Origin of the sequence: Sphingomonas sp. NPDC079357 (assembly GCF_044901155.1) — a bacterium.
In the GTDB taxonomy this organism is placed as follows: Bacteria; Pseudomonadota; Alphaproteobacteria; order Sphingomonadales; family Sphingomonadaceae; genus Sphingomonas.
The window spans coordinates 1,076,167-1,131,514 of the sequence record NZ_JBJDOM010000001.1 but is presented as its reverse complement, the minus strand read 5'-3'; the positions used below and the strand labels follow the sequence as shown (position 1 = coordinate 1,131,514).

The following is a 55,348-nucleotide window of genomic DNA, read 5'->3' as shown; positions in this document are numbered from 1 at the left end:
CCGCCGGTTCGAGGTGTAGAGCACCAGCGGGATCACCGCGAACGGCAGTTGCAGGCTCAGTACCACCTGGCTCAGCACGAGCAGGTCGGTCGCGCCGCGGTCGCCCGTCGAGGCGACGACCGCCACCGCGGGCACGATCGCGATCGCGCGCGTGATCAGCCGCCGCAGCCACGGCGCGAGCCGGATATCGAGGAACCCCTCCATCACGATCTGCCCCGCAAGCGTGCCGGTAACGGTCGAGTTTTGCCCGCTGGCGAGCAGCGCGACCGCGAACAGCACGCTCGCCGCGCCGACCCCGAGCATCGGCGCGAGCAGCCGGTGCGCATCCTCGATCTCGGCGACCTCGAACCGCCCGGCGCTGTGGAACGCCGCCGCCGCCAACATCAGGATCGCGGCGTTGATGAAGAAGGCGAGCCCGAGCGCGACGGTCGAATCGATCGTTGCCAGCTTCAGCGCTTCGTGCCGGTCCGTCTCGTCATCGCCATAGGCGCGCGTCTGGACGATCGAGGAATGCAGGTAGAGGTTGTGCGGCATCACGGTCGCGCCGAGGATGCCGATTGCGATATAGAGCATCGCGGGGTTGCGGACGATCTCTGGCGAGGGGACCAGCCCCGCCGCCGCCGCGCTCCAGTCCGGGCGCGCCCAGAACAGCTCGAATGCGAAGCACCCGGCGATGATGATCAGCAGCGCGGCGATGAACGCCTCCAGCCGCCGGAAGCCATAGCGCTGGAGCGCGAGGATCAGGAACACGTCGAGCGCGGTGACGAGCACGCCGTAGATTAATGGCATCCCGAACAGCAGCTTGAGCGCGATCGCGGTGCCGAGCACCTCGGCCAGATCGCAGGCGATGATCGCGATCTCGGCGAGCGCCCACAGCAGCCACGACACCGGCCGCGACGATTGGCGGCGGCACGCCTGCGCCAGATCGAGCCCCGCGCCGACTCCCAGCCGCGCCGACAAGGATTGCAGCACGATCGCCATCAGGTTCGACAGCAGCACGACGCTGAGCAACGTATAGCCGAACGCCGAGCCGCCGGCGATGTCGGTCGCCCAATTGCCCGGGTCCATGTAGCCGACCGCGACCAGCCAGCCGGGGCCGACGAACGCCAGCAGCTTGCGCCAGAAGCCCGCGCCCTTGGGCACGGGCACGGAGGCGAAGCTGTCGCCGAGCGAGCGGGTGGTGTGCGTCATGCGCGGGGAGGAATGCGGGAGAAGCGCGACGGTTTCAACCGTCGGGGGCGATCCAACCCCCGGGTTCCGTCATTGCGAGCGTAGCGAAGCAATCCAGGGCGTTCTGGTCCGGCTCTGGATTGCTTCGCTGCGCTCGCAATGACGATCGGCATGCATCATCCGTTTGCATCCGAGGCCAGCCCCAGCGCGCGCGCCACGATCGCCGCGTTACGCGCGACCAGCTCAGGATCGCGCTGCGCCGGCGCGGTCATGATCGCGCCGTCCAGTGCGGTGTCGATCGGCGATGGCGTGCGCTCTGCGGGGAGGTGTCGCAGCAGATGCGCCACCGCCGCGCGCGCGATCCGGCCGTTGGCGGCCATCTGGGCGACGATCTCGGCGACGTCGACCGCGGCGCGGTCGTCGCGCCAGCAATCGTCATCGGTGACCATCCCAATCAAGGCATAAGGCAGTTCCGCCTCGCGCGCGAGGCGCGCCTCGGGCATCGCCGTCATGCCGATCACGTCGCAGCCCCAGTCGCGATAGAGGCGGCTTTCGGCGCGGGTCGAGAATTGCGGTCCTTCCATCGCCAGGTAGGTCGCGCGCTCGGCGACGCGTCCGCCCGCGGCGCTGATTGCCGCGGCCGCGAACGCGCCCAGCCGTTCGCAGGTCGGATCGGCGAGCGAGACATGCGCGACCAGCCCGCTGCCGAAGAATGATGCCGCGCGCTGGACCGTGCGGTCGACGAACTGGTCGACGAGCGCGAACGTGCCCGGCGGGAGCTCTTCACGCAGCGACCCGACCGAGGAGATCGCGAGCAGGTCGGTGCAGCCCGCGCGCTTGAGCGCGTCGATATTGGCGCGCACCGGAATGTCACCGGGCAGATGGACGTGTCCGCGGCCGTGGCGCGGGAGGAAGCGGATCGCGACATCGCCGACGCGTCCGAACAGGATCTGGTCGCTGGGGGTGCCCCAGGGCGTGTCGACACTGCGCCACTCGGCGTCCTCCAGCCCGTCGATCGCGTAGAGGCCGGAGCCGCCGATGATCCCGATGGTCCATTGCGTGTTCATCATTGATCTCCGATAGTTCCGGCCATGCGTATCATGCTCCCCGCCGCGCTTGCGCTGCTCGCCGCCGCTGTCCCCGCGACCGCCTTCGCCGCCACCCCGATCGCCGGACGCTACGTCACCGAGGATGGTGCGGGCGTCATCACGGTCGGCCCGTGCGGCAGTGCGACCTGCGGCAAGCTGACGACGATCCTCAAGAAGCGCCCCGGCGCCCCGGATACCGACGTCAACAACAAGGACGCGAGCCTGCGCAAACGTCCCGTTCTGGGAATGGCGATCCTGTCGGAGTTCACGGACGCGGGCAAGGACTGGCGCGGCAAGATCTACGATCCGCGCAACGGCAAGACCTACAAGTCGATCGTGGCGAAGAACGCTGACGGTACGCTGGCGGTGAAGGGCTGCATCGCCTTCTTCTGCCAGACCCAGACGTGGCGCCCGGCGAAGTAAGGAACATCTCCTCTCCTGCAGGGGGGGGGGATAGGGCGGTTGCGTGCGCCCGGCGCGCGCCGCCCCAACTGCTCCCCTCAAGGGGAGGGGCGTACGTCGCTTCACCCCTCGATCTGATTCCCGCCGTGGCTGGCCGCCAGCGCGGCGTTGGCGCGTGCGGCGATCAGCGAGCTTTCCTGACCGCCGGCCGCGCCGGTCGCAATGCCCGCGGAGGCGGTGACGGTGCCGATCGGCTCGCCCGAGCCGCGCAGCCGCAGCCGTCGCGCCGCGAAGGACGACAGCGCCTGATCGGTCAGCAGCCGCGCGGCGGCGATCGGCAAGCCACGCGTGATGAAGACGAATTCATTGCCGCTCCAGCGGATCAGTTCCTCGTCGGCAAAGGTCTGCTGCAAGGTCGCGGCAAAGGCGTTGAGGACATTGTCGCCCACGGCGCGGCCGTAACGGTCGTTGATCGCGTCCAGCGCGTCGACACTGAACGCCAGCACCAGATGCGCGTCGCCCCCCGCACCGGCGCGCGCCATCACGTCGCGGGCGCCGGCACGATTCAGCGCCTGGGTCAGATCGTCGCGATCGCTGTCCTCCGGCGGCGGCACGGGCACGATATTGTCGCGTAACCGAAGCACTTCGCTGCGCAAGGCGGCGAGTTCGCGCTCGGCGTCCGACAAGCGATCAATGATGGCGGTACCGAGCGGCAGGTCGCTTCCCTCCGCGCCGACGATCGCGCCCATGTCGCGGCCCAGCGCCTCGGTCAGGTCATGCGCATCGCTGGTCAGCGTGCCGAGTTCCTGCGCCTGGCGCATCACGGTGCGCTCACGGCGATCGAGCGTCTGCTCGCGCGGCGGGGAGAGATAGGTTTCGACCAGCGACTGGACGCTGGCCGCGGTCAGCCGCAGCCCGCCGTCGGTCTGCGCCGCGACCGCCTCTGCAAGTTTCGATCCCGGCGCCCCGATCACGGCCAGCGCGAATTCGTAGTGCGACGGTGACGGATCGAGCTGATGAAGTTCGAGGAAGTTGAGCGCGCCGCGCGCGCGGTCGAACGGTGTTCTCATCGCCCCTTCTTCCGCTGCCGGTGCGTCGCCCCTCTATTCGGCAGCATCGTTAAATACGCGTGAACGGCTCGACATTATACCGGTGCGGCGTCCGCGCCCGCGCCATAATGGTGCCAGGTGAAGATCGCCGCCGCGCCGCGATACGGCCGCCACGGCTCGGCCAGCTCGCGGGTCAGCTTCTCGCTCGGGCGTTCGGGGTGGCCGAGGATGCGCCCCGTTTCAATCTGCACCGCCAGGTCGCCCGCCGGCCAGATGTCGGGGCGGCCCTCGGCGAACAGCAGATACACCTCCGCCGACCAGCGTCCGATGCCCTTGACGCGAATGAGGTGCGCGATCGCTTCCTCGTCATCGGCGGGCAGGTTGCCGAGATCGAGCCGTCCGCTCAGCACCTCGTCGGCAAGGCTGCGCGCGTAACCGGCCTTCTGGCGCGAGAAGCCGCAGGCGCGGAGCATGTCGTCGTCGAGCTTCGCGAGCACCGCCGGGTCGGTCGGGTCGCCCAGCGCCTCCAGCTTTCGCCACACCGCATCGGCGGCCTTCACGCTCACCTGCTGGCCGAGGATCGTCCGCAACAAGGTGGCATAGCCGCGCGCGCGGATGCGCGGGGCAGGATAGCCGACCCGCGCCAGCGCCGCGGCGAAGGCGGGTTCGCGGGCGGCGAGCGCGTCGAGCCCGGCGTTGAGGTCGGCGGCGCTCAGCCCCATTGCGCAGGCCCGGGCTTGCCGCCATGGGCGGGGCGTTCATCGGTGGAGTTCATATGGCCAAGCTTATCGTCGAGACCCGCAACGGGGAAGAACGCGAACTCGAAGGACAGGCGGGTTTTTCGGTGATGGAAGTGATCCGCGACGGCGGCATCGACGAGGTGCTGGCGCTGTGCGGCGGCTGTTGCAGCTGCGCGACCTGCCACGTCCATGTCGACCCCGCCTTCGCCGACCGGCTGCCGCCGATGAGCGAGGACGAGAACGACCTGCTCGACGCGGCCTCGGATCGCGACGCCACCTCGCGGCTGTCGTGCCAGATCGAGTTCGGCCCGGCGCTCGACGGCCTGCACGTGCGCATCGCCGCAGAGGATTGAGCCCGATCCGTCATCCCCGCCGGGGCGGGGATGACGGACGAACGTCAGCGCACCGTCACCGCATAAAGCGCGATCGCCGCGGCGTTCGAGACGTTCAGGCTCTCGACCTTGCCCGAGATCGGCAGCTTCGCCAGCTCGTCGCAATGCGTCTCGGTGTTCTGGCGCATCCCTTCGCCCTCCGCGCCCAGGACGATCGCGATGCGGCGGCTGGGGCCGATGTCGGCGAGCGATTGCGGCAAGGTCTGCGTCGCATGGCCGGTCAGCCCGATCCGCCAGCTTCCCGCCTCGGCCATTTCCTCCAGCGCGCGCGCCAGATTGACGACGCGTACCCACGGCACCGTCTCCAGCGCCCCGCTCGCCGCGCGCGCCAGTGCGCCCGACTCCGGCGGCGCGTGGCGATCCTGCGTAATGATGCCGAGCGCGTCGAACGCCGCCGCCGAGCGCAGGATCGCGCCGACATTGTGCGGATCGGTCACCTGATCGAGCACCACCAGCGGGCGCGGACGCTCGGGATCGTCGGTGCCCCCCTGTTCGAGCAGATCGCCGAGCCACACGTCCTCGAGCGGATCGACCTCCGCCACCAGCCCCTGATGCGGCGCGTCGGACGGGACCAGCCGGCCGAGATCGGCGACATCGGCGAAGACCACCGGCAGCACCGGCGGCAGGTTCAGCGACGACAGCGCCTCGCGCGTGCCCCAGATCTTGCGCACTGTCCGTTCGGGGTTGGCGAGCGCGGCGGTGACGGCGTGGCGACCCCACAGCCGGGGACGGTTGCCCTGCGTCTGGCTCGGGCGATGGCCGCGGCGCGCCATCAGCGGTGGCCCGTGCGGAGCAGGACGGCGATCGGAGAAAGGCGCATGACGGGTCGTATCCGTGATTGTCGGTAAAGCGATGAATGGCCGCGGACGCTATGCGCCGCGCGGGGCGGGCGCAACCGTCCAGCAAATTGTTGCGGCATCGCGACACAGGCGTTGACAGGCCGTCGATGCGCGGGCATTGGGCCCCCTCGCTTTGACAGCGCCGCTCGTGGAAGGGTGGCCGAGTGGTTAAAGGCAGCAGACTGTAAATCTGCCCACGCAAGTGTACGCTGGTTCGAATCCAGCCCCTTCCACCATCCGCAGTCGCATCGGCTGCGCCCGCCCCGGCCGCGATCGCGATGATCCGTTACCTCCCCCGGCGAAGTCCGGTTCGGCGCGTTTATGCGGCGATGGTCCCGCAGTGGCCTGATTTTTTCGTCGTCCACACCGGTCCTTAATAACATGTGCTGCAAAGCAGTGCCGCTCAGGGGGGTGCGGATCACGGTGCTGGTAACGATCAAGACGGAGGATGCGCGACTCGGCATGTACGTCCACGCCGTCGCCGGCGGGTGGATGACCAGCCCGTTCTGGCGCCGGCACTTCGTGCTTGAGAAACCTGCCGACCTGCAAAAGCTGCGCGAGGGCGGCATCGCGGAGATCGTGATCGATCTGTCGAAGGGCGCTGGTCCTGCCGCCGCTCCGCTGCAGCCGGCCGCCGCACCGGCCACCGCCGGTGAGGATCGGGACGTCACCAGCCCAGTCGCGGAGCCGTCCGCGCCCGTGCGCCGCCGTCGTGCCGCGCTCACGCCGGAAGAGCGCGCGCAGGCGGTGGTCGACGCGTCGAAGGTCATCGTGCAGTCGATGTTCGACGAGGTGCGGCTGGGGCGGGCGATCGACGTTCAGGCGCTGACGCCGGTGACGGAGCAGATCGTCGCGTCGGTGACGCGCGACGCCGCCGCGATGCTGAATGTCACGCGGCTGAAGACGAAGGACGAATATACCTATGTCCATTCGATCGCCGTCGCCGCGCTGCTGATCCATTTCGCCCGCACGCTCAACCTGCCCGAGGACGAGGTGAGCGCATTGGGGCTCGCCGGGCTGCTCCACGATATCGGGAAGATGGCGGTGCCCAAGGCGCTGCTCGACAAGCCGGGCAAGCTGGAGCCGCCGGAGATGGCGGTGCTGCGTCATCATCCCGAAAAGGGCCACGCGCTGCTGAGCGCGGGGGGCGGGCTGCCCGCGGTCGCCCTCGACGTCTGCCTCCACCATCACGAGCGATATGACGGGCGCGGCTATCCCAAAGGATTGCGCGGCGAGCAATTGTCGCTGGCGGCGCGGATGAGTTCGATCTGCGACGTCTATGATGCGGTCACGTCACAGCGCCCCTACAAGCGCCCGTGGTCGCCCAGCGAGGCACTGTCGCGGATGCGGTCGTGGAACGGGCATTTCGACACCGAGCTGCTGGACCGCTTCATCGAAAGCATCGGCATCCACCCGGTCGGTGCGCTGGTCCGGCTCCAATCGAGCCGGCTGGCGCTCGTGATCGCGGGTGACGATGCCGAGCCTACCCAGCCGCGCGTTCGCGTCTTCTATGACATCCCGGCGCAGCGCTTCATCGCCGCGCACGATCTGACCGCGACGGTCACGGTCGATCCGATCCACCGCGGCGAATCCGGCCAGCGCTGGTTCGGCGAGCGCTGGGAGACGCTGGCGGCCGACATCCTGGCAGGGCAATTCGGCCCGCCGCAACAAGCCATGTCGAAGGGAGTCCTGTCGTGAACGCGTCGTCCTCGATCCCCGTGGCGGCGCGGCGCCGCCGTCGCGTGCTGGGCTGGTTCGGTGCCGACGAGAACGCAACGGCTCCCGCACCCGCGCTGTCGCCGGGCACCGTCGCGCAACAGCGCGCCACGATGTTCCGCCGCTTGTTCGACGACATCGGCACGATGATCTTTTCGCATGCGCTGACCCCGTCTCCCTGCGCTTACGGCGTGCTCCATGCCTATGTCTCGGGAGACGATCCGAAGACGAGCGCGGCGGTCGCGGAACAGTTGCGCGACGGGGAGGGGCTGACCGACGCCGCCATCGCGCGGATCGCGGCGCGTGATGACGAGGCGCAAGCCGGCGCGCTCCGCCGGATCGCCGACGCGCTGGAGGAGCGGATCGGCGACTGCCTCGCAGCGGTCGGCGAATCGCGGGGCACCGCGGAGACGTTCGGCAACGCGCTGCATATCGAGGCGGGTAGGCTGAGCAGCGATCCCAAGGGAACCATCGCGCGCATCATCGGACTGACCGAGGCGGCCGTCGAGGCGGCGCGGCTGGTCGAGGGGCAATTGCAACGCGCCCGAGAGGAAGCCGATGCGCTGCGCAACGATCTGCATCGCGCCCGTCAGGCGGCCGAGCACGATCACCTCACCGGGCTTCCCAATCGCCGCAACTTCGAGCAGCGGCTGCGCGAGGCCAGCGCCGCCGCGGGCGAGGGCAGCGCCATTGTCGCGCTGATCGACATCGACGACTTCAAGCAGGTCAACGATCGCTTCGGACACCCGGCGGGCGATCGCGTGCTGAAGTTCGTCGCCGCCTTCATGCGCGCCGGCCTGCCGCGCGACGTCGTGCTCGCGCGCTACGGGGGCGAGGAATTCGCGTTGCTGTTCATCGGCGTGGCGCTCCAGGAGGCGGTCGCGGCGCTCGACAAGGTACGCGAACGCCTGTCGCAGCGTTCGCTGGTGCATCAGGACAGCGGCGAGTCGATTGGGCACATCACCTTCTCGGCGGGGGTGGCCAAGGTCGGCGGCGAGGATGCCCTGACCGCCGCCGACCTTGCACTTTACGCGGCCAAGAACCGCGGCAAGAATCAGGTGGCGCGCGCCGATGCGTGAGTGCCCGAACCCCGCCAGCCCCAGGGCCGCCGCACCACCGATCGTTTGAGGCTCCGGCCCTCGCAGGAGCATGGCTTCAGGAAGGCCCGCTCAGGCACCTTCGCCACGGTCCCGATCCGTGCCGTTTCGACGCACGTACCAGTGTTCGGCTGGACACGCCGACGACGCTCTTGCGCGCTCCCGGCCCCGATCCGTCTAGCGCGCGCCGTCAGCAACCCGCGCCCAGGCAGCGATCTCCGCGTCATAATGCCGCAGCACGCGCAGGTCGCCCGCGCGTGCCTGCGCGAGGTCGACTTCCACCACGCCATCCCACTCCCACGTCGCATTGCCATGCAGCGTCACCATCGCCGCCTCGGTCGCGCGTGCGCGCACCAGTCCGCCACGGTTGAGCACCGTCACGTCATGATCGTAGGCGATACGCCCGGTCAGGCAGGCGGCGAAGGTGGACGCCGCCATCGCGCTGCCGCAGCTGTCGGTCAGCCCGACGCCGCGCTCGAACGTGCGCACGAACAGCGTATCGGCATCGCGCACCTCGACGAACGAGACATTGGCGCGGTTGGGCAGCCAAACGGGCGCGGCTTCGCAGATCTGCCCGATCACGACGAGTTCCGCCTCGTCGATCCTCTCCACGAACGCCACCAGATGCGGATTCGGCATCGCCACCGCCGTGAAGCGGCGATCGCCCGGAAGCATGGCGAGCGGCGTGTCGACCAGCCGCTCGCCCGCGCCCGTGAGCGGCCAGTGCGCGAGGTCGAGCAGCGCGGGCCCGGCGGTTTCCTCAACCGTATAGACCGCGGTGGCGAGCGGTGCGGCGTGCGCGACGGCGGCGTGGCTGGTCTTCAGGCGCGCGGTGGCGTGGTCGATACCGAGCGACGCGAACCCGGCACGCGCGACGCAGCGCAGGCCGTTGAGACACGTTTCCGCCTCCGACCCGTCACTGTTGAACATCCGCATCCCGAACGCCGCCTGCGCGTCGCCACCGGTCAGTACCAGCAGCCCGTCGCCGCCCACCGGCCCGCTGCGATCGGCCAGCGCGCGCGCCAGTTGCGCCCATTCCGGCTCCGACAGCGTCAGCGTGCGCCCGTCGACCAGTGGAAAGTCGTTGCCCGAGCCGTGGCATTTGGTGAAGCGGATTTCCATCGACCCTATCTGCTGATGCGGCGTGTGCGGGGCAAGTGGGTCAGCGCAGGCGATAGTGGTCGGCGAGCCGATCGAGCGCGAGTGTCAGCACCAGTCGCCCGCTGCGCGTCGGCCATCCGAGCGCGCGCTCGCTGTCGGGCAGCGTCTCGCCCGCGCAGACGACGCGCCACAGCACGTCGGACAGTCCGGGGCCGACCGCGCCGATCGCCGCGTCGAAGCGCCGCTTGGCGGCGAGTTGCGCCGCGGCCGGCTCGCCGGGCTCGCCGCCGCCATCGACGCGCGCGTCCCACCTCATCGTCACCGCCGGGCCAAGCGCGGCGCGTTCATAATCCGCTTGCAGCCGTTCGCCCGCTTCGTTCTGTCGCGCTGTCACCAGCTGTCGTGCGGCGAGCCAGGCCAGCGGCGATTCGCGGCGGTTGACGGTGACGCGTCGGCCGCCCCCGGTTCCACGTCGGCCCTGCGCGTCGATCGTCTGTTCCACCAGTTCCTGCATCATCTGCTCCGTGCCTGTCGAGGCGATCGGGCTGGCAGATGTTGGAGGATGTAGGACAGCCGCTTCAGACGCGCCGCGCGCCGGCCTCGCGGACGGCGGAGAGGGTCGGCCAACCGTTCACCGCCATCAACAGATCGGCTTCGGCGAGCACGCATTTGAGCACATGCGCGCACCCGGCCGCGCCACCCAGCGCTAATCCGTAGCAATAGGGGCGCCCGAGCCCGACCAAATCGGCACCGAGCGCAACCGCCTTGATCACGTCGGTTCCCGAGCGCACCCCGCTGTCGAACAGCACCGGCACCCGTCCTCCCACCGCCTCGGCAACCGCCGGCAACAGGTCGATTGCGGCGATCCCGCCGTTCGCCTGCCGCCCGCCATGGTTGGAGACATAGATGCCGTCCGCGCCGCCGTCGATCGCACGGCGCGCGTCGTCGGGATGGCAGATGCCCTTGAGAACGATCGGCAATCTCGTAAGCGAGCGCAGCCACGCCAGGTCGTCCCACGTCAGCACGCGCCCGAACGTCGCTGCCCAGGTCGCGATCGCGGCGTGCGGATCGTCCTCGGGCGGGCGGGGGAGCAGCGCGCGGAACACCGGATCGCTGAAGTAATTGGCGAGTACATGCCCGCGTAATTGCGGGAAATTCCCGGTGTTTAGGTCGCGAGGTCGCCATCCTGTCACCCAGGTGTCGAGCGTCACGACCAGCGCGGTATAGCCCGCCGCCTCGGCCCGCGCGACGATGCTGGCGGCAACATCGGTGTTGCGCGAGGTATAGAGTTGAAAAAGCGCCGGTATCTCCCCGCACGCCCCGCGCACGACCTCCAGCGGATCGTTGGCGAGCGTCGAGGCGCAGAACGGCACGCCGGTTTCCGCGGATGCCCGCGCCGCCGCCAAATCGCCGTGTCCGTCATCGGTGCAGATGCCGTTGACGCCGATCGGCGCCATGAACAGTGGCGAGGGCAGCGCACGCCCGAACAATGTCGTGGACAAATCGCGGGTTGCGGTATCCACCATCATTCGCGGCACCATGCCCCAATGCGCGAAGGCAGACGCGTTGACCTCTTGCGTCCGCTCGTCACCGCAACCGCCCTGCACGTAGTCGCGCACCGACGGCGACCAATGCGCCTCGGCGCGCGCGCACAACCCGGCGTGATCGACCGGCCATTCGGGAACGATCCCCGACACGCCCGCGAAATAGATCGCGTTCTGATAATCGCCGTATTGCGGCATGATCCTCTCCGTATGGAGGTGGAGAGTGCCGGGCAGAGGCGGCCTTGTCGATGGCGCTGCGACGGATGGAGCGTTGGAAAGGCGGGGGATTTTTGACCCGGGCCTAGGTAAGTCAGGGGTGAGGCCACCGTCGATACGGCCACCCCGCACCCAGACCCCGCTGCGTCCACATCAAACACGAAAAAGCCGGCGCACTCTCGCGAGTACGCCGGCTTTTTCCTGACGACCTCGGCCGTCGCGTCGGGCTTACGCCCCCGCGACTTCCGCGGTGTCGACCTTGATCCCCGGGCCCATCGTCGAGCTGACGGCGACCTTGCGGACGTACTTGCCCTTCGCGCCCGACGGCTTGGCCTTCACCACCGCGTCGACCAGCGCGTCGAAGTTGCGACGCAGGTCTTCCTGCGCGAACGACGCCTTGCCGATGCCCGAGTGGATGATGCCGGCCTTCTCGACGCGATACTCGACCTGGCCGCCCTTGGCCGCCTTGACGGCTTCCGCGACGTTCATGGTCACCGTGCCCAGCTTCGGATTCGGCATCAGGCCCTTGGGGCCCAGCACCTTGCCGAGGCGACCGACGACGCCCATCATGTCCGGGGTCGCGATGCAGCGATCGAAGTCGATCGTGCCGCCCTGGATGGTCTCCATCAGGTCCTCGGCACCGACGACGTCGGCCCCTGCGGCGCGCGCCTCGTCAGCCTTCGCGCCGCGCGCGAACACGCCGACGCGCACGGTCTTGCCGGTGCCGGCCGGCAACGTGACGACGCCACGGACCATCTGGTCGGCGTGACGCGGATCGACACCCAGGTTCAGCGCGACTTCGATCGTCTCGTCGAACTTCGAGGTTGCCCCCGACTTCGCCAGCGCGATCGCCTCGTCGACGCCGTGCAGCTTCTCACGATCGATCGTGACGGCCTTCTGCTTCTTGGTCAGCTTCGCCATGATCTCAGCCCTCCACCACTTCGAGGCCCATCGCGCGGGCCGAGCCTTCGATGATCTTGGTCGCTGCCTCGATGTCGTTGGCGTTCAGATCCTTCATCTTCGCCTGCGCGACCTCGACCAGCTGCGACCGCTTGATCTTGCCCGCCGACACCTTGCCCGGCTCCTTCGAGCCCGACTTCAGGTTCGCCGCCTTCTTGATGAGGAAGGTCGCCGGCGGCGTCTTCGTCACGAACGAGAAGGAGCGGTCGGCATAGACGGTGATGACGGTGGGAAGGGGCGAACCCTTTTCCATCTCCGCGGTCTGTGCGTTGAACGCCTTGCAGAATTCCATGATGTTCACGCCGCGCTGACCCAGCGCCGGACCGATCGGCGGCGAGGGGTTGGCGGAACCGGCCGGGACCTGCAGCTTGATATAGCCTGTGATCTTCTTTGCCATGCGTCTCACTCTGTTACGGGGCACGACGTCGCCATTGCGCCCGGTTCAAGTCTAGCGGTTCGTCCGGGCGACGCCTTCGCGACACCCTCCCGCACGTTCCAGGTCAATGATGACAGGGAAGCGTGCGCCGTTAGCGGATCGTCCTGAAAAGTGCAACCGCTGCGTTGCCAGGCCTGTGGCGCGGACGACACAATGAGCTAACATTGGTTAACCGGCTTCGGCTTTTTGCTGCCGCAAGCGTGCTGGTTGTCGTAGCCACCAACAATGGGTGGGGCAATTCCGCGTACTGGGGCATCTTTGGGCGGGGCGCCGTTGTCGCTGAGCCGCACGCCGCCGCTCGCGCTCGCCGATCATATTGCCCGCTTTTTCGTCACGATCATCGAGCGCCCAGCCGAGGCGCTGCTCGACGATTTCCTCCTGCACGAAAACGCTTATGTCCGGGTGCCGGTGATCGGCGCGTGGGAGACTCTGATCGACGATCGCTGGGTCGCCTATGAAGGGCCGATGCTGTTCGGCGCGCAGGAACGACGCTTCCCGGTGCGGTGCCGCGGCCCGATCATCGCCGCCGGCTTCATGTTTCGCCCCGGCGCGTGGTTTTCGTTCTGCGACGAGAGTGCGGATCGGATGGCTGATCGTCTCATGCCTATCGGGGGCGACTGGGGGGCTGCGCTCCGCTGGGCGACTGAAGACGTTTATGATCACGATCAGACGTTTACGCGGATGGAACAGGTGGTGCTCGAACGGGTGATCGTCCGCGCGACTCCGACGGATCCGGTCAGCGCCGCGTTCGAGCGCATCGCCCGGATCGATCCCGTTCGTCCGGTTGCGGAGATCGCGGCGGAGTTCGGGATGTCGGGACGTCGGCTGGATCGCACGGTGCGTGCGCATTTCGGCCATTTGCCGAAGACGGTGCTGCGGCGAAGCCGCTTCCTCGACATGGCGGCGGTGATGCGCGGGCTGGCGGTGCCGACCGCCGATGAGCTGGCCGAACTCCGCTTCTACGACGCGTCCCACCTCAACCGCGAGTTTCGCCAGTTCGTGGGCATGACCCCGGCGCAGTTTCGACGCTCGCAGACGATGCTCTTCACGCCCGGACTGGAGGTGCGCCAGCAGCGCAAGCGCGTCGACCTCGCCCCGCATGTGGTGGAAGCGCCGTGGCGCGACGAGGCACCAACAGGGGCGGGAGAAACCGGCCCTGCGCACACCGAAGGCTAGCGGCGACGACACACAATGAGCCGGCCCGTTAGCGTTGCACAAAAGCGCCCCGGATCAAGTCCGGGACAACGCCGAATTACTTGCTGCGCTCGACCTGTTCGAAGTCGAGTTCGACCGGCGTCGCGCGACCGAAGATGCTGACCGACACCTTGACCTTCGACTTGTCGAAGTCGAGTTCCTCGACGGTGCCGTTGAAGCTGGCGAACGGGCCTTCCAGCACCTTCACCGCGTCGCCGATCTCGTAATCGACCTTGACCTTGGTCTTCGGAGCGGCGGCCGCCTCTTCCTTCGAGTTGAGCATCCGCGCCGCCTCGGCGTCCGAGATCGGCTGCGGCTTGCCCGACGAACCGAGGAAGCCGGTGACCTTGGGCGTGTTCTTGACGAGGTGATAGACGTCGTCGTTCATCGCCAGCTTGGCGAGGACATAGCCCGGCATGAACTTGCGCTCGACCGCGATCTTCTTGCCACGGCGCGCCTCGGTGACCGTCTCGGTCGGCACCTCGATCTGCTCGACCAGCTGTTCGAGGCCCATGCGCGTGGCCTCCGACATGATCGAATCGCGGACCTTGCCCTCGAAGCCCGAGTAGGCGTGGATGATGTACCAGCGCGCCATCTTTTGGAATTCCGTCCTTACTGCGCCAGGCTCAGCAACGCCTTTACGACGGCGTTGAAGATCGAATCGACCGAGAGGAAGAACAGCGCGAGCACCGTCGTCATGACGACGACCATCACGCCGGTCATCACCGTCTCGCGCCCGGTCGGCCACACGACCTTGGCGGTCTCGGTCCGCACCTGACGGATGAATTCGATCGGGGTCGTCTTCGCCACGAAACTGCGCCCTCGTTGAGCCCGGCCCGGTTGAGCCTGTAAATGAAGTCCCGGCATAGGATCGCTACCGCTGCCCGGTCCGAAACCGGGAAGCGGTTGGCAAGCCGTCCGCGCTGTCGGATGTGGCAGATGACATAGGATCGTGCACGACAAAAGGCAAGCGGGGCAGGCGGGTGGTGGCGTGCCCGGCGACACACGCGAAAAAGGGCCAGGCGCGCGATGCGCCCGACCCTTTCGCAAAATCATCGCACGCCGCCGTCGAGGGCGGCCTGCGCGTCCGATCAGTTGCTGTCGGAATCGTCGTTGCTGTCGTTGACGATCGCGATCACGCCGATCGCGGCGATACCGGCGGCGATGATGACGCCGAACAGGCCGGCACCGGCCAGCTCGTTCTTCTTGGCCGACGGCGAAGCGGCGCGCGACTGCGCAACCGACAGGCTGGCGGCCGGGTTGCTGGTCGCGGCGAGCGCCGGGGTGGCGATGAGGCTGAGCGCGGCGGCGCCGGCGAGGATCGAACGCATGGTAGAACTCCCTTGAGTAGCTTTAACCCAAATCGCGCTATGGCGCTGTGCGGCACAACACGCAAGCCGCGTATTAGCTCCGGATTTACAAAAGGTTTCTGGCAGGAGTGGAGGGACTCGAACCCACGGCCCTCGGTTTTGGAGACCGATGCTCTACCAACTGAGCTACACTCCTGTGCGGGCTGCGCTGTTGAACGTATCCGCGGCGTTCGTCAAGCGATTGCTGGCACGATCTCAGGCAGCATGTGTCTGAAGGTGCCGCATCGCCAGCGCGCGCGCCTCGACCACCGGGAGCGGCCGCCCGAAATAATAACCCTGGATGCTGCGGCAACCCAGTTCCTGCACCAGACGCAGCTCGGCCTCCGTCTCGACACCCTCGGCGGTTGTGGTCATGTCGAGGCTGTCGGCCATCGCCACCACTGCGCGGATGATCGCGATCGCCTCGACGCGTCCCGCCGCTGCGGTCTGGACGAAGCTCCGGTCGATCTTGATCGACGAGAAGCGCGTCGAGCTCAGATAGCCCAGCGACGAATACCCCGTGCCGAAATCGTCGAGGCTGAGCCCGACACCCAGCGCCAAGATATCGCCCAGCACCCGCGTCGCGCCGGTGCCTTCGCGCAGGAAGACGCTCTCGGTCACTTCCAGTTCGAGCCGCCGGGCAGGCAGGCCGCTGCCGGCCAGCGCCTCGGCAACGACGGTGACGAATTGCGGATTGTGCAATTGTTCGGGCGAGACGTTGACCGCGACGTGCACCCCGTCTGGCCACGCTGCCGCCTCGGCGCAGGCGGTGCGTACCACCCATTCGCCGATCGGCGCGATCAGCCGCGCCTCCTCGGCAATCGGGATGAACTTCGATGGCGGGATCTGGCCGAAGCCGGGGTGATTCCAGCGCAGCAGCGCCTCAAACCCGCGTAACGCGCCGCTGCGCGCATCAACCACCGGTTGGTAGGCGAGCGACAGTTCTTCATTCTCCAGTGCCTGCCGCAACGCCATCTCCAGCACGCGGCGCTCTTCCGCCTGGGCATGGAGCTGCGGCTCGTAGGCGTGGAAGACCCCGCCGCCCTGATCCTTCGATCGATAGAGCGCCAGATCGGCGGAGCGGATGAGCGTTTCCGCACTGCGCCCGTCGCGCGGACTGGTGGCGACGCCAACCGAGGCGCCGATATAGAGCGTATGCTGATCGACCTCATAGGGTCGTGAAAGCGAATCAATGATCGCGCGCGCTAGTCGCTCCACCCGCAGCGGATCGGACGCGTCGCGTACCACCACCGCGAATTCGTCACCGCCGAGCCGCCCGACGATCTCGCGATCGGCCAGCAGCGTCGCCAGTCGTTCCGAGACCTTGCCGAGCAACCGGTCGCCGACCGGATGACCCAGGGTGTCGTTGACCGCCTTGAAGCGATCGAGGTCGATCATCATCAGCGCGCATCGCGCCCGCTCGCGCTCGGCATTGGCGACCGCCTCGGCCAGCGCCTCGTTGACCGACAGGCGGTTGGGCAGCCCCGTCAGCGTGTCGAACCGCGCCAGCCGGGCGATCTTCTCGGCGGAGGCACGCTCTTCGGTGACATCGGAGGCGACGCCGCGAAACCCGCCGAAATGCCCGTCGGCATCCCGGCGCGGCGAGGCGGCGATCCGCCACCAGCGCTGCTCGCCCGCTACCATCACCGGCAGGTTGAGATCGCGGATCGCCTCGCGGTTGCGCAACCTGGTCGCCAGCTCCCGCAGCGCCGGTGCGACCTGCCCACTGTCCCAGCCGTTGCCCGCCAGTACCTCGAGTAGCGGACGACCCATGAGCCGGTCGCGCTCGATCCCGCACGCGGCGGCAAAGCGCGCGCTCGGGTCGACAATGCGACGTGACGCGTCGGTTTGCCAAAGCCAGTCGGGGGAAAATTCGTCGAAGTCGCGCAGCAGCAGCCCGATCGTGCCGTCGCGCTCCGCCAGCGTCACGCTGGCCGCATGCAGCATCGCCAGCGCACGGGCGCGGTCGAACGCGCTGAGGCACAGCAGCGCGGCGAACAGCAGATCGGCAACTGCAACCGCCGCATGGCCCGTGACGAACAATGTCACCGCCGCAGCGAGCGTCGTGGTACCGATGAAGGTGATCGTCGCCAGCGGCACCGACACCATGGCCAGCGAATAGACCGCCATCAGCACCGCCAGGACGATATGCGTCGCCAGCACGGTCGTGACATGAAGGTTGGTGCCGAATGTCACGGGCACCACGCTCCATATCGCCGCCAGCGCAGCCGCCTCGACGACCGGCGCGCGCATCGCGGGAAGATCGGCGTAGCCACCGGGGCGGTCGGGACTGCGCAGCCGGCGGATCGTGACGGTGACGGCGATCACCCCGAGCGCGACCGCCCATGTGGCGAGCCATGGCACCGGCACGCACGCACTGATGATCATGACCACCAGCGCGGCTGCCGTCAGATTGGCGGCCAGCAGCAGCAGCGCGCGTTGCCGCGCCGCCAGCAACTGCGCGGCGCGGATCCGGCTCCACAGGTCAGGGTCGTCACCGTCGCTCAGCCCGAACAGCGCGGGAAGCGGTGGTTGGTGCACGAGCGGGGAGGTGGAAAAGGTGGGCACCCGACCGTCTTAGACACGGTCTGGTTGACGAAGCGTTGCCCGGCACGAAGATGCCGCGTTCCGGCAATTGGTCGCCGCCGGACCGCCACTGTTTCCAAGTGGCGGCTTTTCTGTTGTTGTTACAACGGGCAGGCCGGGTGCCGAGGCGCTGCGGCGCCACGGGCGAGAGTTGCGCTGGGAAAAGGCTTCGTGCCGGCTGCAATCACCAAGGCGTCGCGATTGCCGACCGACTTGGGCGAAAGGCCGACTCCGACCACCCCGGCAGCGCCGAGGCGGTCGGTAGCGTCAGGCAGCGAGATCGTAGGGCTTGATCTCACCGGCCAGATACAGGTTGCGCGCCTTGGCACGGCTGAGCTTGCCCGAGCTGGTGCGGGGCAATGTGCGCGGCGGGATCAGTTCGACCACGCAGTTCATGCCGGTCACCGAGCGAACACGGTCGCGGATCTCGTCACGCAGACGGACCCGTTCCGCCTCGTCGGAGCTGCGGCATTGCACCAGCACCGCCGGCGTCTCCTCACCACCGGGCGCGGTGATCGCGAAGGCCGCGATGTCACCCGCCTTGAAGCCGGGCAGTTGCTCGACGGCCCATTCGATATCCTGCGGCCAGTGATTGCGGCCGTTGATGATGATCATGTCCTTCGCGCGGCCGACGATGAAGATATAGTCGTTCGACATATATCCCATGTCGCCGGTGTCGAGCCAGCCGTCGACCAGGCACGCATCGGTCGACGCCTGATCGCGGAAATAGCCGACCATCACGCTTGGCCCGCGGCACCACACCTTGCCGATCGCCCCATCGGGAAGCGGCGTGCCGTCCTCCTCGCGAACCTGGATCTCCATGTCTCGCACCGCCTTGCCGCAGTTGACGATCGCGCGGTAGCGTTGCGGACGATCCTCGCCGTGGTGCATCCCCGACAGCTCGGTTTCCTCGACCAGTTCGACGCGGATGCCCTCGCCCGGCGGCATCAGCGACACGGCCAGCGTCGCTTCGGCCAGGCCGTAGCTGGGCAGGAACGCGGTCGCCTGGAAGCCGGCGTCGGCGAAGGCGTCGACGAACGCCTGCATCACGTCCGGACGGATCATGTCCGCGCCATTGCCCGCCACGCGCCAGCGCGACAGGTCGAAACGGTCCGATGCCTTGGTCTGCGACGAGATGCGGCGCGCGCAAATGTCATAGCCGAAGGTCGGCGAATAGCTGAGCGAGGTGCCCTTGTTCCGGCTGATGAGGTCGAGCCATGACAGCGGGCGGCGCGCGAAATCCTCGGTCTTCAGGTAATCGGTCGAAACCTGATTGGCGAGCGGGGACAGGAAGCACCCGACCAGCCCCATGTCGTGATACCACGGCAGCCAAGAGACGCAGCGGTCGGTTTCGGCGATCTGCATCCCGTGTGCATGCGCGGCGAGGTTGCTGAGCAGCGCGCGGTGGGTGACGGCCACGCCATGCGGAAAGCGCGTCGATCCGCTGGAATATTGCAGGTAGCAGACGTCATCGGTGCGTGCCTGAGGCAGTTCGGCGGGGGACGCGGGGCGCGTAGCGAACTCGGTCCAGTCGATCCCGATCACGCCCGACGCCTCGGCGGCGGCGCCGGCCAGCTGCGCCAGTTCGGCCGGGTAGATCAGCAGCTTGGGATCACAGCTCGCCAGCTGAACCCGCAGCTGGTCGATATAGGATTCGCGTCCGCCGAACGAGGTCGGCAGCGGCAGCGGCACCGGCCATGCCCCGGCCAGCACCGTGCCGAAGAACAGCGCGCCGAATTCCGCGCTCGTCTCCGCGACCAGTGCGACACGGTCGCCCGGCGCGACGCCGGCGGCGATCAAACGCAGCGCTGCGTCATGCGCATCGGCGCGCAGTTCCGCGAACGGATAGCTGCGCACCAACGTGCCGCGCGCATCGTGGAAGTTCAGCCCGCGTACGCCGGTGGCGGCATAATCAAGTGCTTCGCCCAGCGTCGCGAAGTCCGAAAAGCGACGCGGCAGCCGGTCCTCGGTAGGAGTGGCCGTCGGCGCAACCGTCGCGGGAGCGGTCATCGTGGCGGGGTCGATCGTCATCCTGTGTTCCTGTCGCACCTGTCACGCGTGCGCAATGGTTGACCGGCAAAATTGCGGATTGCCGGATGTGTTAAAATTTTGAGCATTAGAATCCACGGTCACTGTGGCACAATCAAGGCGTGGCTTTGACCTCCTCTTCCGCACGGGCGCCGCGTCGTGTGCCGCCCCCGCTCGACGCCGCCGCGCTTGATCGTCTCGCGCTGCGCTATGTCGAGCGGTTCGCGACCTCGCGCGGCAAGCTTTCGGACTATCTCGCGCGCAAGATCCGGGAGCGCGGATGGGACGGTACGCCGGTAGATCCGCGCGACGTGGCGCAGCGAATGGCCGATGCCGGCTATGTCGACGATCGCAGCTTTGCGGAGCAAAAGGGCGCGGCGCTGGCACGACGCGGCTATGGCGCGCGGCGGGTCGCCGAAACGCTGCGCGCCGCCGGGCTGGAGGAAGAGGATCGGGCGCCGGTGATCGAGGAAGCGCGCGCCGCCGCGCTCGACAGCGCCTTGCGGTTTGCGCGGCGCAAGCGGATCGGCCCGTTCGCTGTGGCGCGAGCGGACCCGCGGGAGCGCGAGCGGCATCTCGCCGCGTTGCTGCGCGCGGGGCATGATTCGGCGACCGCCCGGCGGATCGTCGCGAGCGCCCCGGGGGACATCCCGGAACTAGACTGACATATCCCATCTTGCTTTGTGTCATGGTGCGGTGCACCGATGTTAAGCGGGGATGAATAAAGGGGCGGGACGCGACGTGCACGACGGGCCTGGCACAACGACCGATGGCGCGGAGCTTCGCGGCGGGCCGACGGATGGCGCGCCCCCGCCCGTCGCGTTGACCGGCGTGCTGAAATGGTTCGATGCCACGCGCGGGTTCGGCTTCGTTGTCCCCGACGATTCGTCGATGGGCGACGTGCTGCTCCACTTCAGCGTCCTCCAGGCTTATGGCCGCCGCACACTGCCCGAAGGGACGCGCCTGCAGGGGCTTGCCGCGCAAGGCCCGCGCGGGTGGCAGGCGGTGGAGATTTCCGCGCTCGATCTCGCCGCCGCGACCGAGACGGTGCGGGACCGCGACCGGGAGCGGCTGGCGCCCGAGATCGCGCCCGACGATGCCGCCGCGCAGGCGCAATGGGAAGACGTCAGCGTCAAATGGTTCAACCGGATCAAGGGCTACGGCTTTCTGGTCGCGCTGGCGCGGCCGGGCGACATCTTCGTTCATATGGAGACGCTGCGCCGTGCCGGGATCGCCGATGTCGAGCCTGAGCAGCGGCTGCGCGCGCGAGTGGTGCAGGGGCGCAAGGGGCCGCTCGCGGTCGGGGTGGCGCTGCCCGAGTGATTCCGGGCATTGAACGGGCGGGCGCACGCGGGTAAGCGAGGCGCCACGATGGGCATCAATCTCAACCCCTTCACCTGGTGGAACGGCGCAAGCTGGGGCACCATCCTCTACGGCCTGCGCGGCAAGCGTCAGGTGGGCGAGGATTATCTCGGCAACACCTATTGGCAGGGCGGCCGCGACACCGCGGGCGAGCCGCGCCGTTGGGTGATCTATGCGGGCGCCAACGACGTCAGTCGCGTGCCGCCGGAATGGTTCAGCTGGCTCCACCGGCAGGTGGACGGCGTGCCGACCGACGTCCTGCCCGCGCCGCGGCAGTGGGAAAAGCCTGCCTTGCCCAACATGACCGGCACCGCCTTCGCCTATCGTCCGCAAGGCGCGTTGGAGAAGGGCGGCAACCGTGCCGCCGCGACCGGCGATTATGAGGCGTGGAGCCCCGACGCGTGAAGCGCCCGCTCGCGATTGGCGGGCTGGTGGTGGCGACAGCAGCGGGAGTGACCTGGGCGGGGCTGAGCCTGCGTCCGGGTGCCCCCGCGCCGTCGCGCGACACGCCGATCGTGAGCAAGGCGCTGCCCGAAACGCTCCCCGAGGCTGCGTCGATGCCGGCTACCGACGAGGTGCGCGACGATGGGCAGGACACACCGGTCGACGCGGGCACCACGCCGATGGCGCAGCGCGTCGCGGTGCTGGGGTTGCTCAACAAACGCAACGGCGTCAGCCGCGAACTGACGCTCCGTCCCGGACAGGCCGGGCGCATCGGCGACGTGATCGTGCGGCTGCGCGCTTGTGAGAAGACCGCGCCGTGGGAGCCGGAGCAGCTGACCGGCGCCTTCGTCCAGCTCGACGCGCGCGGTGTCGATGGCCACTGGCGGCGGGCGTTTTCGGGATGGCTCTACAAGGAGCGCCCGGCGCTCAATGTCGTCCTGCACCCGGTTTACGACGTGTGGCCAAGAAGCTGCACCACCACCTTCCCGGGCACCGCACCGTCCGCCCCGGCCGCCGTATCGAGCGCCAAGAAGTCGCCCGCGCCGGCGTCCACTGCTGGCGACGGCGCGGACGATGCCGCCGACGAGCCGGTCGAGGAAAGCGCCGCGCCCAGCAACTCCATGTAATCGACACGATCGATTTCCCGTGCGCCGAGGGAGGCGAGGTGCGCGGTCATGAATTGGCAGTCGAGCAGCGAGAAGCCGCCCGCGCGCAGCCGGGCGACCAACGCGGCGATCGCGACCTTCGAGGCATTGGGCGCGCGGCTCACCATGCTTTCCCCGAAGAAAGCGCGCCCCAGCGCCAGCCCATATAGCCCCCCGACCAGTCGCTCGCCGTCCCAGCATTCCACCGAATGCGCGTGGCCGAGCGCATGGAGGCGCACGAACGCCTCCTCGATCATCGTGTTGATCCATGTGTCCGGTCGATCATCGGCGGATTCGGCGCAGAGCGCGATGATCTGCGCGAACGCCCGATCGACGGTGACGCGGAAGCGATCACCCGCGATCACGCGGCGCAGGGAGCGCGACAGGTGGAAGCCATCGAGCGGCAGGATCGCGCGGCGGCGCGGCTCCACCCAGTAGATGCTGTTCGCGTCGCGGCTGTCCGCCATCGGGAACACGCCGACCGAATAGGCGCCCAGCAGCAGCCCCGGATCGAGCATTCCCGGGCCGCTCAAGTCCGGCGCTGCTCGATCGTCCGCCACAGATGCGCGAACGCGGTCGCGGCGGCGCTGCGTGGTGCGGCCACGCCGGTCGGCAGCCGCTGCGCCGTGGCATTCTCGACCGCGCTTGCCATGGGGATGACGGGCCAATCGGGATTGCGGGCGATCGCCTCGGCGTGAAGCGCACGGCGGCGGTCGACCATGACATGCACCGGCAACATGGGCACCTGCCCGCCGAACTCGCGGTCGAGCGTCGCAAACGCCTGTTGCGAAAAGGCGGAGGGAACAACGGGCACCACCAACAGGTCGGCGGCGCGCACCACTTGATCGGCGGTTTCGGTCAGCCCCGGCGGACAATCGAGCACCACCGTGTCGTGATCGCCGAGTTCCGCGACCAGCTTGCGCAGTCGACGCTTCTTGTCGAGTTCGCGCAACTGGTGATTGAGATCGCGCAGCGAGGCGTCGGCGGGAAGCAGATCGAGCCGCTCGAACGCGGTTTTCGAAACCAGCTTGGTGGGGGACACGCCCTTGGCGAACAACGCGCCGGCACGGTCGTGCGCTCGCCCGTCACCAAGCGCCCAGGTCGCCGAACCCTGCGGATCGAGGTCCCACAGCAAGGTACGGCGCGAGGACAGCGTCGCCGCGCACCAGGCGAGATTGATCGCCAGCGTCGTTTTGCCGACGCCACCCTTAACGCTGTAGATCGCCACCGTCGTCATGCGCGTGACGCTACGGTCGAGCCGAGCGGAGGGCAAGGAAGATGATGTGGGTTGGAAAGCGGCCGCAACCATCGTGGGTCAGGCGGGCCAAGGGTCATGGCGATCGCCACGGCCATTACGCCGATTTGACGAGAGGTCGGGCGCCAGGCCGCAGGGGCGAAAACGAGCGGACGTTCGCGCCGAAACCGGGATGGTAAAAGGGCAGGCCGGATTCAGCCTGCCCGATCAGGAAATTACGAGTGGCAGACCAGCTCGGGCTTGCCCGGACGGGTCAGCTTCACTTCGCTGGTGTTGCCGGTCATCTTCCAGCCGCCCTCGGCGGTCAGCGGATCGCCTGCCTTTTCGGCCTTCAGCGTGGTCGGAGCGCCGCCCTTTTCGGTGCGGACCACCACCTGCTTGTCGCCATCGAAGAAGGTGACATAGGCCAGGCTCTGATCCTTGCAGCGCATGGTCTTGTCGGCCTTGATCGCGGGCGGCAGCTCGATCGGCGCCGCATTGGCGAGCGTCGAGGCCATCGGATCGGGATTGCTGTCCAGCACCTGTGGCGAGGACGGCTCGGAGTTGCAGGCCGACAGCGCCAGCAGGGCGCCGGCCAGCGAGAGGGGGAAGAGCTTCTGCATAATATGCGCCGCTTCGCCGATGCGGATTACTCCGTCAAGTCACGGTTTGTTGCGGTGCATCACCTGTGGGTCATTCGTGGAACTCGTCCATGTCAGGAATCCGCCCGAACGCGATCTTCGTTCCGACCCGGTCGAGCCGGCCGCCATGTGTCGCGCCGACCGATACGGCATGTCGTCCGAAGCGCTCGTTGATCCGGTCCATCGCGCGGCTGAGCGCCAGCCCGCGCGTCTCCCGCGCCAGCGGATCGTCGGCGGGCAGGTGCGCGAACAGTGAATGCTGCTCGGCGGTGACGGGCTCGATCTCGGCCAGCGTCACCCCGATCATCCGGCATCCGCTGCGATGCACGGCCTCCTGCGCGCGCAGGCGCGGCAGCAGCGTGTCCAGCGCCGTCAGCACCGCGAAACTGTCCTGCGTCGCGGGCAGCTTGGCGGAGGTGCGCCACACGCTCTTGTCGTCCTCGAACCGCGCATGGAGCACCAGCAGTCGTGCGCGATACGCCTTGCGGCGCAATCGGCTCGCCGCTTTCAGCGCCAGCCGCCGCGCGGTCAGCCGCACCGCGCCATAACCGCGTTTGCCCGGAGACAGGACGTGGCTGTGCCCGATCGTGCGACTCTGCGTCGCCTTTTCCGCAAGATCGACGCCGTGGAGCAGATACCAGAGCCGGTCGCCGTTGGTGCCGCCCCAGGCGTGGCCGGCATCGCGCGGGCGGCGTGCGAGCAATTGCTCGATGTCGTTGACGCCGTCGCGTGCCAGCCGCCGCTCCATCTTCGCGCCGATTCCGCTGATGTCGCGCAGCGACAGGCGATAAAGCGCGTGCGGCAGGTCGGCGGCTTCGAACACCACCAGCCCGTCGGGCTTCTGCAGATCGGAGGCGAGCTTGGCGAGCAACCGGTTGGGCGCGATCCCGACCGACGAGGTCAGGCACATGCCGACCTTTTCGCGGATGCCGCGCTTGATCCGCACCGCCAGCGCCTCGGCATGCGCGCGATCGTTTTCGTTATCGAGCAGGCGGCATGCGACTTCGTCGATCGAACAGACTTTCGTCACCGGAATATGCCGCTCGATCTCGGCGACGATCGCATGGTGGAATTCGACGTAGCGCTCGTGCCGCGCCGGCGTGACGACCAGTTCGCGGCAACGTTGCTTCGCCTCCCACACCGGCGTTCCGGTGGTGATGCCAAAGCGTTTTGCCTCGATCGAGGCGGCGATCGCCACCGTCGTGTCGGTCCCGACCGGCGCGACGATCACCGGCCGCCCGCGCAGGCTGGGCTGCACCTGCTGCTCGACGCTCGCGAAATAGCTGTTCAGGTCGAGGAACAGCCAGCGCAGCGGGCGGGGCGGCAGGTTGGACATGGGCGGCTTGGCGACGACTCGGGCGTGAAAACAGAACAGGAACATGGCAGCTTTGCCGCCGCTTGGCGAGCGCGATGAAGGCGGGAGTGGGCGGCGGATAGTTTCAATCGCTTGCGCATTGATCGCCCGGCCCGCATTGACGCGGCCATGCACACGACCACCGATACGCTGGCCCTGATCGGCAACACGCCGCTGGTTCGACTCAAGGGGCCAAGCGAAGCCACCGGCTGCGACATCTTCGGCAAGTGCGAGTTCGCCAATCCGGGCGCGAGCGTGAAGGATCGCGCCGCGCTGTTCATCGTCAATGATGCGGAGGAGCGTGGCGTGCTCGCGCCGGGCGGGACGATCGTCGAGGGCACGGCGGGCAACACCGGGATCGGGCTGGCGCTGGTCGCCAATGCCAAGGGCTATCGCACGATCATCGTGATGCCCGACACCCAGTCGAAGGAGAAGATGGACACGCTGCGCGCGCTCGGCGCGGAGCTGGTGACGGTGCCCGCCGCGCCTTATTCCTCGTCGGCGCATTTCGTTCACACCTCGCGGCGGATCGCGGAGGAGACGCCCGGCGCGATCTGGGCCAATCAATTCGACAACATCGCCAATCGCCGCGCGCATATCGTCGGCACTGCCGAGGAGATCTGGACGCAGATGGACGGGCGGATCGATGGCTTTACCTGCGCGGTCGGGACCGGCGGCACCTTTGCGGGAGTCGGGCTGGGGCTGAAGGCGCATGACCCGGATGTGTGCATCGCACTCAGCGATCCGCATGGCGCGGCGCTCTACGAATATTATGCGTGCGGTGAGCTGCGCGCCGAGGGCTCGTCGGTCGCCGAGGGGATCGGGCAGGGGCGAATCACCGCCAATCTGGACGGCGCGCCGGTCGACGCGCAGTTTCGTATCCCCGACCAGGAGGGGCTCGACTGGACCGACCGGCTGTTGCGCGAGGAAGGCCTTTGCCTCGGCCTGTCCTCGGGGATCAATGTCGCCGGCGCGGTGCGGCTCGCGCGGCAGCTTGGACCGGGCAAGCGGATTGCGACGATCCTGTGCGATACCGGATTTCGCTATCTTTCCACCCTGTACGATCCGGCGTGGCTGGCGTCGAAGGGGCTGGTCCGCGCGACGCGTTAACGAATTGATCGACAGTCGCGCGACGATCGATTACAAATGCGCGACAGATGAAGTCTCCTCCGAAAGATAAAGCCGCCGTCGAACGGCAGCAGGCGGAACAGACCCGGCAGCGCGTGCGCGTCGGAATGATCGGTCTTGCGGCGGTGGTGCTGTTGATCGGTCTGGCCAGCGCGATCTTTTCTTCGGTAAACCAGCAGCAGCCGGTCAGCGCGACCGGCGCGGCGCAGCCGGACCTTGTCGCCAACATGAGCGCGCCGTCTTCTGCCCCCGGTGCGGCCGCCACCAATGAGCCGCTTGCCGAAATGGGTGTGACCCCTGGCGCGGCGCCGACTCCCTCCGCCGCCGAATCACCCGCGGCGGCCGCGTCGGATACCTCCACCAACGGCATGCTGTGACGGTTTTCCCGCGGCGATTGTCCGCGGGGGATTGGTCGTCTGCGTGCGCCGCGCCGATTCGAACGCGGCTGGCGGCTTCGTTGAAGCACCGGGCGCGTGGCGGTGCGATCTGTCCATCGCGCGCGATCGGGGTCGGGGAAATCCGGGGATTGGCCGCACAAGCGCGGAAAAACGCAGGGTTCAGGCGGCCGATCGGCGACATGGTTGCGAGCCATTTGCATCGTCGTGCGCTTGCAGGCCGAAGGATTCCCGCGCGATTTCGTTGCGGTGGCAGCTGATCCCCGGATTTCCCCGAATGTCCCTTCTCATCCCCGAGCAACCCTGATACGTACTTGTGACGACATTGGGGGCAGAACCACTGTTGTTTGCTGACGGCAACGTCGGCGCATGGCGAGGGCTGTGCGCCGGGCAGGATGGTTGTGCGCCCCGGGTGCGAGGTGGGCGTGGTCGACAGGGTGGATTATCAGGGAAAGGGGCTCGGTCTTGTCGATGACAAGGGCCGGGTCGCGATTCCCAACACCCTGCGCGCGACGCTGGCCAAGAATGCCCCGCGCGAGGACGGCAAGGACGGCGGCACCGTCATCATCGCGCCGCATCCCGAACATCGCTGCCTGATCGCCTATGATCCCGGCTTCGTGCCGTTCTGGAAGGCCAAGCTGGAGGCGCTCGACGCCGCGCAGTTCGCGACGAGCGGGCGCACCGATTACAACATCCTCGACCGCGCCGGCGGCGCCGAGCCGCTGCCGTTCGACGGCTCGGGGCGCTTCATCATGCCGACGTTCGAGCGCCGCTATGCCCGCATCAAGGGTGCGGCGGTGTTTCTCGGCGCCTTCAACTGGATCACGATCTGGGCGCCGAACGTCCTGATCGAGACGCCGGGGATCGACCCGTTCCTCAAGGAGTATGTGGAATTCACCTGCGAGGACAAGGGGATCTCCCTGTCATGAGCAGCCTTGCCGCCCCGCACATCCCCGTCCTGCTCGACGAAGTCGTCGCCGCGCTCGCCCCTGCCCCCGGCGAGTGCCACGTCGACGCGACCTTCGGCGCCGGCGGCTATACCCGCGCGATCCTCGCGACCGGTGCGACGGTGATCGCGTTTGACCGCGATCCGGACGCGATCGCAAACGGCCGTGCGCTGGAGGAAGAGGCTGCGCTGACACTCGTCCCCGCCACCTTCTCGGCGCTCGAGTCGGAACTGGCGGCACGTGATGCGGTGCCGGTCGACGGTGTGACCATGGACATCGGCGTGTCGTCGATGCAGCTCGATCAGGCGCAGCGTGGCTTCTCGTTCCAGTCGGACGGGCCGCTCGATATGCGGATGAGCCAGGCGGGCATGTCGGCGGCCGACTTCCTCAACGAAGCCGAGGAAGAGGCGATCGCCGACGTGCTGTACCGCTATGGCGAGGAGCCCAAGTCGCGGCGGATCGCGCGTGCGGTGGTGGCGGCGCGTCCGCTCACCACGACCGCGCAATTCGCCACCGTCGTCCGCAAGGCGCTCGGCCATCGCCCGCACGATAAGAAGGACCCCGCGACCCGCGCCTTCCAGGCAGTGCGCATCCACATCAACGGCGAGCTGGACGAACTGACGCAGGGGCTTGAGGCCGCCGAGCGCGTGCTGAAGCCCGGCGGGCGGCTGGCGATCGTCACCTTCCACTCGCTGGAGGATCGGATCGTCAAGCGCTTCCTGCGCGATCGCTCGGGTGCGGCGCCCGGCGGGTCGCGGCACATGCCGGTCACCGCGCCGTCGCGCGAGCCGACCTTTGAAATCACCGCCCGTGCGATCCGCGCGGGCGAAGCGGAGCTGGCCGCGAACCCGCGCGCCCGCTCCGCCACACTTCGCACCGCCCGGCGTACCGGGGCGGCCCCTTGGCGTTTGGAGGCGTAACGATGGCGGCGATATATCGGTTGAAGGGGCTCGGGTGGCTGACCGGCTGCGCGATCGTGGCGATCGGCTTCTACCTTGTTTCCTCGCAGGTCGCGGCGGAGCGCAAGCGGCTGGAGCAGGTCGATCATCGCATCCTCAGCGCCGAACGCGACATTCGTGCACTGGAAACCGAGTTCGACGTCCGCGCCAACCTTGCTCAGCTCGAGCGCTGGAACGGCAACACGCTGGCACTGACCGTGCCGACCGCGCAGCAGTTCGTCCGTGACGAGCGCGCGCTAGCGGCGCTGTCACCGGTGCAGGGCCTGCCGGTGCCCGGTCGCGACGTGCAGATCCAGACCGCGCAGTTGATCGTCCCCGCCGCGCCGGTCGCCACCGTCATGCCCGCGGTCGCCAGCGCCAGCGCCGCCGCCGCTCCCGCCGTCGTGAAGGTCGCCGCCGTGCAGGTCGCCGCCGCTGCGCCGGTCACCGTCACCAGGGTCGCCGTTCGCGCCGTCGCCGCCCCCGCCAAGGTTGCGAAGGTCGCGATGCTGGATCGCGGTCTGCTCAGCGACAATACGCTCGGTGATCTGCTGAGCGGCGCGCGCGCCGAACGGAGCCGCCTGCGGTGACCACCCTCGTCGCCCGACCCCTTCGCGCCGGCCGCTCGGGCGACCAGCGCCAGCAATTGCTGGCGACGCAACATCTACGCCTGATGATGCTGATGCTGCTGTTCGCGGCAGCGGTGCTGATCGTGATCGGGCGGCTGGCGATGCTCGGGCTGACCGAGGGCGGCGAGCGCGGCAACGCCCCGGTGCTCGCCGCGCCGCGCGGCGACATCGTCGACCGCAACGGCGCGCCCCTCGCGCGGACGATCGACGCATGGACGATCGGCGTCCACCCGAAGAAGTTGCTCGGCGACCCGTCGCAGATCGCGCAGAAGCTCGCGGACCTGATGCCCGACCGTGGCGATCAGGCGTGGTTCTATGCGCAGATTACCCGCCCGGTCAGCTTCACCTATCTCAACCGCCGTGCCAGCCCCGCGCTGGTCGAGGCGGTCAACGCGATCGGCGAGCCGGGGATCGTCTTCGAACGTGAGACGCAGCGCCTCTATCCGCAATCGACGCTCGGCGCGCACGTGCTGGGCTTCATCAGCGGCGGGCACGGGATGAGCGGGATCGAGCGCGCGCTCGACGAGCGGCTCACCAATCCCGCGACGATCAACCAGCCGGTCACGCTGTCGATCGACACGCGCGTCCAGGCGGCGATGGAGAGCGAACTCGGTCGCGCAATGACGACGTTCTCCGCGCGCGGTGGCGGCGGGATCGTGCTTGACGTCCACACCGGGGAGGTGGTGGCGATGGTGTCGCTGCCGACCTTCAACCCGAACCGCGTCGGCATGTCGGGCAGCGAGCAGCTCCGCAACATCACGACGCAGAGCGTGTTCGAGCTGGGTTCTACGTTCAAGCCGATCACGATGGCGACGGCGATCGACAATGGTGTCGTCACCTCGATGCAGCGACGCTTTGACGCGACGCATCCGTTGCAGGTCGGCCGTTTCACGATCCACGACGAGCGTGGCGATCCGAAGCGGTGGCTCAACATGGCCGAAACGCTGATCTATTCGTCGAACGTCGCCACGGCGCGCGTCGCCGACGAGGTCGGGCCGGAGCGGATGCAGGCGATGTTCAGGAAGCTGGGCTTCGACACGCGCCCCGACATCGAAATCCGCGAGAAGGGCCGCCCGCTGTGGCCGACCTTCTGGGCGCGCACCACGACGATGACCACCGCCTACGGCCATGGCATCGCGGTGACGCCGCTGCACCTCGCCAACGCCTATGCCGCGCTGGTGAACGGCGGGACGTGGCGCCCGGCGACGCTGCTTAAGGTGCAGCCGGGGCATGAGGTTGCGGGGCGGCGCGTCATCAGCGAGGCGACCAGCGCGCGGATGCGCCAGATGCTGCGGCTGATCGTGCTGCGCGGCACCGGGCGCAAGGGCGATGCGCCGGGCTATCGGGTCGGCGGCAAGACCGGCACCGCGGAAGCGGCGGTCGCAGGCGGCTACGACCGATCGCGTAACGTCGCGACCTTTGCGGCGGCTTTTCCGATGGACGCGCCGCGCTATGTGGTGGTGGCGATGCTGGACTCCCCGCTGGGCACGAAGGAGACCTACGGGTGGAAGACCGCCGCGTGGAATGCCGCGCCGGTGGTCGGTCGCACGATCGCGCGCGTCGGTGCGATCCTGGGCGTGACTCCCGACGACAACCGCGACATCGACGTGTCGGACATCGTTCCGACCTTGTGGGAAGATCCGGATCGCGTGCCGAAGAGCGGCGGGCAGTGAGGGCGGTGACATGAAGCTGTCGCAACTGGTCGAAGGCGGCGGGGAGCAGGCGGTCACCGGGTTCGCGATCGACCACCGCAAGGTCGCGCCCGGCACGATCTTCGGTGCGTTCGAGGGCGCGCGGGTGAATGGTGAGGACTTCATCCCCGCCGCGATCGAGGCTGGCGCTGTGGCGGTCGTCGCCCGTCCGCAGGCGCATGTCGAGGGCGCGCTCCACATTCGCGACTACAATCCTCGTGAATGTTTCGCGCGGTTGGCCGCGCGTTTCTTCGCGCCGTTTCCGGAAACGGCGGTTGCGGTCACCGGCACCAATGGCAAGACCTCAACGGTGGAGATGACGCGCCAGCTCTGGCGGATGGCGGGGCATCACGCCGCGTCGATCGGCACGCTGGGCGTCGCGACCGCCGACGAGCGCGTCGTGACCGGGCTGACAACCCCGGACGTCGTCACCTTCCTGTCGAACGTCGCGGGGCTGGCGCGCGAGGGCGTCACGCATCTCGCGTTCGAGGCGTCGAGCCATGGGCTGAGCCAATATCGGACCGAGGGGCTGCCGGTACGCGCCGCAGCCTTCACCAATCTCAGCCGCGATCACCTCGATTATCACGGCGATATGGCGGCCTATTTCACCGCCAAGTTGCGCCTGTTCGCGCAGGTGCTGGCGGACGACGGCACCGCGGTGGTGTGGGTTGACGACGCCAATTCGGAGCGGGTGATCGATATCGCGCGGGAGCGCGGCAACCGTGTCTTCACGGTGGGTGAGCATGGCGATGATCTGCGGCTGGTCGGGCGCGAGCCGACGCTGCTGGGACAGGGACTGACGATCCGCGCCGGAGGCGCCGATCACCGCGTGACGCTGCCGCTGATCGGCGGCTATCAGGCCGCCAATGCGCTGGTGGCGGCGGGGCTGGTGATCGCGACCGGCGGCGATGCCGCGCAGACGATCGCCGGGCTCGCGCGGCTGCAGCCGGTTCGCGGGCGACTGGAGCGGGCCGCGATCACCGCAGGCGGGGTGCCGGCCTATGTCGATTACGCGCACACCCCCGATGCGATCGAGGCAGCGTGTGCCGCGTTGCGGCCGCACGTTGAAGGGCGGCTGATCCTCGTGTTCGGCGCGGGCGGTGACCGCGATACGGGCAAGCGCGTGCCGATGGGGCAGGTCGCCATGGCAAGCGCCGATGTGGTGATCGTCACCGACGACAACCCGCGCAGTGAAGACCCGGCGACGATCCGCCGCGCGATCCTCGAGGGCGCGCCGGGCGCGCGCGAGATCGGTGATCGTCGCGCGGCGATCAGCGCCGCGGTCGCGGAGGCGCGCGCGGGAGATATCGTGCTGATCGCGGGCAAGGGCCACGAACAGGGGCAGATCGTCGGCGACCTCGTCCTGCCGTTCGACGACGTGACCGTGGCGCGCGAGGTGGCGGCATGAGCGTTTCCCAAACTACCGTTTGTGCTGAGCTTGTCGAAGCACGTGCCGCGCGTGACGCGCCCTTCGGCAAGCTCGGCGCGAACGCTGGTGGGTGTGATGCGCGGGGGGCGTATCCGTGGGCCTTTGCCAATCCGCACCTGCGCGGTAATAACGGTTCTGGGATGGCGCGCGCATGACGCTCTGGACCGCCACCGAGATCGCCGCCGCGACGGGCGGGGCCGCCTCCGCCGACTTCACCGCCGACGGGGTCGCCTTCGACTCGCGTGAGGTGGGCGATCGCGACCTGTTCATCGCGCTGACCGGCGAAACCACCGACGGCCATCGTTTTCTCGATCAGGCGTTCGCGCAGGGGGCCGGGGGCGCGATCGTGTCGCAGCCGACCGCCCATGCGGCGGTGCGGGTCGACGACACGTTCGCCGCGCTGGAGAGCCTCGCCCGCGCCGCACGCGCGCGGGTGGCGGGCAAGGTGATCGGGGTCACCGGATCGGTCGGCAAGACCTCTACCAAGGAGGCGCTGTTCGCTGCGCTTGATCGTGCGCCTGCCGTCCGCGCACATCGCTCGGTCAAGAGCTACAACAATCATACCGGCGTCCCGCTCAGCCTGGCGCGGATGCCCGCCGACAGCGATTTCGCGGTGCTGGAAATGGGGATGAACCATCCCGGCGAGCTGGCGCATCTGACCACGTTGGTGCGCCCGCATGTCGCGCTGGTAACGGCGATCGCGCCCGCGCACACCGAGTTCTTTCCCGACGAAAGCGCGATCGCCGATGCCAAGGGCGAGATTTTCCGCGGTCTGGAGCCGGGCGGCACCGCGATCGTGCCGTTCGACAGCCCGCATCGCGATCGCTTGATCGACGCCGCGAAGCCCCATGCCGGACGGATCGTCACCTTCGGGGTCAACCGCGAGGCTGACGTGTGCGCCACCGATGCGATGGTCGTGCGAGGCGGTGGCACATTCGTCAACGCGCGGGTCGGCGGGCGCGACGTCAGCTTCACGATCGCACAGCCCGGTCGGCATTGGGTGTCGAATGCGCTTGCCGTTCTGGCGGTAGTGGACGCGGTCGGGGCCGATCTGGCGCTGGCCGGGCTGGCGCTGGGTGAGCTCGGCGGGCTGCCGGGGCGTGGTGCGCGACTGACCGTGCGGGTCGGCGACGGCGAGGCGACCGTGATCGACGAAAGCTACAACGCCAATCCGGCGTCGATGCGCGCGACGCTGGCGGTGCTGGCGCAGGCGGCGGGGCGGCACGCCGCGGTGCTCGGCGAAATGCGCGAGCTGGGCGAGGGGTCGGCGGATTTCCACGCCGGGCTGGTGGAGGATGTCCTCGCCGCGCGCGTCGAAGCGGCCGTGCTGGTCGGCGAGGCGATGCGCCCGCTGGCCGCGGCGCTTGAGGGGCGGGTCGATTTCGTCCATGTGCCCGATGCCGGCCAGGCGCTTGATCGCGTGCGGGCGCTGATCCGGCCGGGCGACACATTGCTCGTCAAGGGATCGAACGGCGTCGGCCTGTCGCGGCTGGTCAGCGGCCTTGCCAACGGGATGAGTTGAGTTGCTGTACTGGATCGCCGAACAACTCGGTTTCGCGGGCGGGTTCAACCTGATCCGCTATCAGACGTTCCGCGCCGGTGCGGCGATCGCGACCGCGTTGCTGATCGGCCTCATCATCGGGCCGCGCTTCATCGGCTGGCTCCGCGTCCGACAGGGCAAGGGGCAGCCGATCCGCGCCGACGGCCCTCAGACGCACCTCGCCAAGCGCGGCACGCCGACGATGGGGGGGCTGATGATCCTCACCAGCCTGGTGCTGTCGGTGCTGATCTGGATGGACCTGCGCAACCCGTTTGTCTGGGCATGCCTGTTCGTCACGCTCGGCTTCGGCGCGATCGGCTTCCTCGACGATTACGACAAAGTGCGGAAGGCGAGCACCGCGGGCGTGTCCGGGCGCGTACGGCTGTTGCTCGAATTCACCATCGCGGGCGTGGCGGCGTGGATCGTGATGCAGGAAAACGGCTCCGGCCTCTATTTCCCGTTCACCAGCCGCTATTTTATCGACCTCGGCTATTTCTATCCTGTGTTCGCCGCGTTCACGATCGTTGCGTTCGGCAATGCGGTGAACCTGACCGACGGGCTCGACGGCCTCGCGACGATGCCGGTCATTATCGCCAGCGTCGCGTTCCTGCTGATCGTCTATCTGGCCGGCAACGTGAAATTCGCCGACTATCTCGGTATCCCGCACGTGCCGCGCGCGGGCGAGCTGGCGATCTTCTGCGGCGCGGTGATCGGCGGCGGGCTGGCGTTCCTGTGGTATAATGCGCCGCCCGCGGCGGTGTTCATGGGCGACACCGGCAGCCTCGCGCTCGGCGGCGCGCTCGGCACGATCGCGGTGGTCGCGCATCACGAGATCGTGCTGGGGATCATCGGCGGGCTGTTCGTGGTCGAGGCACTCTCGGTCATCATTCAGGTGTTCTGGTACAAGCGCACCGGCAAGCGCATCTTCCGCATGGCGCCGATCCACCACCATTTCGAGCAACTGGGCTGGAGCGAGCCGACGGTGGTGATCCGCTTCTGGATCATCTCGCTGGTGCTGGCGCTCGCCGGGCTGTCGACGTTGAAGCTGCGATGATCGTCGCGCGCGCCTGGGCGGGGAAACATTATGCGGTGCTCGGGCTGGCGCGCTCGGGCGCCGCGACCGTTCGTACGCTCGTCGCGAGCGCGGCGCGAGTGACGGCGTGGGATAGTGAGGCGGAGAAGCGAGAAGCGCTGGCAGACGCGGTGCAGGACGACTCGATCACGACTGACGTGGTAGAACTGCACTTCTTCGACCTCGACATGCTCGACCTCGCCACCGTCGACGCGCTTGTCGTCTCCCCCGGCGTCCCCCTCAACACGCACCCGCTCGCCGCAAAGGCGCGCGCGTCGGGCACGCCAATCATCGGCGATATCGAGCTGTTCGCGCAGGCCCGCGCCGATCTCCCCACGCACAAGGTCGTTGGCATCACCGGCACCAACGGCAAGTCGACCACCACCGCGCTGATCCACCACATCCTTGACACCGCGGGCATTCCCGCACGGATGGGGGGCAACATCGGGCTGCCGATCCTTGCGCAAGAGCCGCTGCCCGAGGGCGGGGTCTATGTGCTCGAACTGTCCAGCTACCAGATCGACCTGACGCAGACGCTAGACTGCGATATCGCGGTGCTGCTCAACGTCACCCCCGACCATCTCGATCGCTATGATGGTTTCGAGGCGTACGCCGCCAGCAAGGCGCGGCTGTTCGCGATGCAGTCGCCCGCGCACCTCGCAATCGTCGATTACGAGGCGGAGGCCGAGCATGACGTGCTCGCCGACGCGCCCGATGGGCTGAACGTCCGCTTCATCGACGGCGTGCCCCTGCCCGGCGATCAGGCGCGCTGGCCGTCGCTTCAAGGGCCGCACAACGAACAGAATGCCAAGGCCGCGGTCGCGGTCGCCGAGGCACTGGACGTCGACCACGAGACGATCGAACGCGCGCTTGAGACGTTCACCGGGCTGCCGCACCGCATGGAGCGGATCGCGACGCTGAACGGCGTGGCGTGGATCAACGACAGCAAGGCGACCAACCCCGAAAGCGCCGCGCCCGCGCTCGCCGCCTTTCCGCGCATCCACTGGATTCTGGGCGGCAAGGTGAAGGGCGACGATCTCGACGCCTGCCTGCCGCATCTCGGCAATGTCGTGCGCGCCTATACGATCGGCGAGGGCGGGCCGCGCTTCGCCGCGGTGCTGCGCGGGCAGGTGCCGGTCGCCGAGGTTGAGACGCTGGAGCGCGCGGTGAAGCTGGCGGCGCAGGAGGCGGAGCGCGGCGACGTCGTGCTGCTGTCGCCCGCCGCCGCCTCGTTCGACCAGTTCCGCGATTTCGAGCAGCGTGGCGCGGCGTTCCGCGCGGCGGTGGAGGCCTTGGCATGAGCGCGACCCGAACCGAGCCCGCACGTTCCGGCGTCTCGCTGCGCAATCGCGGCGGGCGCGGCGATCCGTCGCCGCTGGGAACGTGGTTCTGGGACATCGACCGCGTGCTGCTGCTGCTCGCATTGTTCCTGATTGCGATCGGGCTGATCGCGGTCGCTGCCGGCTCGCCGGTCAGCGCGACACGCTATTCGGGCGAGCATCTCCACTTCGCGCCGCTGCATTATTTCTGGCGGCAGGTGATGTGGGTGGCGGTGTCGCTGCCGGTGCTGTTCGGCGTCTCGATGCTGCCGCTGACGATGGCGCGGCGCATGTCGCTGATCGGTGCGGCGGTGTGCGTCGCGCTGATGGTGCTCGTGCCGTTCATCGGGGTTAGCGTCAACGGCGCGCGGCGCTGGGTCGGGTTCGGGTTCGCGCAGTTCCAGCCGTCCGAATTCCTAAAGCCATTCTTCGTCGTGACGGTCGCGTGGCTGTTGTCGTTCAAGTCGCGCGATGCCGAGCTGCCCGTGACCGCGATCACCGCCGCGCTGACCGGCCTTGTTGCGATCCTGCTGATGTTGCAGCCCGATTTTGGACAGACCGTTATCTTCTGCATCATCTGGCTGGCTTTGGTGATGATCGCGGGCACGCCGACACGCGTGATCGTCGGCTTCTTATCGATGGTGCCGGTCGCGCTGGTCGCGGCCTATCTGTTCTACAGCACCGCGCGGAAGCGGATCGACGCCTTTCTGTTTCCCGGTGTCGAGGGTGAAGGCGCGGCCGATCACTTTCAGACCAACGCCGCGCATAACACGCTGACCTCCGGCGGCTGGTTCGGGACCGGGCCGGGCGCGGGGACGGTCAAATACGGGCTGCCCGAGGCGCATACCGATTACATCTTCTCGGTGATCGGCGAGGAGTTCGGGCTGCTGGCGTGTATGATCGTCGGGCTGGCGTTCCTCGCGATCGTGGTTCGGGTGTTCGTCAAGCTGCTTGACGAGCAGGACCCGTTCCGCCTGCTCGCCGCCTCCGGACTGGCGGTGCAGTTTGGCGCGCAGGCGCTGATCTCGATGGCGGTCAACACCGGGCTGGCGCCGTCGAAGGGGATGACGCTGCCCTTCATCAGCTATGGCGGGTCGTCGATGGTCGCGCTGTCGATGGGAATGGGGCTGTTGCTCGCCTTCACACGACGCAATCCGTTCCTGCTCCGCAGTCCGTATATCGCGCAGCAACGCTGGAGCGCAGAATGACGCAGGTCCGCGACTTCCGTCCCCGCCACTATGTGCTCGCCGCCGGCGGGACCGGCGGGCATATGGTGCCCGCCGCCGCGCTGGCGGCCGAGCTGATGAAGCGCGGGCATCGCGTCGCTTTGGTCAGCGACGCGCGAGGGGTGCGCTTCCCGGGATTGTTCGAGGGCGTGCAGACGCATGTCATTCCCGCCGGGCGGTTCGCGGGCGGGCCGCTCGGCTGGGCGAAGGCGGCGCGGTTGATGGTGGAGGGGCGCAAGTCAGCGCGCGACCTCTATCGTACGTTCAAGCCGGCGGCGGTGATCGGCTTCGGCGGCTATCCCGCCTTTCCAGCGCTGTCGGCAGCGTTCGCCGAGAAGATCCCGACCGCGATCCACGAGCAGAACGCCGTGCTGGGGCGCGTCAACCGGCTGGTGGCGGGGCGCGTCGATGCGATCGCGACCAGCTATGCCGAGACCGAGCGGCTCAATCCGCGCCACCGTGCCAAGGCGCATCTGATTGGCAATCCGGTGCGCGAGAGCGTGCTGGCGTTGCGCGCAAAGCCCTATCCGGTCCCCGACGAGGACGGCATCTTCCGCGTGCTGGTGACCGGCGGCAGCCAGGGCGCGTCGGTGCTCAGCCAGGTGGTGCCCGACGGACTGGCACTGCTCCCGGTCGCGTTCCGCCGCCGGTTGCAGGTGACGCATCAGGCGCGGATCGAGGATATCGATGCGGTGCGCGAGAAATACGCCAGCCTCGACATCGCCGCCGATCTCGCCACCTACCTTCCCGACCTGCCCGAGCAACTCGGCTGGTCGCATCTCGTGATCGCGCGCGCCGGTGCGTCGACGATCGCCGAGCTGACCGCCGCCGGTCGCCCCGCGATCCTCGTGCCGCTACCCTCGGCGACCGACGATCACCAGACCGCCAATGCGCGCGAGATCACCGCCGCGGGCGGCGCGCGCACGATCCAGCAGACCGCCTTCACGCCGACGGAACTCGCCAAGCAGATGCAGAAACTCGGACTCGACCCCGAAGCGCTCGGCAATGCCGCCACCCGCGCTCGTTCGTGCGGCGCGCCCAATGCCGTCACCGACCTCGCCGATCTGGTCGAAAGCCTCGACGCGCCGCGCGCGCGGGTGATGGTCGGCAAGGCGCAGACGCGGAAGGCATTCGCATGAAAGGTGTCGCCACCGACATCGGCACGATCCATTTCGTCGGGATCGGCGGGATCGGCATGTCGGGCATCGCCGAGGTGATGCACAATCTCGGCTACAAGGTGCAGGGATCCGACGTCGCCGAGGGCTATGTGATCGAGGGGCTGCGCGCGCGCGGTATTGACGTGACGATCGGGCATGACGCCGCCAACGTCGAGGGCGTCGCGGTGGTCGTGACCTCGACCGCGGTGAAGCGCGGCAACCCCGAGGTCGAGGCGGCGCTGCGCAACCGGATTCCCGTCGTGCGCCGTGCCGAGATGCTCGCCGAACTGATGCGGCTGAAGTCGACCGTTGCGGTCGCCGGGACGCATGGCAAGACCACGACGACCTCGATGGTCGCGGCGCTGCTCGATGCCGGCGGGGTCGACCCGACCGTCATCAACGGCGGGATCATCAACAGCTACGGCTCGAACGCACGGCTGGGCGCGAGCGACTGGATGGTGGTCGAGGCCGACGAGAGCGACGGCAGCTTCCTGCGGCTCGACGGGACGATTGCGGTCGTCACCAACATCGATCCCGAGCATCTCGACCATTATGGCAGCTTCGACCGCGCCAAGGACGCCTATGTCGAGTTCGTCGAGAACGTGCCCTTCTACGGCGCGGCGCTGCTGTGCCTTGACCACCCGGAGGTGCAGGCGCTGATCCCGCGCGTCCGCGACCGGCGGATCGTCACTTACGGCTTCGCGGCGTCGGCGGACGTGCGCGGGGTCAACGTCACGCCCTATCCGGGCGGCAACCGCTTCGAGGCGCTGATCCGTTCGCGTGACGGCGCGGTGCGTTCGATCGAGGGGATCGACCTGCCGATGCCGGGGCGGCACAACGTCCAGAATGCGCTCGCTGCGATCGGTGTCGCGCTCGAACTCGGCATCGACGATGCGACGATCAGCAAGGGCTTCGAGCGCTTTTCGGGCGTCAAGCGGCGCTTCACCAAGGTCGGTGAGGTAAGTGGCGCAACGATCATCGACGATTACGGCCACCATCCGGTCGAGATCCGAGCGGTGCTCGCCGCCGCGCGCGAAAGTGCGCAGGGGCGGGTGATCGCGGTCGTCCAGCCGCATCGCTACTCGCGGCTTGGCAATCTGATGGAGGACTTCCGCGGCGCGTTCAACGACGCCGATCAGGTCTATGTCACCCCGGTCTATGCCGCGGGCGAGGCGCCGGTGCCCGGCGTCGATGCCGAGGCGCTGGTCGCGGGGTTGCAGGAGCGCGGGCATCGCCAGGCGGCGGTGGTGGCGGATGCCGCCGCGCTCGCCGACGTGCTGGCGGACGAGTTGCGCGCGGGCGATCAGGTGATCTGCCTCGGCGCGGGCGACATCACCAAATGGGCCGCCGGATTGGCCGCTGCGATCGGGGAACGCGCATGACCAACTGGTTCGACGCCGCGCTCCACTGGCAGAAGCAGCTGCTCGACACGCAGCGCCGCGCGCTGGACGCCGGTCGCCACGCCACCGATGCGGGCGCGGCACTGGTCGCGGCGCAGGAGGCGACGCGGCGTGCGGGCGAGGCGAACATGGCGGCGTGGCAGGCATGGGCGCAATTGTGGCGCGCCGGGCCGTGGTGAGCGCGCTTCCCGAGGTTCGCGGGCGGCTAACCCGCCATGCGCCGCTGGCGCCGCTCGTCTGGTTCAAGGCGGGCGGGGCGGCGGAGTGGCTGTTCGAGCCAGCGGATGCGGACGACCTTTGCGCTTTCCTCGCCGCGCTCGATCCGGCGGTGCCGGTCATGCCGCTCGGGCTCGGCTCGAACCTGATCGTGCGCGATGGCGGGGTGCCCGGCGTCGTGGTCCGGCTCGGCAAGCCGTTCGCGACCGCGACCGCGCTCGACGACGTGACGCTGCGCTGCGGTGGCGGGGCGAGCGGCATCCTCGTTTCCTCGACCGCGCGCGATGCCGGGTTGGCGGGACTGGAATTCCTGCGCTCGATTCCCGGCACGGTCGGCGGGTTCGTGCGGATGAACGGTGGCGCGTACGGGCGCGAGACTGCCGATGTGCTGGTCAAGGCGGAGGTGGCGCTGCGCTCGGGCGAGCGGCGGACGCTGGCCGCCGCCGAGCTTGGCTATACCTATCGCCATTCAGATTTGCCGGAGGGCGCGGTGGTGATCGCCGCCACCTTCCGCGGCCGGCCCGGCGAGCCTGAAGCGATCCAGGCGGAGATGGACCGGATCGCCGCCGCGCGCGAGGCGTCGCAGCCGCTGCGCTCGAAGACCGGTGGGTCGACCTTCAAGAACCCTGACGGGCACAAGGCATGGGCGCTGGTCGATGCCGCCGGGTGTCGTGGGCTACGGCGCGGGGATGCGCAGGTCAGCGAGAAGCATACCAATTTTCTGCTCAACCTCGGGACTGCGAGCAGCGCCGATATCGAGGCGCTGGGCGAGGAGGTCCGCACGCGCGTAAAGGCGGCGAGCGGGGTGGAACTGGAATGGGAGATTCAGCGGGTGGGTTTGGCGGACGCATATAGCCCTCTCCCCCTTGGGGAGAGGGTTGGGAGAGGGGCCGAGGTCTCACCGAGCCATACCTCTCTGCGAGGCACCGACCCCTCACCCCAGACCTCTCCCCGAGGGGGAGAGGGAGCATGACGGCGCTTCACATCGCAGTCCTCATGGGCGGTTGGTCGGCCGAGCGAGAGGTGTCGCTCTCCTCCGGCAACGGCGTCGCCGACGCGCTCGAGTCGCTCGGTCACCGCGTCACGCGCATCGACATGGGGCGTGACGTCGCCGCGAAGCTCGCCGACGCGCAACCCGACCTCGTCTTCAACGCCCTCCACGGTACGCCCGGCGAGGATGGTAGCGTGCAGGGGCTGATGGACCTGATGGGGCTGCGCTATACGCATTCAGGGCTCGCCACCTCGGTGATCGCGATCGACAAGGTGCTGACCAAGCAGGTGCTGGTCCCCGCCGGCATCCCGATGCCCGGCGGGCGGATCGTCAAAAGTGCCGACGTGCACGACGCCGATCCGCTGCCGCGTCCCTATGTGCTGAAACCCGTCAACGAAGGCTCGTCGGTCGGGGTGGCGATCGTCACCGACGCCGGCAATTACGGCAACCCGATCGCACGCGACGCGACCGGGCCGTGGCAGGAATTCGACGAGCTGCTCGCCGAACCCTATGTCCGCGGCCGCGAGCTGACCACCGCGGTGCTCGGCGACCGGGCGCTTGGCGTCACCGAGCTGCGCCCGAAGTCGGGCTGGTACGATTACGACGCCAAATATACCGACGGGATGACCGACCATATCTTCCCGGCGGAAATCCCCGACGAGATCACGCAGGCGTGCATGGCGCTGGCGTTGCAGGCACATCGCGTGCTCGGCTGCCGCGGCACCAGCCGTTCCGACTTCCGCTGGGACGACGAGCGCGGCGTCGACGGGCTGTTCCTGCTCGAAGTGAACACCCAGCCGGGTATGACCCCGCTCAGCCTCGTCCCCGAACAGGCGCGGCATACGGGCATGAGCTACCCGGAACTGGTGCAGGCGATCGTCGATGAGGCGATGGCGGAGTCCGGGCGGTCATGAGCCGCACGATCAAGCGCGGCGCCGCGCCACCGGGGCGTCGTCCGCCTCCGAACCGCCGCCGCGTGCCCAAGGCGTCGCTCGGCGACCGGCTGCTCGCCAGGATGCCGATCAGCGAGGACGCACTGCGCAAGGCGGTGACGTGGACGGTGCTGGGCGGGGTCGGCGTCGCGACCTTGTTCGTCGCCAATCTGATGGGCGTGCCGCAGGCGATCGGTGCCGGCGTCGCCGAGGCGGCGGGGCGTGCCGGGCTGCGGGTCGAACAGGTCGACATCACCGGGCTCAAGCGGATGGACCGCGAGACGGTCTATGCGATTGCGCTGGAGGATCAGTCGTCGCGCGCGATGCTGCGCGTCGATCTGGAGCGCGTGCGCGAGCGGTTGCTGGCTTACGGCTGGATTTCCGACGCCTATGTCGCGCGGCGTTTGCCCGACCGGCTGGTGATCCACATCACCGAGCGCGAGCCGGCGGCGATCTGGCAGGACAAGGGGCAGTTGACGTTGATCGACGCGACCGGTCGGCTGCTCGCGCCGGTATCGCCGACGCACATGCCCGACCTGCCGCTGGTGATCGGCCCCGGTGCGAACCAGCAGGAGCCGGGCTATCAGGCGCTGCTCGCCGCGGCGCCCGCGCTGCGCCCGCGCATCCGCGCCGCGACCTGGGTCGGCAATCGCCGCTGGGACCTGACCTTCACCACTGGCGAGACGCTGGCGCTGCCGCAGGACGGCGCGCCGCAGGCGCTGATCAAGTTCGCGCAGATGGACGGCGCGGACCCGTTGCTCGGCAAGGGCTGGCTGCGCTTCGACCTGCGCGACCCCGCCAAGATGTACGCGCGCCGCGCCGGGCAGGACCAGCAGCGGGTCGCGGACGACGGTCGCAACGATCCGCCCGCCGATGCCGCGGCGGCGACGGGCAACAATGTGATCGGCGACAATGACCGAACGATCGAGGCGCGCGCCGGGGAAGCGTTGCGCTCCGGCGAGGCATGAGGGGGTAGAGCGATGGCGAAGGTAGCACCTGACGGCCTGATAACCGCGCTGGACATCGGATCGTCCAAGGTATCGGCGATGATCGCGCAAAAAGGCGACGGCGGCGAGCTGGTCGTGCTCGGCACCGGCCAGCGCGAGAGCCGCGGCGTCAAGCGCGGCTATATCGCCGACATGGGGGCGACCGAAGTGGCGGTGCGCGAGGCGGTCGAACAGGCAGAGCGGATCGCCGGCTTCAACATCGAGAATGTCTGGGCAGGCTTCTCGGCGGGCGGGCTGGTCAGCGACGAGGCGTTCATCGAGGCCGAGCTGGGCGGGATGCGCATCGAACAGGCCGACATTGACGCCTTGCTCCACGAAGGGCGGCAGTCGATTGATCCGCAGGGGCGGATGGTGCTCCACGCACAGCCCGCGCTCTATACGCTGGACGGGCTGACCGGGGTGAAGAAGCCGCTCGGGCTCCATGCCGACCGGCTCGGCGTCCATATCCATGTCATCGCCGCCGACGGGTCGCCGGTGCGCAACCTCGACCTGTGCGTCCGCTCGGCGCATCTGGAAGTGAAGTCGATCATCGCCTCGCCGGTCGCGACGGGGCTCGCCTGCCTCACCAGCGAGGAGCGCGATCTGGGCGTTGCGCTGGTCGAGATCGGCGCGGGAATCACAAACGTCTCGCTGTTCGCGGGCTCGATGCTGGTCGGGCTGAAGTCGATCCCGTTCGGGGCGGCCGATATTACCGACGACATCGCATCAGCCTTCGGCACGACGCGGTTGCAGGCCGAGCGGATCAAATGCTTCCACGGCTCGGCCAATGCGAGTCCGCGCGACAATCACGAGATGGTGACGATCCGCGAACGGACGCAGGAAGAGGATTCGGAGGCGCTGCAGATCACCAAGGCGGCGCTGATCGCGGTGATCCGTCAGCGTCTGGAGCATTTGGTCGGCGAGATACAGGCGGCGCTCAAGGAACTGAAGTTCGAGGGGCCGGTTGGTCGGCAGGTGGTGCTGACCGGCGGCGGCGCCGAGCTGAAGGGAATCGCCGACTACGCGCAGCAGGCGCTGGGCCGGTCGGTGCGGATCGGTCGCCCGCGCGGGCTGACCGGGCTGCCCGAGGCGCACGCTGGACCGGGCTTCGCGACCTTGGCGGGGCTCGCCTTCTTCGCCGCGAGCGACCCGATCGACCTGCGCGGCCTCGCGCCGACGCAGCAGATGGTCCACCGCCAGCGGGGTCTGCGAGGCTTCTGGAAGCTCGTTCAGGCCGCAAAGGCGAATTATTGACGCAGCAACAGGGCGGTTCGCGGTGTTTCCTCTTTCACCGCGCGCCCGCATGTTGCACATCGGTGTAAACGGCCCGTGATGAACCATGCGATGCGGGCGGACGGAGTATAGTTGCGATGAGCATCGAATTCATCACGCCCGATCTGGACGATCTGACCCCGCGGATCACCGTGATCGGGGTCGGCGGGGCCGGCGGCAACGCGATCGCGAATATGATGCGCGCGGACGTGCAGGGCGTGAACTTCCTGGTCGCGAACACCGACGCGCAGGCGCTCAAGCAGTCGGAGGCCGAGCAGAAGATCCAGCTCGGGGCGAAGATCACGCAGGGCTTGGGCGCGGGCAGCCGCCCGGAGATCGGGCGCGCCGCCGCTGAAGAGACGATCGAGGAACTCGGGCGTCTGCTCGAGGGCAGCCATATGTGCTTCATCGCCGCGGGCATGGGCGGCGGCACCGGCACTGGCGCGGCCCCGGTCATCGCCAAGGCCGCGCGCGACATGGGCATCCTGACCGTCGGCGTCGTGACCAAGCCGTTCAGCTTCGAGGGCAATCGCCGCTCGAAGTCGGCCGACGCGGGCATCGAGGAACTGCAGAAGTTCGTCGACACGCTGATCGTCATCCCGAACCAGAATCTGTTCCTGGTCGCCAATGCGAACACCACGTTCAAGCAGGCGTTCGAGATGGCCGACGAGGTGCTGCAGCAGGGCGTGCGCGGCATCACCGACCTGATGGTCATGCCGGGCCTCATCAACCTCGACTTCGCCGACGTCCGCTCGGTGATGCAGGAGATGGGCAAGGCGATGATGGGCACCGGCGAGGCGGAAGGCGACGACCGCGCGCTGATCGCCGCGCAGAAGGCGATCGCCAATCCGCTGCTCGACGGTGTGTCGATGCAGGGCGCGAAGGGCGTGATCGTCTCGATCACCGGCGGCGACGACATGCGTCTGCTCGAGGTGGACGAGGCCGCGAACCACATCCGCGAGCTGGTCGACCCGGACGCGAACATCATCTGGGGCTCGGCGTTCAATCCGGAGCTGGAAGGCAAGATCCGCGTCTCGGTCGTCGCGACCGGTATAGAGAGTGTCGGTCAGGCGACCGCTCCTGCCGCCGCCAGCGCGCCGTCCGAGCCGCCGCGCACCTTCAGCTTCTCCGCACCGCGCCGCACCGAGGCTGCGCCCGCGCCTACGGGTGCCGCTCCTGCGCCCGCCCCGACTCCCGCGCCGCAGCCGGTCGCCTACGAGCCGATCCCGGCGGTTCCGCCGCAGCAGCCGAGCGGCGCCGCCGCTGGAGCGATGGCCGAGGGTGTGCCCCCCGCGAACGGTGGCGCAGGTGTTGACCCGTCGCCCGCGCGTCCGGCGGAGGACGAGCTGGTGCTGGGCGCCGAGTCGCTGATGCCCGCGCCTGCCGCGACTCCGCCGGCTGGCGATGCGCAGCGCCGCCGCTTCCTGTCGCCGGGCACGCCCGAGGAAGAGACGCCCGCGCCGGCCGCGCCGCGCGTCAAGCTGGGCGGGACGCTGTTCGAGCGGATGCAGAACGCCACCCGCAACGCCGGTGGCCGTGCGGCCGATGACGAAGGCCGCGAGCCGGGTGACCTGCCGCGCTTCCTGCACCGCCAGAATAACCAGTAACCTCCGTATCGGCGGTGCGCGGTTCGACCGTGCACCGCCGTTCAGGCTCGCTTCGTCGCAGGCGGGTCGGCTGCATCATTGCCGGTTCGCGCCCCAGCGGCTCTATGGCGCGATGATCGATCATCCGTCCGCCCTCGTCATCACCGGGTTCGCGGTCATCGTGATGGCCGGCATCCCCGGCATGGTCTCGACTTTCTTTTCTACCGGTCCGTCCGGCCCGGCCACGGGTCGTGGCGCGGAGCTATACGCATGACCCATGTCGCTCGATCGCGATCGGGACGTTTCCACCTCGCCACCTGCCTTGCCGTGGTGCTGGCTACCGGATCGATGACGGCGGCGGAGCCGGCGGTCGCGCAGGAAGTGGTCGCGACCGCCAATCCCGACGCCGACCGGCTCGCGGACGTCGTGCGCCGGCTGGGCAGCGCGCCGCGCGACCTGTCCGCGCTGATCGAGGCGGGCGACCTGTCGTTCGCGCTCGGTGACGCCACCGCTGCGGCGGCGCTATACAAGCGGGCGGAGGCGGTCGATCCGAACAATGGGCGCGTGAAGGCCGGGATCGCGCGCATCCTCGTGAATGGTGAGCGACCGGGCGAGGCGCTGCGCTATTTCGAGCAGGCACAGCGTCACGGCGCGCCGATGCCGCAATATGCGGACGATCGCGGCCTCGCCTACGACCTGATCGGCGAGCAGGAGCGCGCGCAGCAGGATTACCGTCTTGCGCTGGGGCAGAGCGGGCAGGAAGCCACGAAGCTGGACGAGATCCGCCGTCGCTACGCGCTGTCGCTCGGCATTTCGGGGCGTCAGGAGGAAGCACTGGCGCAGATCGAGCCGTTGCTGCGCCGTCAGGATCGCGGCGCGTGGCGCGCGCGCGCGTTCATCCTCGCGATGAACGGCGATGTGTTGGGCGCGAACAAGATCGCCACCAGCATGATGCCGCGTGGCATGGCGGGCGGCCTGGCCGCCTTCTTCCAGCGGCTGCCGACGCTGTCGCCGGTCGACCGCGCCTTTGCGGTACACTTCGGTGAGGTGGCGCCGACGCCGGCACGGTTGGCGGATGCGCGGATGGCCCCGTCGCTCTCGCCGCTGCCCGCTACGCTGGCGCGCACGCAGGTCGCCTCGGTCGCGCCGACCGTGCAACCGCTCCCGACACCGCAGAGGAAGCTGTCGCGCAGCGAGCAGCGCCGCCGCGACCGCGCTGCGCAACTGGCGGCGGCGAACACACGCACGCCGCTTTCGCCGACGACAGCGACGACGACCCCCGTCACATCGCAGCCGACTCCCGCCGCGCCCACGCCCGCGCCGCAAGTCGCGCAGGCGGCGGTGCCGACACCGCAGCCACCGGCACAGGCGACCGCGCCGGCCGTCGTGGCGCAGGTCCAGCCACTTCCGACGCGTACGCCCGCACCCGCGCCGCAACTCGCCGCCGCGAACACCGCGCCGCTGAACGCGGCGGTCACGCGGCGTGCGCCGCCGCTGCGCGTCAGCCCGCCGCGGATCAGCGAGGATTCGATCCTCGCGCGGATCGTCGCCGGCATCTCGGTTCCCGCCGCCGAACTGGGCGTCGCGCCGATGCCCGGGGCGCAGCGCGTCGCGGTCGTCGCGCCGCCGGCCCCGGCCGCCGCGACACTCGACGAGGCGGCGCAAACCGCCGAGCGCAACGCCGCCGCCGACGATCAGAAGCGCACGAAGCTCGCCGCCGCCAAACGCCTGTCGCAAAAGGCGGTCGCCGCCGCTGACGAGCCGGAGGAGGCGCCCGCCGCCAAGCCGTTGGATCGCAAGGCACGTGCAAAGCAACTCGCCGCCGAGAAGGGGCGCAAGCAGCCCGCCGCGGAGGACCTCGCCGGAAAGCCGGCGGCCAAGCCGATCGATCGCAGGGCGCGCGCCAAGGAACTCGCAGCTGAAAAGGCCAGAAAGGAAGCCGCCGACAAGGAGGCTGCCGAGAAGAAGGCCGCCCGCGCCGAGCCCGCGCGCATCTGGGTACAGGTCGCGAGCGGCGCCAATGCCGACGACATGCCCAAGGCGTGGAAGAGCGCGCAGGCCAAGGCCGATGCGCTTGCCGGCAAGCGCGCCTACACCGTCCCCAATCGCGCCACGAACCGGCTTGTCACCGGCCCGTACAAGACTGAAGCCGAGGCGCGCGCGGCGGTCAACGCCTTGAAGAAGCAGGGCCTGTCCGCCTTCACCTTCACCAGCGAGGCCGGGCAGAAGATGACCAGGCTGGGCGGCAAGTAACATGGCCCCGCTCGCGCCGTGGGCGGCCGATCCGGCGCGGAGCCGCGGGCGGCTGCATCCCGAGGAAAGCGCCGACCGCGGCCCGCGCGACGCGTTCCAGCGCGACCGCGACCGGATCATTCACTCGATCAGCTTCCGCCGGCTGCGCCACAAGACGCAGGTCTTCCTCGCGCCGGACGGCGATCATTTTCGCGTCCGCCTGACCCACAGCCTCGAGGTGGCACAGATCGGGCGGACGATCGCGCGCGTGCTGGGGCTCAACGAGGATCTGACCGAGGCCTTATGCCTCGCGCACGACATCGGCCATCCGCCGTTCGGCCATGCTGGCGAGGATGCGCTGCGGCAGGCGATGGGCGCGGCGGGCGGGTTCGATCACAACGGCCACACGCTGCGCACGCTGATGCGGATCGAGCGGCCCTATCCGCGCTGGCCGGGGCTCAACCTGACGTGGGAGACGCTGGAAGGGCTCGCCAAGCACAACGGCCCGATCGCGGTCCCGGCGTGGGCGCTGGCGGAGGCGAACGCCGAGGCGGCACTCGATCTCACCAGCCATGCCTCGCTGGAGGCGCAGGTCGCGGCGCTGGCCGACGACATCGCCTATGACAATCATGACATTGATGACGGGTTGCGCGCCGGGCTGCTGACACTCGACCAGATCATGGCGGTGCCGTTGGTGGCCGACGGCTGGCGACGCGTGACCGCACGCTTTCCGGATGTCCCGCCCGAGCGGCTGGCGGGTGAGCTGATCCGCAGCCAGATCGGCGCGATGGTCAACGACCTGATCGCCGAGTCGCGCGCGCGGATCGCGGCGGCGGCGGTGGCGAGCGTCGAGGACGTCCGAGCTGCCGGGCGCGCGCTGATCGGCTTTTCGCCCGCGATGGCGACCGCCGAGCGCGAGCTGAAGCGGTTCATGTACGCCAACCTCTACCATCACCCGCGCCAATTGGCAGCGGCGGGCGCGGCGCAGCGCGTGATATCGGGGCTGTTCGCCGCGTATCGCGACGACCCGCGGTTGCTGCCGGAGGAGTGGCGCGATCGGCTGCCCGATAGCGATCCGGCGGTCAGCCGCCACATCGCCGATTTTATCGCGGGGATGACCGACCGCTATGCCGTGTCACGTTATCGCGAGACGGTCGGTGCGATCGACTTGCCCGAGGGCTTCTGACCAAGACGTCATTGCAAGCGTAGCTGAGAATCCAGGGCGTACTGATCCGGCCCTGAATCGCTTCGCTACGCTCGCAATGACGAACATTCTTGTCGTGCCGGACGTGATCCGGGGCCCCGCTTCTTCCGGCGTCGAGGCAGGAGGCGGGATCCCGGTCAGGCCCAGGATGACGTCAATTCAATCAGTTCGCAGCGACCGCCACCGGTGCCAGCGGGCGGTTGGTGCGGAACGAGACGTCGCGCCCATTGGCCTGACCCGAAACGCGGGTGCCGTTGACGGTCAGGCGGAAGCGGCCGTTGCTGCTGCCGACCTCATGACCCTGGATCAGCGTGGTGCCGTCCTGGTTCGGCACGAGCGAATAGACATAGGTGTGCCCGTCGCGGGTGAAGCTGCGCTCGACCGGAGCGGCGGCGGCGACGGCAGGAAGCAGCGCGGCGGCGGTCAGGACGAAAGCGATCGAGGAGCGCATGGGACGGTTCCTTGTCTGGAGATGATGCGGTGCAGCATCCCTGTTGCGCTGCAGCAGCGCAATTCCCGAACGCGCATTCGTTGTTGCGGCTACTGCAACCATGCGCGGCGCATGCATTTTGCGTCCGCGCGCCCCTTGAGCTAAGCGCCGCGGCATGACGCTCTTCACCCGTTTCACCGCCCATGTCGACGCTGCGCTCGACGCGCTGACCGCCGCCGGCACGCTCCCCGCTGATCTCGATCGCCGCAACGTCACGGTCGAGCCGCCGCGCGATGCCACGCATGGCGACCTGGCGACCAACGCCGCGATGGTGCTCGCCAAGCCGGCCGGCACCAACCCGCGCGCACTGGCCGAGGCGCTGGCAGGCGAATTGCGCGCGCTGCCAGAGGTGGCGGAGGTGTCGGTGGCCGGACCGGGGTTCATCAACCTGCGGCTCCACGACGACGTCTGGCGCAAGGAGATCGCGACGATCGTCGGCGAGGGCAACGACTATGGCCGTTCGACGCGTGGGCAGGGCGTGTCGGTGAACATCGAATATGTCTCCGCCAACCCGACTGGTCCGATGCACATGGGGCATTGCCGTGGCGCGGTGGTCGGCGATGCGCTCGCCAGCCTCTTGGAGTTCGCCGGACACAGGGTAATCCGCGAATATTATGTCAACGACGCCGGCGGGCAGGTCGACGTGCTCGCGCGCTCGACGCACCTGCGGTATCGCGAGGCACTGGGCGAAAACGTCGGCGCGGTGCCGGAGGGGCTGTATCCGGGCGATTATCTGGTCCCGGTTGGTGAGGCGCTCGCACAGGAGTTCGGCGACCGCTACGCCGCCGCGCCAGAGGCCGAGTGGCTGGCGCTGTTCCGCAATCGCGCGGTCGCGGCGATGCTGGTGCTCATCAAGGACGATCTCGCGCTGCTCGGCATCCACCACGACGTCTTCTCGTCGGAGGCGGAACTGCAGGCGGCCAGGAAGCCCGAGGCGGCCGAAGCGGTGCTGCGCGCGCGCGACCTGATCTACGACGGCGTACTCGAAGCGCCGAAGGGCGAGACGCCCGAGGATTGGGAGCCGGTCGAGCTGCCGCTGTTCCGCTCGACGCAGTTCGGCGACGATCAGGATCGCCCGATCCGCAAGTCGAACGGCAGCTGGACCTATTTCGGTGCCGACATGGCGTACCACTTCCAGAAGGCCGAGAGCGCCGATCAGCTGATCGACATCTGGGGCGCCGACCATGCCGGCACCGTCAAGCGCATCCAGGCCGCGGTCGCCGCGCTGACCGGGGGCAAGACGCGTTTCGACGTGCGTTTGGTGCAGATGGTGCGGCTGCTGCGCGGCGGCGAGCCGGTCAAGATGTCGAAGCGCGCGGGCAATTTCGTGACGCTTGCCGATGTCGTGCGCGAGGTCGGCAAGGATGTCGTCCGCTTCACGATGCTGACGCGGCGCTCGGATGCGCAGATGGACTTCGATTTCGCCAAGGTGGTCGAGGCATCCAAGGAAAACCCGGTTTTCTACGTCCAATATGCGCACGCACGCGTCCATTCGCTGCACCGGCGCGCCGCCGAGGCAGGTATTTCGGCCGCAGATGCCGATCTGTCCCGTCTCGATACGGAAGAGCTGGCGCTGGTGCGGCTCGCCAGCCAGTTCCCGCGCGTCGTGGAGACGGCGGCGGCGGCGCGCGAACCGCATCGCATCGCCTTCTATCTCTATGATCTTGCTGCCGAATTCCACTCGCTCTGGAATGCCGGCAACGATCGCCCCGACCGCCGCTTCCTCGTCCCCGACGATCACGCCGTCACCGCGGCACGTCTGGCGCTCGCCGCCGCGATCGGCCAGATCATCCGAAACGGCCTCGCCATCATGGGGGTAGAGGCGGTGGCGGAGATGCACTGATGCGCGAGGGGGAACCGATCGGCCGGATGAGCGACGCGGATCGCCTCCCGTGGCTCGACACCGTCGAGGCCGACGATCCCTATGCCGTGCCGGTCGGGCGGATCGTCGCCTTGGTCGCGGTTGGCCTGCTGGTGCTCGGCGCGATTCTGTTCGGGCTGTACCGCTGGCAGTTCGCGGGCAGCGGCGGCGACGGGCGGCTGATCGCCGCGCCGGCCGGCGACTACAAGATCCGCCCCGACGAACCTGGCGGGATGAAGGTGATCGGCGAGGGTGATTCGGCGATCGCCGCCAGCGCCGGCAACCATACCGATGCCGCGATCGATCTGGCGCAGGTGCCCGAAGCGCCGGTGGCGCGGGCCACCGCGCCCGCGCCGGGCGCCGGCACCCCCGCCAACGGCGCGCCAACGGCCAGCGTCGCGGTGCCACAGGCCGCTGCGCCGCTGCGCGCGCAACGCCCGGTCAGCGCGCCCGCGACGCAGGTGTCGGGCACGTCATCGGGCGGGACGATGGTTCAGCTCGGCGCCTTCCCCAGCCAGGCGGTTGCGAACGGCGCTTGGAGCCAGATCGCGCGCCGCTTCGGCTATGTCGCGACGCTGGAGAAGGTCGTCCAGCCCGCGCTGGTGAAAGGCAAGACCGTCTACCGCCTGCGCGTCAACGCTGGCAGCGGCGCGGCAGCGGCTGACTTGTGCGCGCGGCTGAAGCTGGCCGGCGAGGGCTGTTTCGTTACCGGATAAGCCGGAAGATGCCGCGATCGGGCAGCCGCACAGAGAAGGTGTAATGCATGCCGACCGCCAGTTGTAGCTGCGTCGAAGAATCGGCGCGGCGGATGATCGGCGAATCGGCGGCATCCCCGACCAGCCGCTCGTAGGTGGCCTGCGCCTCGATGCCCCAGTGGCGCGATATTTCCTTTGACGCGCTGCCGGTCAGCGCGACCGAGCGGAGCCCGGCTTTCGGGGTGTAGCGCTGCAACCCGGTGGCGGCGGCGGCGCGATCGTCGACCCCGAACCAGGCGCGCTGGTAGCGTGCGTCGCCCAGCAGCACGCGCGGGCCAAGCGACACCAGCCAGTCGTCGCCATCGCGGCGGACGTAATCCAGGCCGAGCTGGCTGATCCAGCCGTTGTGGCCGTTGACGCCCTTGCGAACGTCGCCACGCCAGCGAACTCGATCGCCCGTCCATGTCTCGACAGACCCGCCCAGTTCCAGCGTCCGCCCGACCCCCGGCAGCCCGGGCACCAGATCACCGTCGCGGCGTCGCCCCTCCCGTCGCAACGCGAAGGCATATTCGGTCCGGCCGCGTCGGATCAGCGTCAGGTTGGTGCCGTCGTCGGGCGCACCAAATGCAAAGGGCGTATCGCCGCGCGTGCGCGAGATGCTCACCCATGGGCTAAGTCGGCGTTGATCGTCGCCCGGGAACCATGGCTGCCATTGCGGCCCGGCGGCAACCTGCACGCGCATCGGGACGCGCGGCGGGGGGAGGTCGTCGGGGGTGGTGGATTGCAGTGCGCCGGGATCGCTTGGTGGCGGCGCGTCCTGCGCCAATGCGGCGTGGGGAAGGACCGCGATGCAGAGGCAAGCCAGGCAACCCGAAACGCGCATCGTCTTCTCCCGCAACTGCGACCCCGGCCACGGCTTTTAACAACCCTGCCGCCTGGGCTGAGTCTGTCGAAGCCCGTGCCCAACCACACGCCCGGGGACAAGCTCAAGGCGAACGGAGTGCCGATCGAACACGTGCACCGGATGTTCACGCTAGGCCCGACGATCGAACTTCCAAAGTCATTTCCTCCGCTGGGCGTTCCGCCCTAGAAGCGCGCGCATGAAGCCTGTGATCTTCGGCCTGTCCGGCCCCGTCCTTACCGCGGCGGAACGCGCCTTCTTCCACGCGGTGCGTCCCGCCGGCTACATCCTGTTCCGCCGCAACGTCGAAACGCGCGCGCAGGTCCGCGCGCTGACCGATTCGCTGCGCGAGCTCGAGGGCCACGACGATGTCGCGATCCTCGTCGATCAGGAGGGCGGGCGGGTCGCCCGACTGGGGCCGCCGGAATGGCCGGCATTCCCCGCCGGGCCGGACTTCGACCGGCTCTACGAGCTGTCGCCGATGTCGGGGATCGAGGCGGCGCGCGCCAATGGTCATGCGCTGGGGCTGATGCTGTCGGAGGTCGGGATCACCGTCGACTGCCATCCGATCCTCGACGTGGCCCGCCCCGAAACCACCGAGGCGATCACCTCCCGCGCCTTCGGGCATGAGCCGATGCGTGTGGCCGCGATGGGCCGGGCGACGCTGGAGGGGCTGGCAGCGGGCGGCGTCGTCGGCGTGGTCAAGCATATGCCGGGGCACGGTCGCGCGCGCGTCGACACGCATTACCATCTGCCGACCGTCACCGCTTCCGCGGAGGAACTGGAAGATGATCTCGCACCGTTCCGCACGCTTGCGCACGCGCCGATGGGGATGACCAGCCATATCGTCTATCAGGCGTGGGACGCCGGGCGCCCCGCGACCTTGTCGCCAGTCGTGATCGAGGAGGTGATTCGCGGGCGGATCGGATTCGATGGGCTGCTGATGACCGACGATATCGACATGAAGGCGCTGTCAGGCTCGGCGGGGGACAAGGCGGCCGGCGCGATTGCGGCGGGGTGTGACGTGGTGCTCGATTGCTGGGCGCGAATGGAGGAGATGGAGGAGATCGCCGCGCGGCTGGGGGAGATCACCCCGGCGGCGCGGGCGCGGCTGGATCGGGCCATGGCGGGGCGGGTGGCGGCGACGGGCGACATGGCGGCGCTGCTCGACAAGCGCGACCGGCTGCTGGAGTTGGTATAGCGAATTTCGTCGCCCCGGACTTGATCCGGGGCCCCGCTTCTTCAGGCAAATCGCTCGAACAGATCGAGCCAGTCAGGATTTTCCCGCTCGATCAACGCGAACTTCCATTCGCGTCGCCACCGCTTGAGCCGTTTCTCATGCGCAATGCAGGCGTCGGTCTGCTCGCTGGACCCCGCCCATACGAGCCGAGTCAAACCATAACGCGCGCAAAACTCAGAGCCCTTGCCGATCCGATGCTGTGCAACCCGCAAGATCAGATCAGCGGTGACCCCGACGTACATTGTGCCGCGATACCGATCGGCCATGATGTAGACCCAGCCGCCA

Annotated in this window: 55 protein-coding genes, 2 tRNA genes and 1 pseudogene (2 of these 58 running past the window's edge); 35 read left to right on the top strand and 23 right to left on the bottom strand. The window is 68.6% G+C overall.

Translation table 11 applies throughout. From position 1 onward, the window contains the following. Both ACI2JO_RS05240 and ACI2JO_RS05235 read right to left on the bottom strand, forming a co-directional pair. Positions 1-1,191: the 5' portion of an Nramp family divalent metal transporter gene (locus ACI2JO_RS05240; RefSeq protein WP_404719657.1), read on the bottom strand. The gene continues 111 nt to the left of window position 1, outside the view; only the first 1,191 of its 1,302 coding nucleotides appear in the window; its start codon is at positions 1,189-1,191; the stop codon falls past the left edge of the window. Between the two features lie 155 nt (positions 1,192-1,346). After that, a complete protein-coding gene (locus ACI2JO_RS05235; protein ID WP_404719656.1) occupies positions 1,347-2,237 on the bottom strand; it encodes an S-methyl-5'-thioadenosine phosphorylase in 891 nt (296 codons plus the stop codon). 24 nt (positions 2,238-2,261) lie between these two features. On the opposite strand from ACI2JO_RS05235, the gene ACI2JO_RS05230 reads away from it, so the two are divergent. After that, positions 2,262-2,681 carry a DUF2147 domain-containing protein gene (locus ACI2JO_RS05230; protein ID WP_404719655.1) on the top strand — a complete coding sequence of 140 codons (420 nt, stop codon included), beginning with the start codon at positions 2,262-2,264 and terminating at the stop codon, positions 2,679-2,681. Between the two features lie 101 nt (positions 2,682-2,782). Here the strand turns inward: ACI2JO_RS05230 and ACI2JO_RS05225 are convergent, their stop codons facing one another. Beyond that, the gene (locus ACI2JO_RS05225; RefSeq protein ID WP_404719654.1) at positions 2,783-3,730 is read right to left on the bottom strand and encodes a GGDEF domain-containing protein; all 948 of its coding nucleotides are present in this window, start codon (positions 3,728-3,730) and stop codon (positions 2,783-2,785) included. 74 nt (positions 3,731-3,804) lie between these two features. Then, positions 3,805-4,431, bottom strand: a complete 627-nt coding sequence (locus tag ACI2JO_RS05220) for a DNA-3-methyladenine glycosylase family protein (protein WP_404719653.1) — start codon at positions 4,429-4,431, stop codon at positions 3,805-3,807. A gap of 53 nt (positions 4,432-4,484) precedes the next feature. Here ACI2JO_RS05220 and ACI2JO_RS05215 point away from each other — a divergent pair, with 53 nt between their 5' ends. Beyond that, positions 4,485-4,802, top strand: coding sequence for a 2Fe-2S iron-sulfur cluster-binding protein (locus ACI2JO_RS05215; protein ID WP_404719652.1), 318 nt, complete (start codon positions 4,485-4,487; stop codon positions 4,800-4,802). Between the two features lie 44 nt (positions 4,803-4,846). Here the strand turns inward: ACI2JO_RS05215 and rlmB are convergent, their stop codons facing one another. Then, on the bottom strand, positions 4,847-5,614 hold the full coding sequence (gene rlmB / locus ACI2JO_RS05210; RefSeq protein ID WP_404719651.1) for a 23S rRNA (guanosine(2251)-2'-O)-methyltransferase RlmB: 768 nt from the start codon (positions 5,612-5,614) through the stop codon (positions 4,847-4,849). 216 nt (positions 5,615-5,830) lie between these two features. Here rlmB and ACI2JO_RS05205 point away from each other — a divergent pair. From ACI2JO_RS05205 to ACI2JO_RS05195, 3 genes are all read left to right on the top strand, one after another. After that, a tRNA-Tyr gene (locus ACI2JO_RS05205) sits at positions 5,831-5,916 on the top strand. Positions 5,917-6,061: 145 nt separating this feature from the next. Further along, positions 6,062-7,378, top strand: coding sequence for an HD-GYP domain-containing protein (locus ACI2JO_RS05200; RefSeq protein WP_404719650.1), 1,317 nt, complete (start codon positions 6,062-6,064; stop codon positions 7,376-7,378). Next, positions 7,375-8,475 (top strand): GGDEF domain-containing protein, encoded by a 1,101-nt coding sequence (locus tag ACI2JO_RS05195; protein WP_404719649.1) that lies wholly within the window; start codon positions 7,375-7,377, stop codon positions 8,473-8,475. Before ACI2JO_RS05200 ends, ACI2JO_RS05195 begins: the two co-directional genes overlap by 4 nt. Before the next feature lie 195 nt (positions 8,476-8,670). Here the strand turns inward: ACI2JO_RS05195 and dapF are convergent, their stop codons facing one another. The 5 genes from dapF to rplK form a co-directional block, all read right to left on the bottom strand. Continuing rightward, a complete protein-coding gene (gene dapF, locus ACI2JO_RS05190; RefSeq protein WP_404719648.1) occupies positions 8,671-9,615 on the bottom strand; it encodes a diaminopimelate epimerase in 945 nt (314 codons plus the stop codon). 40 nt (positions 9,616-9,655) lie between these two features. After that, positions 9,656-10,108, bottom strand: a complete 453-nt coding sequence (locus ACI2JO_RS05185; protein WP_404719647.1) for a DUF6456 domain-containing protein — start codon at positions 10,106-10,108, stop codon at positions 9,656-9,658. Positions 10,109-10,172: 64 nt separating this feature from the next. Beyond that, a complete protein-coding gene (locus ACI2JO_RS05180; RefSeq protein WP_404719646.1) occupies positions 10,173-11,336 on the bottom strand; it encodes an alpha-hydroxy-acid oxidizing protein in 1,164 nt (387 codons plus the stop codon). 246 nt (positions 11,337-11,582) lie between these two features. After that, complete coding sequence (gene rplA, locus ACI2JO_RS05175) at positions 11,583-12,275, bottom strand: 50S ribosomal protein L1 (RefSeq protein WP_341207241.1); 693 nt, start codon at positions 12,273-12,275, stop codon at positions 11,583-11,585. A 4-nt stretch (positions 12,276-12,279) separates the two neighbouring features. Further along, on the bottom strand, positions 12,280-12,711 hold the full coding sequence (rplK, locus tag ACI2JO_RS05170) for a 50S ribosomal protein L11 (RefSeq protein ID WP_333916532.1): 432 nt from the start codon (positions 12,709-12,711) through the stop codon (positions 12,280-12,282). A gap of 312 nt (positions 12,712-13,023) precedes the next feature. Here rplK and ACI2JO_RS05165 point away from each other — a divergent pair, with 312 nt between their 5' ends. Continuing rightward, positions 13,024-13,926 (top strand): helix-turn-helix domain-containing protein, encoded by a 903-nt coding sequence (locus ACI2JO_RS05165; protein WP_404719645.1) that lies wholly within the window; start codon positions 13,024-13,026, stop codon positions 13,924-13,926. 76 nt (positions 13,927-14,002) lie between these two features. On the opposite strand, the gene nusG is transcribed toward ACI2JO_RS05165, so the two are convergent. From nusG to ACI2JO_RS05135, 6 genes are all read right to left on the bottom strand, one after another. Continuing rightward, on the bottom strand, positions 14,003-14,539 hold the full coding sequence (gene nusG, locus ACI2JO_RS05160; protein ID WP_022687599.1) for a transcription termination/antitermination protein NusG: 537 nt from the start codon (positions 14,537-14,539) through the stop codon (positions 14,003-14,005). Between the two features lie 17 nt (positions 14,540-14,556). Then, positions 14,557-14,754, bottom strand: a complete 198-nt coding sequence (gene secE, locus ACI2JO_RS05155; protein ID WP_028966919.1) for a preprotein translocase subunit SecE — start codon at positions 14,752-14,754, stop codon at positions 14,557-14,559. Between the two features lie 281 nt (positions 14,755-15,035). Then, positions 15,036-15,275 (bottom strand): hypothetical protein, encoded by a 240-nt coding sequence (locus ACI2JO_RS05150; RefSeq protein WP_404719644.1) that lies wholly within the window; start codon positions 15,273-15,275, stop codon positions 15,036-15,038. Positions 15,276-15,374: 99 nt separating this feature from the next. Next, a tRNA-Trp gene (locus tag ACI2JO_RS05145) sits at positions 15,375-15,450 on the bottom strand. A 59-nt stretch (positions 15,451-15,509) separates the two neighbouring features. Further along, on the bottom strand, positions 15,510-17,861 hold the full coding sequence (locus ACI2JO_RS05140) for a putative bifunctional diguanylate cyclase/phosphodiesterase (protein WP_404719643.1): 2,352 nt from the start codon (positions 17,859-17,861) through the stop codon (positions 15,510-15,512). A gap of 285 nt (positions 17,862-18,146) precedes the next feature. After that, positions 18,147-19,910, bottom strand: a complete 1,764-nt coding sequence (locus tag ACI2JO_RS05135) for a fatty acyl-AMP ligase (protein WP_404719642.1) — start codon at positions 19,908-19,910, stop codon at positions 18,147-18,149. 125 nt (positions 19,911-20,035) lie between these two features. Between ACI2JO_RS05135 and ACI2JO_RS05130 the strand changes: the two genes are divergently transcribed. The 4 genes and pseudogenes from ACI2JO_RS05130 to ACI2JO_RS05115 form a co-directional block, all read left to right on the top strand. Beyond that, the gene (locus ACI2JO_RS05130) at positions 20,036-20,572 is read left to right on the top strand and encodes a regulatory protein RecX (RefSeq protein ID WP_404719641.1); all 537 of its coding nucleotides are present in this window, start codon (positions 20,036-20,038) and stop codon (positions 20,570-20,572) included. 76 nt (positions 20,573-20,648) lie between these two features. Next, positions 20,649-21,230, top strand: coding sequence for a cold shock domain-containing protein (locus ACI2JO_RS05125; protein ID WP_404719640.1), 582 nt, complete (start codon positions 20,649-20,651; stop codon positions 21,228-21,230). A gap of 48 nt (positions 21,231-21,278) precedes the next feature. After that, entirely contained in the window at positions 21,279-21,674 is a 396-nt protein-coding gene (locus ACI2JO_RS05120; RefSeq protein WP_404719639.1) for an NADH:ubiquinone oxidoreductase subunit NDUFA12, read from the top strand. Positions 21,675-21,826: 152 nt separating this feature from the next. Further along, positions 21,827-22,126 (top strand): annotated as a pseudogene (locus ACI2JO_RS05115) (DUF2155 domain-containing protein); the annotation flags it as partial. A 35-nt stretch (positions 22,127-22,161) separates the two neighbouring features. On the opposite strand, the gene aat reads toward ACI2JO_RS05115, so the two are convergent. The 4 genes from aat to ACI2JO_RS05095 all read right to left on the bottom strand — a co-directional run bounded on the left by aat (position 22,162) and on the right by ACI2JO_RS05095 (position 25,568). Next, a complete protein-coding gene (gene aat / locus ACI2JO_RS05110; RefSeq protein WP_404720328.1) occupies positions 22,162-22,875 on the bottom strand; it encodes a leucyl/phenylalanyl-tRNA--protein transferase in 714 nt (237 codons plus the stop codon). A gap of 11 nt (positions 22,876-22,886) precedes the next feature. Beyond that, positions 22,887-23,594: a ParA family protein gene (locus ACI2JO_RS05105; RefSeq protein ID WP_404719638.1), complete on the bottom strand. Its 708-nt coding sequence runs from the start codon at positions 23,592-23,594 to the stop codon at positions 22,887-22,889. Between the two features lie 233 nt (positions 23,595-23,827). Next, positions 23,828-24,214 (bottom strand): hypothetical protein, encoded by a 387-nt coding sequence (locus tag ACI2JO_RS05100; RefSeq protein ID WP_404719637.1) that lies wholly within the window; start codon positions 24,212-24,214, stop codon positions 23,828-23,830. A gap of 70 nt (positions 24,215-24,284) precedes the next feature. Beyond that, positions 24,285-25,568, bottom strand: coding sequence for a type VI secretion protein ImpB (locus ACI2JO_RS05095; protein WP_404719636.1), 1,284 nt, complete (start codon positions 25,566-25,568; stop codon positions 24,285-24,287). Positions 25,569-25,715: 147 nt separating this feature from the next. Here ACI2JO_RS05095 and ACI2JO_RS05090 point away from each other — a divergent pair, with 147 nt between their 5' ends. The 22 genes from ACI2JO_RS05090 to ACI2JO_RS04985 all read left to right on the top strand — a co-directional run bounded on the left by ACI2JO_RS05090 (position 25,716) and on the right by ACI2JO_RS04985 (position 49,858). Further along, positions 25,716-26,696 carry a cysteine synthase A gene (locus ACI2JO_RS05090; RefSeq protein WP_404719635.1) on the top strand — a complete coding sequence of 327 codons (981 nt, stop codon included), beginning with the start codon at positions 25,716-25,718 and terminating at the stop codon, positions 26,694-26,696. A gap of 47 nt (positions 26,697-26,743) precedes the next feature. After that, entirely contained in the window at positions 26,744-27,091 is a 348-nt protein-coding gene (locus tag ACI2JO_RS05085; RefSeq protein ID WP_404719634.1) for a hypothetical protein, read from the top strand. A gap of 443 nt (positions 27,092-27,534) precedes the next feature. Beyond that, complete coding sequence (locus ACI2JO_RS05080) at positions 27,535-28,038, top strand: division/cell wall cluster transcriptional repressor MraZ (protein ID WP_404719633.1); 504 nt, start codon at positions 27,535-27,537, stop codon at positions 28,036-28,038. Next, a complete protein-coding gene (gene rsmH, locus ACI2JO_RS05075) occupies positions 28,035-28,976 on the top strand; it encodes a 16S rRNA (cytosine(1402)-N(4))-methyltransferase RsmH (RefSeq protein ID WP_404719632.1) in 942 nt (313 codons plus the stop codon). The genes ACI2JO_RS05080 and rsmH overlap by 4 nt, the downstream gene beginning before the upstream one ends. Positions 28,977-28,978: 2 nt before the next feature. Then, positions 28,979-29,584: a hypothetical protein gene (locus ACI2JO_RS05070; RefSeq protein WP_404719631.1), complete on the top strand. Its 606-nt coding sequence runs from the start codon at positions 28,979-28,981 to the stop codon at positions 29,582-29,584. Continuing rightward, positions 29,581-31,296 (top strand): peptidoglycan D,D-transpeptidase FtsI family protein, encoded by a 1,716-nt coding sequence (locus ACI2JO_RS05065; RefSeq protein WP_404719630.1) that lies wholly within the window; start codon positions 29,581-29,583, stop codon positions 31,294-31,296. The genes ACI2JO_RS05070 and ACI2JO_RS05065 overlap by 4 nt, the downstream gene beginning before the upstream one ends. A gap of 10 nt (positions 31,297-31,306) precedes the next feature. Beyond that, on the top strand, positions 31,307-32,722 hold the full coding sequence (locus ACI2JO_RS05060) for a UDP-N-acetylmuramoyl-L-alanyl-D-glutamate--2,6-diaminopimelate ligase (protein ID WP_404719629.1): 1,416 nt from the start codon (positions 31,307-31,309) through the stop codon (positions 32,720-32,722). Between the two features lie 172 nt (positions 32,723-32,894). Continuing rightward, a complete protein-coding gene (gene murF / locus ACI2JO_RS05055; protein ID WP_404719628.1) occupies positions 32,895-34,265 on the top strand; it encodes a UDP-N-acetylmuramoyl-tripeptide--D-alanyl-D-alanine ligase in 1,371 nt (456 codons plus the stop codon). A gap of 1 nt (position 34,266) precedes the next feature. After that, positions 34,267-35,337: a phospho-N-acetylmuramoyl-pentapeptide-transferase gene (gene mraY, locus ACI2JO_RS05050; RefSeq protein WP_404719627.1), complete on the top strand. Its 1,071-nt coding sequence runs from the start codon at positions 34,267-34,269 to the stop codon at positions 35,335-35,337. Further along, positions 35,334-36,656, top strand: a complete 1,323-nt coding sequence (gene murD / locus ACI2JO_RS05045) for a UDP-N-acetylmuramoyl-L-alanine--D-glutamate ligase (RefSeq protein WP_404719626.1) — start codon at positions 35,334-35,336, stop codon at positions 36,654-36,656. Before mraY ends, murD begins: the two co-directional genes overlap by 4 nt. Beyond that, positions 36,653-37,882 carry an FtsW/RodA/SpoVE family cell cycle protein gene (locus tag ACI2JO_RS05040; protein ID WP_404719625.1) on the top strand — a complete coding sequence of 410 codons (1,230 nt, stop codon included), beginning with the start codon at positions 36,653-36,655 and terminating at the stop codon, positions 37,880-37,882. Before murD ends, ACI2JO_RS05040 begins: the two co-directional genes overlap by 4 nt. Beyond that, complete coding sequence (gene murG, locus ACI2JO_RS05035) at positions 37,879-39,039, top strand: undecaprenyldiphospho-muramoylpentapeptide beta-N-acetylglucosaminyltransferase (RefSeq protein WP_404719624.1); 1,161 nt, start codon at positions 37,879-37,881, stop codon at positions 39,037-39,039. The genes ACI2JO_RS05040 and murG overlap by 4 nt, the downstream gene beginning before the upstream one ends. Continuing rightward, entirely contained in the window at positions 39,036-40,439 is a 1,404-nt protein-coding gene (gene murC, locus ACI2JO_RS05030) for a UDP-N-acetylmuramate--L-alanine ligase (RefSeq protein WP_404719623.1), read from the top strand. The genes murG and murC overlap by 4 nt, the downstream gene beginning before the upstream one ends. Next, on the top strand, positions 40,436-40,636 hold the full coding sequence (locus ACI2JO_RS05025; protein ID WP_404719622.1) for a hypothetical protein: 201 nt from the start codon (positions 40,436-40,438) through the stop codon (positions 40,634-40,636). The genes murC and ACI2JO_RS05025 overlap by 4 nt, the downstream gene beginning before the upstream one ends. Beyond that, positions 40,603-41,646: a UDP-N-acetylmuramate dehydrogenase gene (gene murB, locus ACI2JO_RS05020; RefSeq protein ID WP_404719621.1), complete on the top strand. Its 1,044-nt coding sequence runs from the start codon at positions 40,603-40,605 to the stop codon at positions 41,644-41,646. The genes ACI2JO_RS05025 and murB overlap by 34 nt, the downstream gene beginning before the upstream one ends. Next, positions 41,643-42,578 carry a D-alanine--D-alanine ligase gene (locus ACI2JO_RS05015; RefSeq protein ID WP_404719620.1) on the top strand — a complete coding sequence of 312 codons (936 nt, stop codon included), beginning with the start codon at positions 41,643-41,645 and terminating at the stop codon, positions 42,576-42,578. Before murB ends, ACI2JO_RS05015 begins: the two co-directional genes overlap by 4 nt. Beyond that, positions 42,575-43,564: a cell division protein FtsQ/DivIB gene (locus tag ACI2JO_RS05010; protein WP_404719619.1), complete on the top strand. Its 990-nt coding sequence runs from the start codon at positions 42,575-42,577 to the stop codon at positions 43,562-43,564. Before ACI2JO_RS05015 ends, ACI2JO_RS05010 begins: the two co-directional genes overlap by 4 nt. Positions 43,565-43,576: 12 nt before the next feature. After that, on the top strand, positions 43,577-44,836 hold the full coding sequence (gene ftsA, locus ACI2JO_RS05005) for a cell division protein FtsA (RefSeq protein ID WP_404719618.1): 1,260 nt from the start codon (positions 43,577-43,579) through the stop codon (positions 44,834-44,836). 116 nt (positions 44,837-44,952) lie between these two features. Then, positions 44,953-46,461 carry a cell division protein FtsZ gene (gene ftsZ / locus ACI2JO_RS05000; protein WP_404719617.1) on the top strand — a complete coding sequence of 503 codons (1,509 nt, stop codon included), beginning with the start codon at positions 44,953-44,955 and terminating at the stop codon, positions 46,459-46,461. A 112-nt stretch (positions 46,462-46,573) separates the two neighbouring features. Next, complete coding sequence (locus tag ACI2JO_RS04995) at positions 46,574-46,714, top strand: hypothetical protein (protein WP_404719616.1); 141 nt, start codon at positions 46,574-46,576, stop codon at positions 46,712-46,714. After that, positions 46,711-48,693: an SPOR domain-containing protein gene (locus ACI2JO_RS04990; RefSeq protein WP_404719615.1), complete on the top strand. Its 1,983-nt coding sequence runs from the start codon at positions 46,711-46,713 to the stop codon at positions 48,691-48,693. Before ACI2JO_RS04995 ends, ACI2JO_RS04990 begins: the two co-directional genes overlap by 4 nt. A 1-nt stretch (position 48,694) precedes the next feature. Next, positions 48,695-49,858: a deoxyguanosinetriphosphate triphosphohydrolase gene (locus ACI2JO_RS04985; protein WP_404719614.1), complete on the top strand. Its 1,164-nt coding sequence runs from the start codon at positions 48,695-48,697 to the stop codon at positions 49,856-49,858. Positions 49,859-50,039: 181 nt separating this feature from the next. Here the strand turns inward: ACI2JO_RS04985 and ACI2JO_RS04980 are convergent, their stop codons facing one another. Then, positions 50,040-50,327, bottom strand: a complete 288-nt coding sequence (locus ACI2JO_RS04980; RefSeq protein WP_404719613.1) for a hypothetical protein — start codon at positions 50,325-50,327, stop codon at positions 50,040-50,042. 154 nt (positions 50,328-50,481) lie between these two features. On the opposite strand from ACI2JO_RS04980, the gene argS reads away from it, so the two are divergent. After that, positions 50,482-52,209 carry an arginine--tRNA ligase gene (argS, locus tag ACI2JO_RS04975; RefSeq protein ID WP_404719612.1) on the top strand — a complete coding sequence of 576 codons (1,728 nt, stop codon included), beginning with the start codon at positions 50,482-50,484 and terminating at the stop codon, positions 52,207-52,209. Next, positions 52,209-52,943: an SPOR domain-containing protein gene (locus tag ACI2JO_RS04970; RefSeq protein WP_404719611.1), complete on the top strand. Its 735-nt coding sequence runs from the start codon at positions 52,209-52,211 to the stop codon at positions 52,941-52,943. Before argS ends, ACI2JO_RS04970 begins: the two co-directional genes overlap by 1 nt. On the opposite strand, the gene ACI2JO_RS04965 is transcribed toward ACI2JO_RS04970, so the two are convergent. After that, positions 52,933-53,805 (bottom strand): MipA/OmpV family protein, encoded by an 873-nt coding sequence (locus tag ACI2JO_RS04965; protein WP_404719610.1) that lies wholly within the window; start codon positions 53,803-53,805, stop codon positions 52,933-52,935. The two genes, ACI2JO_RS04970 and ACI2JO_RS04965, sit on opposite strands and share 11 nt — an antisense overlap. Before the next feature lie 217 nt (positions 53,806-54,022). Here ACI2JO_RS04965 and ACI2JO_RS04960 point away from each other — a divergent pair, with 217 nt between their 5' ends. Beyond that, positions 54,023-55,024, top strand: a complete 1,002-nt coding sequence (locus ACI2JO_RS04960) for a glycoside hydrolase family 3 N-terminal domain-containing protein (protein WP_404719609.1) — start codon at positions 54,023-54,025, stop codon at positions 55,022-55,024. Positions 55,025-55,065: 41 nt separating this feature from the next. On the opposite strand, the gene ACI2JO_RS04955 is transcribed toward ACI2JO_RS04960, so the two are convergent. Continuing rightward, positions 55,066-55,348 carry the 3' portion of a GIY-YIG nuclease family protein gene (locus ACI2JO_RS04955; protein WP_404720327.1) on the bottom strand. Its footprint extends 5 nt past the window's final position, so 283 of the gene's 288 nt are visible here — the last part of the coding sequence; its start codon lies off the right edge, out of view; its stop codon occupies positions 55,066-55,068.

Bases quoted from the DNA above. Each gene is read 5' to 3' on its own strand.
- ACI2JO_RS05235 (WP_404719656.1), bottom strand. From the start codon at position 2,237: ATGAACACGCAATGGACCATCGGGATCATCGGCGGCTCCGGCCTCTAC.
- ACI2JO_RS05230 (WP_404719655.1), top strand. From the start codon at position 2,262: ATGCGTATCATGCTCCCCGCCGCGCTTGCGCTGCTCGCCGCCGCTGTC.
- ACI2JO_RS05225 (WP_404719654.1), bottom strand. From the start codon at position 3,730: ATGAGAACACCGTTCGACCGCGCGCGCGGCGCGCTCAACTTCCTCGAA.
- ACI2JO_RS05220 (WP_404719653.1), bottom strand. From the start codon at position 4,431: ATGGGGCTGAGCGCCGCCGACCTCAACGCCGGGCTCGACGCGCTCGCC.
- ACI2JO_RS05215 (WP_404719652.1), top strand. From the start codon at position 4,485: ATGGCCAAGCTTATCGTCGAGACCCGCAACGGGGAAGAACGCGAACTC.
- rlmB (WP_404719651.1), bottom strand. From the start codon at position 5,614: ATGGCGCGCCGCGGCCATCGCCCGAGCCAGACGCAGGGCAACCGTCCC.
- ACI2JO_RS05200 (WP_404719650.1), top strand. From the start codon at position 6,062: ATGTGCTGCAAAGCAGTGCCGCTCAGGGGGGTGCGGATCACGGTGCTG.
- dapF (WP_404719648.1), bottom strand. From the start codon at position 9,615: ATGGAAATCCGCTTCACCAAATGCCACGGCTCGGGCAACGACTTTCCA.
- ACI2JO_RS05185 (WP_404719647.1), bottom strand. From the start codon at position 10,108: ATGCAGGAACTGGTGGAACAGACGATCGACGCGCAGGGCCGACGTGGA.
- ACI2JO_RS05180 (WP_404719646.1), bottom strand. From the start codon at position 11,336: ATGCCGCAATACGGCGATTATCAGAACGCGATCTATTTCGCGGGCGTG.
- rplA (WP_341207241.1), bottom strand. From the start codon at position 12,275: ATGGCGAAGCTGACCAAGAAGCAGAAGGCCGTCACGATCGATCGTGAG.
- rplK (WP_333916532.1), bottom strand. From the start codon at position 12,711: ATGGCAAAGAAGATCACAGGCTATATCAAGCTGCAGGTCCCGGCCGGT.
- nusG (WP_022687599.1), bottom strand. From the start codon at position 14,539: ATGGCGCGCTGGTACATCATCCACGCCTACTCGGGCTTCGAGGGCAAG.
- ACI2JO_RS05150 (WP_404719644.1), bottom strand. From the start codon at position 15,275: ATGCGTTCGATCCTCGCCGGCGCCGCCGCGCTCAGCCTCATCGCCACC.
- ACI2JO_RS05135 (WP_404719642.1), bottom strand. From the start codon at position 19,910: ATGACGATCGACCCCGCCACGATGACCGCTCCCGCGACGGTTGCGCCG.
- ACI2JO_RS05120 (WP_404719639.1), top strand. From the start codon at position 21,279: ATGGGCATCAATCTCAACCCCTTCACCTGGTGGAACGGCGCAAGCTGG.
- aat (WP_404720328.1), bottom strand. From the start codon at position 22,875: ATGCTCGATCCGGGGCTGCTGCTGGGCGCCTATTCGGTCGGCGTGTTC.
- ACI2JO_RS05105 (WP_404719638.1), bottom strand. From the start codon at position 23,594: ATGACGACGGTGGCGATCTACAGCGTTAAGGGTGGCGTCGGCAAAACG.
- ACI2JO_RS05100 (WP_404719637.1), bottom strand. From the start codon at position 24,214: ATGCAGAAGCTCTTCCCCCTCTCGCTGGCCGGCGCCCTGCTGGCGCTG.
- ACI2JO_RS05095 (WP_404719636.1), bottom strand. From the start codon at position 25,568: ATGTCCAACCTGCCGCCCCGCCCGCTGCGCTGGCTGTTCCTCGACCTG.
- ACI2JO_RS05090 (WP_404719635.1), top strand. From the start codon at position 25,716: ATGCACACGACCACCGATACGCTGGCCCTGATCGGCAACACGCCGCTG.
- ACI2JO_RS05085 (WP_404719634.1), top strand. From the start codon at position 26,744: ATGAAGTCTCCTCCGAAAGATAAAGCCGCCGTCGAACGGCAGCAGGCG.
- rsmH (WP_404719632.1), top strand. From the start codon at position 28,035: ATGAGCAGCCTTGCCGCCCCGCACATCCCCGTCCTGCTCGACGAAGTC.
- ACI2JO_RS05070 (WP_404719631.1), top strand. From the start codon at position 28,979: ATGGCGGCGATATATCGGTTGAAGGGGCTCGGGTGGCTGACCGGCTGC.
- ACI2JO_RS05060 (WP_404719629.1), top strand. From the start codon at position 31,307: ATGAAGCTGTCGCAACTGGTCGAAGGCGGCGGGGAGCAGGCGGTCACC.
- murF (WP_404719628.1), top strand. From the start codon at position 32,895: ATGACGCTCTGGACCGCCACCGAGATCGCCGCCGCGACGGGCGGGGCC.
- murD (WP_404719626.1), top strand. From the start codon at position 35,334: ATGATCGTCGCGCGCGCCTGGGCGGGGAAACATTATGCGGTGCTCGGG.
- ACI2JO_RS05040 (WP_404719625.1), top strand. From the start codon at position 36,653: ATGAGCGCGACCCGAACCGAGCCCGCACGTTCCGGCGTCTCGCTGCGC.
- murG (WP_404719624.1), top strand. From the start codon at position 37,879: ATGACGCAGGTCCGCGACTTCCGTCCCCGCCACTATGTGCTCGCCGCC.
- murC (WP_404719623.1), top strand. From the start codon at position 39,036: ATGAAAGGTGTCGCCACCGACATCGGCACGATCCATTTCGTCGGGATC.
- ACI2JO_RS05025 (WP_404719622.1), top strand. From the start codon at position 40,436: ATGACCAACTGGTTCGACGCCGCGCTCCACTGGCAGAAGCAGCTGCTC.
- murB (WP_404719621.1), top strand. From the start codon at position 40,603: ATGGGCGCAATTGTGGCGCGCCGGGCCGTGGTGAGCGCGCTTCCCGAG.
- ACI2JO_RS05015 (WP_404719620.1), top strand. From the start codon at position 41,643: ATGACGGCGCTTCACATCGCAGTCCTCATGGGCGGTTGGTCGGCCGAG.
- ACI2JO_RS05010 (WP_404719619.1), top strand. From the start codon at position 42,575: ATGAGCCGCACGATCAAGCGCGGCGCCGCGCCACCGGGGCGTCGTCCG.
- ftsA (WP_404719618.1), top strand. From the start codon at position 43,577: ATGGCGAAGGTAGCACCTGACGGCCTGATAACCGCGCTGGACATCGGA.
- ftsZ (WP_404719617.1), top strand. From the start codon at position 44,953: ATGAGCATCGAATTCATCACGCCCGATCTGGACGATCTGACCCCGCGG.
- ACI2JO_RS04995 (WP_404719616.1), top strand. From the start codon at position 46,574: ATGATCGATCATCCGTCCGCCCTCGTCATCACCGGGTTCGCGGTCATC.
- ACI2JO_RS04990 (WP_404719615.1), top strand. From the start codon at position 46,711: ATGACCCATGTCGCTCGATCGCGATCGGGACGTTTCCACCTCGCCACC.
- ACI2JO_RS04985 (WP_404719614.1), top strand. From the start codon at position 48,695: ATGGCCCCGCTCGCGCCGTGGGCGGCCGATCCGGCGCGGAGCCGCGGG.
- ACI2JO_RS04980 (WP_404719613.1), bottom strand. From the start codon at position 50,327: ATGCGCTCCTCGATCGCTTTCGTCCTGACCGCCGCCGCGCTGCTTCCT.
- argS (WP_404719612.1), top strand. From the start codon at position 50,482: ATGACGCTCTTCACCCGTTTCACCGCCCATGTCGACGCTGCGCTCGAC.
- ACI2JO_RS04970 (WP_404719611.1), top strand. From the start codon at position 52,209: ATGCGCGAGGGGGAACCGATCGGCCGGATGAGCGACGCGGATCGCCTC.
- ACI2JO_RS04965 (WP_404719610.1), bottom strand. From the start codon at position 53,805: ATGCGCGTTTCGGGTTGCCTGGCTTGCCTCTGCATCGCGGTCCTTCCC.
- ACI2JO_RS04960 (WP_404719609.1), top strand. From the start codon at position 54,023: ATGAAGCCTGTGATCTTCGGCCTGTCCGGCCCCGTCCTTACCGCGGCG.